The sequence below is a fragment of the Lwoffella lincolnii genome (assembly GCF_002014765.1).
GTDB lineage: Bacteria > Pseudomonadota > Gammaproteobacteria > Pseudomonadales > Moraxellaceae > Psychrobacter > Psychrobacter lincolnii.
The window spans coordinates 57,672-115,342 of record NZ_MUYT01000004.1 but is presented as its reverse complement, the minus strand read 5'-3'; the positions used below and the strand labels follow the sequence as shown (position 1 = coordinate 115,342).

Below are 57,671 nucleotides of genomic sequence, written 5' to 3'. Positions count from 1 at the left end.
TAAACTGTTTGCCATTGAGCAAAAGGCACAGCAGTTATACAATCAGCCAGATGATAGGGTGTTATTGGAAGATGACACACAAAGCACCACTTTACTTGGTAAAATCAGTGATAAAATCAGCGACATTGCAGGCAAGCTTGACCCATTGCCTGATAATCGGTCTGAACATGTTGAACGTCCTGTGCTTGCCAATAAAATCACCCCTGAGCAGGTTTATGACAGTAAAAAAGTGCCTGTTTATGTGTATGTGCAAAGTGATAAGCCCAGAGATGCTCAGGTTGGTTTTGGTTATGGCACAGACTCAGGCATGCGATTGACAGGTCGCTTGGATTACAATCTGGTGAATCGAGATGGCTATCAAGCAGGTGTTCAAACGTCATTATCCAAAATTAATAAAAATGTCAGTGCCTATGTCAGCCGACCATGGAAGCACCCACTTGATGATACCATTAAGGCAAATGTCAAGTACGAAGAAGAGCTGATTGACCAAGGGTTTGGCTCGTTTAGTCTTCAGTCAAAATCCATCTTGGCAGGACTGTCACGCAATGTCATTAAAGATTCAGGTTGGAATAGAACCTATTCTATCCGCTATCGATATGACAACCTTAGCTCTGATATCGATGCGTCTTTTTATCGCAATTTACCCATTCGCTTTGCTGCTGGTAATGATACCCAGCAAGCGTTGCTTTTTGGTTATGGCTTAAGCAAAACTGAAGCTGATGACCCCATCAACCCAAATTTTGGGATGCGTCAGTATTATTCTATCGAAGGTGGGGCAAAGTCGATGCTGACTGATACCAACATGATAATCGCCAAGGCTGGTGTGAGTGGGGTGTATGGTTTTGGTGAGGGCTTGAAACATCAAGTCATCGGTGGCTTAGATGGTGGCTATATTTGGGCAAAAGATTTTTTTGAAGTGCCTTATAAGCTAAGATTTTTTGCTGGGGGTGATCAAAGTATTCGTGGTTATGATTATAACAGCTTATCACCATTAGAGTTTGATTATCTGTATGGTGGACAAGTATTGGCAGTGGCCAGCTTTGAGTATAACTATGAATTTTTCCCCGGGTTTCGTGGTGCGGTATTTACTGACGTTGGCAATGCTTATGATGCTCATTTCACCACCGATACCAAAGTGGGGGCTGGGTTTGGCATTCGTTGGGCATCACCAGTTGGTCCTGTTCGGGTGGATTTGGCCGCTGGCGTGAGTGAAAATGACCCACCCATTCGTTTGCATTTTTTTATTGGCTCACCATTGCGATGACTGTATTGGTTTATCGTGGTTGGGCATCATTTTTATCGTTGTTATGTCATCGTTATGTCGTTGGCTTGTCATTGCGACACATCGCAAAAAATGGCAGATGCTTGTTTAAATATGTTATAGTTTGTCCGTTTTTTTATTTGTTGATGATTATCTATCTATGGCACAGCCCAATTCAACTGACCCTAAAGGCGATGATTCTCAGACCAGTAGCCCAGCCAAGCATCAATCTAAGGCGGTTAAACGCTGGACTCCGCTTGGCTTTTTAATCAAGCTGTTTTTGTTTGTGTGTTTGTTTTTTACGGCGGTGTTGGTGGCATTTTTTTACGCTGCTGGCACAGAGCAGGGAACTGAGTATTTATTGAATAAAATTGCTCAACAGACGGGCATTGGCTTTAAATACGGTCGGGGCAACCTAAAAGATGGGATTTGGATTACTGACATCGACATCGATGCCAACCAAGACATTCACATTGGGGTAGATAGGGTATTTGTTAAGATTGGCTGGCGGGCGGTGTTTTCTAAACAAGTGCATCTGCGTGAAGCCAGTATTCATCATTTGGTCATTACCAATCGCCAACCACCAACTGACGAACCTTTTGATTATAAAACCTTACAACTGCCAATCAATCTGCGTTTTGATGCCGCTGATATTAACCGCATTACCTACAATCAAGCAAGCAAAGACCCCATACATGTTACTGATGTGGCGGTCAATGATTTGACGTGGATTGGAACTCAGCTTAAGTTGGGTAAAGGACAGCTATATTATCATGACATGCTTAGCGTCCATGACCTAACTGGCGACATGGATTTAAAAGACACTTATCCACTGGATTTGTCAGCGGTGGTGCATGTCAATGCGTTGGATAAGGCGTATGTCGATGCCCTACAAATCACCGCTCAGGGCAGTCTTAAGCGATTGCATGGCACGGTTAACAGCCAATATAACCATGCAGACGTTCAGGGTGAATTTTTGGCACAACCGATGGACAGCAATGCACCATTTTGGGCAAAGTTGCGTTATGAAAAGCTTCATCTTCCTTATGCCAAAGAACAAAACATCATCTTGCAAGATGGGCTGGTCATCGCTTCTGGCATCACATCAGACATTGATTTGCGGATTAACACTCAACTGTCTGGTCAGGACATTCCCACTGGACACTATCAGGGGCGAGCCAAAGTTGATGTTAATAACAGCTTATTAGACATAAAACAACTCATCGCAGATACGCCACATGGTCGTCTACATGCTGATGGTTTGATTGACTGGTCAGATGCGGTGGACATCAAGGCGACTGTCAACTCAGATGATTATGCGTTACGTCAGTCATTATCACCTGAGTATCAAGAATACCAAACTTATTTGCCACAAAAATTAGATGGCACGTTGCACTTTCATTTGCTGACGCAAAACGCTCAAGGCAATCTTGAGATGGACATGATTCTAAACCAGCGTGATGGCGAATATGTGCAAGCCAACATCATAAAAGTCGAAGATAAAAGTAATAACCATCAGCCTTTACTGATAGATGCCAGCTGGCGACAGCTTAAACGGCAAAATCTGCCAGATATTGGCAACATCAACAGCGACCACGGCAACGTAAAAGTTAAGATGCAAGGACAACGTTTAGATGTGCAAGCCAATGCTCAAATCAACGAGTTAAACGTTGCTCCTAAAGGCAATTATGTTGTCAATGTCCATAAAATGGGTAGCCGTATTGACTTATCACAGGTTGACTATCAAGGCGTGGTGGGTCAGCTGTCAGGGAATGGGCAAATTCACCTTGCCAATCGTGGCAAACCCTTAAACTGGCAAATTCATGCCAGCACCGAGGGTTTGTATCCTAACCGTTATCAAGACAATTTACCAATTGATAAGCTGACAGGTGTTATCCATGCCAGTGGTAGTATGGTAGATAACACCAACGGCAAACAGGGCAGTCAACAGCATCACATTACCATACAAAATAGCGACTTAAGTGCCTTGCTTGATGCCAGCCAAGATAACCGACAAATTAACATTGGTGGCACAGGCGTTGCCAACATACGCTTGGCAGATGGTGAGTTGACTGCATTTACCGCCGATTTTGACGGTGAGCTTGGTACGACTGATGTGCCAAAGGGACATATTCTCTTGCAAGCCCGTGGCACTGCCAATGACATTCGTATTAATCAGCTGACGTATCAAGGCAAAGCAGGTCATTTAGATGGCACAGGGCGAGTTCAATTAGGGGGCAGTCGCCTAAGCTGGGATATTGATGCCAAGCTACAAGATTTGAACACAGGCTATTTTATCACCGATAATCCTACCATCATCACAGGTAAGCTTGATTCACAAGGCAGTTGGATAAAGGGTAAAACCGAAGCAGAAACAGGGCAGTTGGGTGATTTTACCGCCAAATTTGCAGGGCAAGTTGATACCGATAAATTGCCAGCAGGTAATTTGTTGGTTGACATCAAAGGTAATGCCCAAGTCATCGACATCAACCGATTGTATCATGATGGTGATGCAGGTAAGTTAGATGCCAAGGGAACACTTGACATGCGTCAAGGTTATCACTGGCAAGTCAATGCAGAGATGAACAACTTTAATTTGGGTTATTTTGTCAAAGACATGCCCAGCCGCCTGAGTGGACATTTAGACAGCACAGGCAGTTGGCAGACCAATGCCCAGCGTATCCAAATTCAAGACATGAATGTCTCTGGGCAACTCAAAGGTCAACCCTTTAAGGCACAAGGGGCAATTAACGTACAAATGCAGTTGCCCAAAGACATTAAAGGTTATCTCAATCGCCTAAAATCAGCTGACACAAACAGTCAATACAACCAAGTCAATGACATGATTGATGCTTTACAGGCAGATAATCTGGTCATACGTTGGGCGGATAATTATCTGACTGTCTCAGGTGATAAGCAACAACTGCAAGCCAAAGTCAACATCACTAACCTTGACCAATTAAACTCACGGTTAAACGGTGAAATCTCTGGTGGCATGAGCATGCTACAGACCGAAAACAGTCGTCTACCAACGTTATATGTTGATGTTCTTGCCAAACGTTTGGCGTTGCCTAACTTGCTGTTGGCAAGTGGTCATGTCAAAGGCAAACTGGTGGATTTGGGTAACAGCCCCAGTCAGCTAACCGTGCAAGCGGTGGATTTAGAAACCGCCAATCAACAAATCAATCAGCTTTATTTGGTGTTTAATGGCACAATGGCAAAACACACCGCCCAAGTTAAAGCCAAAAAAGATGATAGTCGGTTTTCTGGTTTACTGACAGGAGAGTATGATACCCAAACCATGCGTTGGCAAGGGGTGATGGCTCAAGGTGAGCTTGCCAGCCAAGGCACGGTATTAAAACAACAACAACCCACGCAAACAGTGCTGGATGTTGACAACCAATCGCTAAAAATGGCGGCTCACTGCTGGCAGACCAATGATAAAGCAGGTCAGTTTTGCTTAAACCAACCGTTGAATGTCAATAAAAATTCAGGTAACGTTAACCTACTGATTGATAACATAGACACCAAACTGTTTGCCTTGGTGATGCCAAAAGATATCCGTTGGCATGCCAAAGTACATGGCACAGCAAAGTTATCATGGCAACAAGGTCAAAATCCTGTCATCGATGCTGCCATCTATTCACAAAATGGCAAAATTGGCATGGTTCAAGATGGCACAGGTAACATTGACATTCCTTATGACCGGGTATCACTGCGGTTAATCAGTCAAGCCAATGGGCTAAAGCTAAGAGCTGACCTAAATAATGGACAACGAGGCAATGGCTATGTGAATGTGCTGATTAACCCAACTGCCCAAGACAAACCCATTCAAGGCAATTTGGTAGTTGATAAACTTAACTTGGCACTATTTAAGCCGTTTTTTCCAGGCATGCGAGTGTTAGAAGGGCAAGCAACTGCCAATGGACAGCTGTCAGGCACACTAAGCACGCCTAAGTTTGATGGCAAGGTGGCTGTTCGACACGGTAGGGTAAGCATGCTTGACATGCCAGTGGATTTGCAAAATATTAATGCCACCGCTGACATTCAAGGCACAAACGCTGATATCAAAGGCAGATTTATGAGTGGTGAAGGGCAAGGCTCAATCACCGGCACGATTGATTGGCGAAATCAGCTGATTGCCAAGCTTGGGGTACAAGGTGCTCAGCTTTCTGTGGTACAGCCACCCATTTTATCTGCACGCATCAACCCAGATATTGAGATGATTGTGCGTCCAAGTGATAAATACATCTCCATCAAAGGGGTCATCACCGTTCCTAGTGCCACCATTCGCCCGCCTGAAGCCAATGAAGACATCATTGGTAAATCGGCAGACGTGATTGTGCTTGACCGCCGTGCTGTTGGCAACATTGAGCAGGTTTTGGCCGTTACCAAACCTTGGGACATCAACGCAGATATTGGTGTCGACTTAGGTCATCATGTAACCTTTAGAGGGTTTGGGGCGGTGTTGCCATTGGCAGGCGCATTGACGGTACATCAACACGGACAAGGCATCATGACCGCTAAGGGCATGATACAGGTTGCCAGACGCACCAATGTTGATGCCTTTGGACAAAGTTTGGACTTAAATTATGCTCAAGTACGTTTTGATGGTGATATTCGCCGTCCCACATTGAGCATTGAAGCGGTCAAAGAAATCAACGCAAGTACCGTGGGCTTACGAGTGAAAGGTGATGCCAGTAATCCTAATATCATTGTCTTTAATGATGCAGGATTGAGCGAACAGCAAGCCATGAATGCGTTGGTGACAGGGCGGATAGAGAATTCGTCAGCCACGCAAATCAGCGAACAGGGTTTTCGCTCAGAAGTTACCAATAACATCGCTGCTGCTGGTTTGAGCTATGGATTGCACGGCACACGCCAATTTACCAATGAATTGGGACGGGCATTTGGGTTACAAAGCCTAACCGTCAATGCGGCAGGCACGCAAGATGACACCAATGTCAATGTCACAGGTTACATCACCCCAGACCTATATATCCGTTATGGGGTTGGCGTATTCAATGCCCAAAGTACCTTGTCTGTCCGTTATCAGTTGACCAAACGAGTGTATGTGGAAGCCACATCATCACTGGAAAAATTCGTTGATGTGGTGTATGGCTGGCAGTTTTAGCCAACCATTTTAACAAACTTACCATTTTAACAAACTTAACAAACGCCATGCCCAAACCAAATGGTTAAGGAGATAAAAAGTGGATAACATGAGCAATCAGCCTAATACATCTGATGTGCCTAATGTACTGAGCATCGCAGGCACTGATCCAACAGGTGGGGCAGGGGTGCAAGCGGACATTAAGACCATCAGTGCATGTGGTGGCTATGCCATGAGTATCATCACTGCTGTGGTTGCACAAAACACCACTGGCGTGCAACAAGTGGAACTGATGCCTGTGAGCCTAATTGAAGCTCAATTAGATTCGGTATTTGACGATGTGCAAGTAGATGCGGTCAAAATTGGCATGCTGGGTGATTCGGACATCATCTGTGCGGTGGCAAAAAAATTACGCCATTATCAACAGAAATATCAACAACAGCAACGCACTTTTGTCATCGTATTAGACCCTGTGATGGTCGCTAAAAGTGGTGATAGATTATTGGCAGATACTGCGATTAAGGCATTAAAAGAAGAGCTGATGCCGTTGGTGTCGTTGGTAACGCCAAACTTGCCAGAAGCTGGCGATTTATTGGGGCAAGCACAAGCAGATAACCTTGATGCCATGCAAAGGCAAGCCAAGCAGTTTACTGTGCCTGTGTATTTAAAAGGTGGGCATTTATCATCAACAGGGTTGGCAGATGAGCAGGCGTGTGATGTGCTTGTGTCTGAACATCATCAGCAATGGTTTTTTAGCCAGCGTATTGCCACACACAACACGCATGGCACAGGCTGTACATTATCGGCGGCCATTGCCACTTATTTGGCAAAGGGAATGTCAATGAATGACGCTTGTCAGTCTGCCAAAAATTATCTGACCGATGCCTTACGCCATGCCGATGAGCTAAATGTGGGCAAAGGACAAGGACCTGTTCATCATTTTTTTTAAATCAGCTTAACTAAGCCACTTATTAAAAATGACTTATTTAGAAAAAACCAAACGACGCTGATTGTCTTGAACCGCTTGAACATAAGGATTGATGCCTTTATCTAAGATTTTAAGTGTTTCTGTTTCAATCTTTTGGTTCATCTGAACATAAGTCTGCTGATTGCCCATCATTAAGTTTTGCCAGTTTCCAAGCATGGCAAGCCCCAACACCATCTGTGAGCGATATAATTGCGTGGTGATGTCACTCAAGGACTGCATGAATGCCAACTGTTTTTCCGCTATCATGGCATGAATCTCATCGTGTTGTTGTTTGGTGCTGTTCTGATTGGTTGGGTCAGTGCTGGCAATTATCCATAATCGGTTTGCCATGACTTGTGGAACCGCCAACAGCATGGCAAGTGTTTTTTGTTGTAATTGATGAGTATCGGTTAAGGCTGGCATGAGTGGTCTGTTATCCTTGTATTGTGTTATCATCACTTCGTCATCAACATCACTTCGTTATCAACATTGTGCTACCATCTTTTTGTGACTGTCTTTGTGTTATGATTACAAATATGATTGCAAATAAATGCTAACATATTTTTATAAAAAATATGTTATTGGTGTTACAGATTATTGGTGTGAAAAATGTTAAAAATTTAAGGACAAACCTAAGGATAAGCCATGTTAAACACAGCAACCATTTTAAAATCCATTCCTGTTGGCGAAAAAGTCGGCATCGCTTTTTCAGGGGGACTTGACACATCTGCTGCCATTTTGTGGATGAAGCAAAAAGAGGCACTGCCTTATGCTTACACCGCCAATTTAGGGCAACCTGATGAATCTGATTATACCGTCATTCCCAAAAAAGCCAATCAATACGGTGCGGTCAAAGCAAGGTTGATTGATTGTCGTACCCAGCTGGCGTTAGAAGGCATTGCTGCCATTCAGTGTGGGGCGTTTCATATCAGAACAGGTGGCATGCCTTATTTTAACACCACGCCATTGGGTCGTGCGGTGACAGGGACGATGTTGGTTACTGCCATGAAAGAAGATGATGTTCATATTTGGGGCGATGGTTCAACCTATAAAGGCAATGACATTGAGCGATTTTATCGCTATGGGTTATTGACCAACCCAAATCTAAAAATCTATAAACCTTGGCTTGACCAAACATTCATTGATGAGTTGGGTGGTCGGACTGAGATGAGTCAGTTTTTGATTGACAATGGTTATGATTATAAAATGTCTGCTGAAAAAGCCTATTCAACGGATTCTAACATGCTTGGTGCAACGCATGAAGCCAAAGATTTGGAGTTTTTAGATGCCAGCATGCACATTGTTGAGCCAATCATGGGGGTGGCATTTTGGGACAATGCGATTCACATTGACAAAGAGACTGTTACTGTGCGTTTTGAGCAGGGCATGCCTGTGGCATTAAATAATCAGAGATTTCATAGCCCTGTTGATTTGATGTTAAAGGCGAATGAGATTGGTGGTCGTCATGGGCTTGGCATGACTGACCAAATCGAAAACCGCATCATTGAAGCCAAATCTCGTGGTATTTATGAAGCCCCCGGTATGGCACTGTTGCACATCGCTTATGAACGACTGCTGACAGGCATTCACAATGAAGACACCATTGAGCAGTACCGTATTAATGGCTTGCGTTTGGGTCGCTTGCTTTATCAAGGGCGTTGGTTTGATTCACAAGCACTTATGTTGCGTGAAACCGCTCAACGCTGGGTTGCCAAAGCCATCACAGGTGAAGTCACGCTTGAGCTACGCCGTGGCAATGATTACAGCATTTTAAACACCGCTTCAGATAACTTAACTTATCACCCCGAACGCTTGACCATGGAAAAAGGGGATTCAAGCTTTAGTGCTGTTGACCGTATTGGCCAGCTGACCATGCGTAATTTAGACATCACAGACACCAGAGATAAGCTTGGCATCTATGCAGGCGTTGGGTTACTTACCACAGGGCAGGGGGTGTCTGTGCCACATTTAGAAAATTTATCTGATGATATGTAAAATCAAGCTAAAAGATGTGTCATCTGTTTAATTACTGGGTACTGGCATCAGCAGGCACATACACATCACCCACCATGGTTTATCAATTGCCACTTGCCCAAATAGGTAATTGACATCATGGTAGGCTCATAGAATCTTGACACAATCACCACTTTGGATGTGCCAGATTAGCCATTACCCAGACCATTAATCTGTTTGCCATAAGGGTCAGGACTGCCAACGACACGCAAAAAAACTGGCCTCATGCTTGCCCTGCCACTTGGCAACGCTCGGTTAGGTCACTAAAGTTTAAAAAATGTCCCTTTGGAAGTACCACCACGCATATAAGTGGCAGGGATTGGGGTTTGCATAAAAACTCCTTGTATCGTTTTAACTGTTTATATATTTATGATAAAGAATATCGGCAAATTCACTTTCATTTAATTCGCCAAGTACCAAATCACGCATTGCGTCTGCCATTAAAATATGGTCAATGGTAATTTCATAATCATTGAGTGATAAACATTCTAAGGCAACCGCCAAACCTGTGCGTTTATTGACATCGGATAATGCGTGAGCCATTGCAATGCTATTGGTATATTTACTGGCAATTTCAAAAACATCATTTAATCCGTCATATAAAATCGCATTATCAATTCTGGCTAATTCTCCTTGTAATTTACCAATATCTGCTTGCCCTTTCATACCTTTTTCAATTTCAATCACTCGCTCAAAGGGAAAACAAATAATGCCCATTACATATCCGCCAAGCGTTTAAAGGTTTCTTTATGCGTGCGTAATACAAGTTTGGTTTCGGATTTGATGATTTGTTGCCCTTGTTCGCCTGTTAAATCCAGTTTTTTGGTGGCAAGGATTTTTGGGCGTGGGATTGGGCTAATACCATATTTTGAAAGTTTATGGGTCATTGGAGTTTCCTTTGGTTATCAAAACTATGATGTTATTACAATAAAGCCCCTTGTGAATTATCTTTTAACTTCTTATAAGAGTTATCTATTTGATAATCTTGGTACAATGCTAAAAAATTTTCTTGTGATAATGTTGCTTGTTCCAATATCCCTTTTTCACACAAGGAACAAAACAATGCAACAGATTGGGCTTGACAGTTAATAGACTTTTCGGGATTAAATTCAATATCTGTAAATGCTTGATATTTTAGTAATTTATCGTGATATTCAGGTTTATTTTTTTTATTTTTCAAAGCATTTACATACAACCAATCATAAAAAGCGGTTAAAGGTGTGGTTTGCCACAATTGATTGTAAAAGTTAAAACTAATTATATTGCCAGAACTTTTAAGTCTAGGGTCTTTTTTAGCTTCTCTTGATGGCTTGTCTAGTAAATCAAGATATTGAATACCACCTTCAAAAACTTTACTACTCTGAAAAGCACTTTCTACACTAAAAGTTCTACCTTTAATTTTTGTTGTAATCATTAAGTTAAAAGCACTTAATGCTACACCTAGCTCATTTTCTGATTTACTAGATATTTCTAAAATATTATCAAAGCCAAATCTTTCGTTTATAGATTGATGTAAAGATTTAATAGATTTTTGCTTTTGGCTAATAGCAAAACCTGAATGATAAATAAAATCTATCATTTCAACTTGAACTAATTTATTTTCATCTTTACTTGGGATATAAGTTGGTCTCTTAGCCATAGTTAGTAACCTATTGTAGTCCACTCTCTTTTGCCAAATAAACCTTGACTATTAGAGTTTGATATGAATTTTAAATTTGGGTAAGCCTTCTTATATTTATCAACATACTCTTGTTCAGAAAATACACAACCTCTTATATATTTTGGTTCAATAATAATGGTGAGCGTTAATTCACAATGGGGACTAATGTCGCCTTTTACGCCATAAATTTCCGTACCGTCCAATTTGAGCGTATGACGATTTTCGCCAAATTAACAATGGCAACACACCCATGCCCACAAGATTGGTTCTGTGAATGCGTTCAAACCCTTCGGTAACAATGGCTTCCACGCCAGCCAATCGCACGCCTTTGGCTGCCCAGTCTTAGTTTATTTGCTTGTTGCTAGCCAAAAACGCCCATGGTATTGGCAACATATAACAAAGCAAATCCAAGCAAAAACATAAAACCGATGATTGACAACGCTTGAATGCCAGATGACAGCTTTTGTTCTGAGCGTACCAAAGAGTAGTTTAGCCACGCAAAAACAGGCGCAGACACAAACGCAGAACTCATGGCAAATTTGAGCATATTACCAAGCTGACCTGTAAAAAAAGCAATGACAATAAACCCACCAAACACCGCCCACGATATCCAAAATATCAACTGACCACGGCTGATTTCATGCTCACCCTTTATCAATCGCCAGCATTCAGCATTGGCGCGCCCATAACCATCACCTGAGGTGAGAGTGGTGCTAAACATACACATAAACGCAATAAATGCCACCAACAACCGTGACCATTCACCAATGGTGGCGGTGTACATGTCAATCAATTGCCCAACATAAGCACTGCCAGCGGTTTGAATCTCTTGCCCTGAACCGTACTGAACATACACACCCAACGCCAAAAAAAGCACCGCTAAGATGGTTGATGTGGCAAAACCCACATTAAAATCCAATCGTCCTTGTTCGTGGGTGGTGTGGTCAGTTTGGATTTTTTTAGCCGTCCACATAGAAGTAATCACAGAAAATTCAAGCGGCGCAGGCATCCAGCCGACCACTACCACAATAAAGCTCAAACTTGCCAGATTCCAAGGGCTAGGCTCAACAAAATCCGCCGCCATGACGGTGGGTTTGCCTGCTGCGATAAACACCGCCGCAACCGTGGTTATCGCCAACGCCAAAATGATGATTTTGGTTATGCCATCTAACACATTGTAACGCCCAGCAATCAACAACACCCAAGAAACCACCATCACAACGACCGACGCTGTTAAAGGCGTTAGCCCCAAACTTGGAAACATAAAGGTTAAAATCACCGCTGACATTAGCCCAACCGCCGCTAAAGTGATGATGGAGGAGATGACTGATAAAATAAAATACACCCAAAGATAGACTTTGGATTTTTTGGCATAACCTGCAATCAGACTGTCGCCTGTGTCATACACATAATCGATGCCAAAACGAAAAAAAGGATACTTCAGCACATTGGCCAAAATAATGACAATGGCAAGTTGCCAGCCGAATAATGCCCCCGCTTGGGTTGATGACACCAAATGTGATGCACCAATGGCAGCCGATGCCATCAAAATTCCAGGGCCAAAGACCTTCCAATTAATCTTACTAATCCTGCCAAGAGAATGGCTTTTTACTTGAGTGGTCATGAGTGTTCCGTTCCTAAATGTGACAATTTATGACAGCTTATTGATATTGCCATTTGTTAATATCATGTTACCGTACCTTACCATCAAATAATAAATTGACCTAATGAATATTCTTTGACCAATATTGAGCAATTTTTTAGCAAGGCTTGACTGCTTTATCATCTCTTAGCGAAACAAACACTCGACAGCATGTTATTTGACGCATAACTTGGTTATAATGACCATCATTGACAGATTTTACAGACAGACAACATCACAAAAAACGGAAAACCATCACGATGAAAAACCCACTCAACAAAAAAACTGCACAACCTAAGCAACCTAAGCAAAAAAAGCCAAACTTATTCACTCAGCTGACCGCAAAAAAAGGCAATCAACCAAAAGCAAATGCCCAAAAATCAACCACAAAAAAAACAGGCAACGGTTTATTGGATAAATTGCGTGGCAAAAAAAGCCCTACCAAACCATCAGAGCAAATTACACAGACGCAAGCGCCCAGTCAACCTAACTCAGAAAATGAGCCCCAAGCCAACGTAAAAAAAGGATTTGTCTTGCCATCATTTGGCAAAAAACAACCAAAAACCAAAAAAGGGCATCACTCAGCAATGCCAACCACTCAAAACACTCAGAAAGCAACTACCAAATACAATAAAGACACATTACAGCAGCTCCTTGCCACAAAAGGGCAATTTATTATCTTTGGCATCATTGTTTTGATTGTTCTTCTGCTGGCTTTTGTGATTGCTAGTAAATTCATTTGGAACAACGACGAAAAAATAGAGCCAGCACCACAGCAAAGTGAACAGCAACCAAATGAGGTATCAACCGTATCTGATGAAAACACAACACAAGACACCGACAACACCGATAACGCTGAAGTCAAAGCTGATTTACAACCAGATACTGCCACCGCTCAAATAGAGACTGATGCCGAGATTGACGCTGAAGCTGACGCTCGGAGTGAAGAAACACAATCACAGATTGCCAATGCCTTAAAAGGTGTTACTCTAGGTGATGCAAAAAAACGTGGTGGTAATGTCAGTTATGATGAATTTGTCAGAGAATCAAAAAATAAAATCTATGTGGAAGAGAAAAGTAAAAAGCGTGAAAAATCTGAATGATACGATATGTTGATGCGATGCGTTGACTTAACAGCAGTTTACACCCGAACAGTGAGTAAATCGCACAACGTCTATTATGTTATCAATAAGATTGCTCACGGCAAACTTGCACAATCATAACTGCAATTTTGCCGTATCGCATTTAACATAATATACATTGTGCGAAGTTTGGCTAATCGGTTTTTATGACTGACTGTTAAATTCTTTTAGGTTGACATTCTGATTGTCAAAGATTGGCTGGTTTGGCTTCGGTAATGTGTCTGATACTTTGGTGGCTTGGCGTGATTTGGGTATCATTGACGGATATTCGTTCATCATGCGACATAGCCCATCAGCTATGATGAGTGCTTCACCATGGCTGTTGTATACTCGACAATGTTCGCTTGAGCTGATAATCATTGCTGGACGTACGTCTTCATGTTCTGCAAGTTCTGCAATGTGCTTTGGTAAGTATTTGGCTTTCAATTCTTCAAGTTCAAAGCGAATTTTGTTGATTTGTTCAAGTTGTTGCTGGTTTTGTTGTTCTAAGCTTTCTATGACTTGTATTGTTGGTTCGTTTTGTGCTGGTTTGTTTAGTAATACGCTGTTGTCTTTGCGTGACCATAAAAATGCCCCTATGATGAGTAATATGATGATGGGTAGCATTAGTACCATTGGGGGCTTGAATGGCTGTTTTTCGTGAGATGTGGCACTGATGTACGCCTTTTTGTATTTGGGTAGAAATAAAAAGGTTTCAATGGTGCTGGCATCTTCTAGATTAACTTCTGCCCTTGGGTTTAATTTAAAGTCGTCCCATTTGTAAACCTTTGCCATAGGTAGATTAAATTTTTTCTTGACGTGCCAATGCTCGGCAGTCAATCCCCTTATGTGAGTGTGAATGAATTGGGGAAACTGGGTGATAAAATAAATGATATGTCCAGCATGTCCATGCTCGTTAAGTGATATTGTGCTGGGGTTTTTGGATAGTGAGCCTGATACGTCTTTGACAAAGTCAAGTTTATGACATTCGTCAAAGATGAATATTGAGTTATATGGCGGACACCAGAGATTATCAGGTTTTTCTGGGTCGTCATGTTTACCAAACCAAATGGTTTCTTTTTGTTCTTTGGTTAAGTCGGTTATGCAGTCATCAAAGTAAACATCAACATCATCACTGTTAATGCCAGCGATATCGATATAGATTTTACGTCTCGGCTTGCCTTGCTTTTCTAGTTTATCGTTTTCGTCTTGGAGTTTGTATAACTCTTTGACTACTCTCAAAGATTTGCCGTTGCGTGGTTGTCCTGTAATTGTGTAGATAGCCATCTACCCTTTCCCCAATGCCATTTTAGTGGATAGTATGAATGCACGAATGGATAACGCACCCATAACAATAGATAAAGCTGTATCTAGCTGAGAAATGCCAATCAATGCGGCCACATCACCCATATAGCCAATTTGTTGCATGGCAGAATTTATATACTGGTCAAAGAAGTATTGGATAATGCTATAAGTGAATATGCCAACAGCTAAAGAGACAAAGAATTTTGCAATGGCAAATCCTGTAAACCATTTTAAGAGTGTGGGTAATAAAGCCAATAGATATTGCATCAGTCAGTACCTTTTACAATGATAAATGCCCCTGCCATGTATGCTAAAAATAAGAATGCTGGGGCTAGGCGTGCTAAAGCATCGCAGAATATTGGCAAGGGCATGACAAAATGAGTGCCAAACACGTCAAAGCTGTAATGTTCACTGCTTGGGCATTGTTTTTGTGCGTTAATGCGATTTTGGTGTATGTCAAATCCACGTATGGCTTGCCATGGGTCTATTTGTGCTTTAATAGGTTCATCAGATAAAGATAAGTCAGATTGTAGTGTTTGTGGGGCAGGTTTTAATAAATCCCTGATTTGTACAAGCAAGCCTGTTTGTTCATCGGCTTTGTCGTTTGCGTCATTGAGCTTGTTGTTGGTGTCATCAAGCTTAATGTTTGTTTGGTCTTGGCGGTCAGTGACTGGTGTTAAGTCTATTTGTTTGTCATTGATTGCTTTTGTGACTTCATCAATTTTTAGCTTGAGTTGTGTGTCATCATATTTGTTAGCATTGATTGCGTTAATAACTGCTGTTAAGTCAACTTCAATGCTTTTTATTTGCTCAAAAGATAAGTTGTTAATGCTTTGATTGACTGTGTTGATTGCATTAATGATTGGTGATAAATCTATGTTGTTGTTTTGGTTTTTGATTGCAATGATAAGCTGGTTGATTTTGTCATCTGATATGCCGTGATTGTTTGTGATGTGGTTTGTGTTGTTGGTTGTGTTGTGGTTGTTGGTTGTGATGTCCCATTTGTATTTGTTTGTTGTGTAGTTGTAGTTGTTTGTGTTGCCACCATTGCCACCAGTGCCTGTGTTACCACCGCTACCGCTTGGGGTGTTAGGAGTAGTTGGGGTGTTAGGGGTAGGTGGCATGGGAAAGTTTGGAATTGGGGGCATGGTTTCAGGGTCGCAGATTTCTACTTTGCCTTTATAATATTTAGCGACATCCCAATTATAAATGCCATATCCACCGATATTATTGTCATATTTATAGTCTCTATTGCCAACATGTATGTAACATCGAGCAGACCAGTCATTAATGACTTCTATTTTACGATAGTATTTACCACGATAAGAACCGCCCGATTGTCTTGTTTCTTTGTAACCTTTTTTATTTAAGAAGCTATTAGACCAGACGTATCTACAAGCTTGTTCTAGGCTGTTAAATGATGTTCTATCTGAAAGTACAATGTATTCAAATTCCCAACCATCATTTGTACATGATGCACCGCTATTTGATGAGCTTGATGAGCTTGATGAACTGCTGTTCCATGCCCCCCCTGCTCCGCTACCTCCAAATTTGCCACCACCGCCTGAATAGTCATCGCCCCAGCTACCACCTGCACCTGTGCCACCAAATTTGCCACCGCCTCCTGTGTAATCGCCAGTGTCATTTGTGGTGGCTGGTTTTGTTGGTTGTGTTGGTTCGCCCCATGAACCGCCTGCTTGGGCTTGAACAGCTAATAGGGCTGTCAAAGATAGAGTCAATATGCGTTTCATCGTGATGCACCTGATGCAATGATGATAAACGCAATAAAAAACATGATGGCAGGTAAGTAATTTAATAACATAATTCTATCCTAAAACTAAATTATTAAATTACTGGACAGTACTGGACTGTCCAATAAAGAGCGATAACAACAGATAAAACTAAATCAAGCTACGCAAGATTTTCCAGCCACGAATACCAACACGAACACCCAAATAAGCACCACCAACGGCAGCGATTGGGGTCGCTAAAGCTTCTAGCGAAGATACAACGACAGAAGCATCAGGAATTTTATCGTCAGCAAATGCAACAGCAGACATTGCCATGCCAGTGATAGCGACCACTGCAGGTTTAGCCATACCTTTTATAGTTTCAAACATGATAATTTCCTTAAACTAAGAGATAAATAAGACGAAAACCATAGGCAATTCCAAGCAATAAACAACATTCAATGCTAATGCTCATGGCTTCATCTGGCGTTAAAGGTGGAAGTAATGACACGGTGTTTTGTTGTTGTACTTCTACCCATTCACGGCAGTCATAACCGCCGTAAATATTTTTGACTGTTTCAAGCTTAAGACATTCGTATGTAGCCATATCAGTCTCATCTATTTAAGTTAAAATCATGATGGATAAGGGTTTCATGATTTTATGGTAGGTAGTTTTAAGTCTTTAATAACGGTTACTGGTTGACCGTAATCATTAATTTCAATGCCTAAATCAAACTCAAGCTCGACAGGCAAACGGTCTCTAAGTGTGTCTAATTTGGCAAATTGACTGGCTTTGCCATATTTAAAGGATTGCTCTTTAAATCCATAGCCATTTGCTTCTGCATAAGGTACTTGCACCACAATGTTGGTTTGGTCTATGTTGTATGGGTTGCCTGCTTTTGATGTTCCTGAGCGTTCTACTCGTTCTACACGGATAACAGTCATTTTCATAAGATAACTCCTTAGTGTGCCTGTCTTGAGTTATGCGACTAGGCGTAAATTGGGTTTTTTGGGTAAGTAATGATTGAAATCATTAATGTGCGAACTGATGGGCGGTTCGTATCCATCGGGACATTGCTTTTTAAAGTCGAATTGAACCAGTTCGACCATGGGAATTGCTTTGGTTTGTTGTTCAAATAGGTTTTGTAATAGGGCTTTGGGTATGCCAATGTCTGTTAATGACCTAACAGCAGTATAAAAGGCGTTATTACTATAACGAGCTTTTACATCGTCCCAACCATTGGCTTTTAATAACTGATAAAAGTTAAAAGCGTTGTTGGCTTTGGTATAACTTAATTTGCCTGATTTGGTATAAGTCTTTAGTTTTTCTCGACATAAGTCATAAATTTTGGCATCATCATAACTTTCCATCGTTACATCACCTTTTATTGCTTTAATAATGGGCATAAACCAAAGTTGCCATAATCTTGCGAGTACATCACGTTCTTTATTTTGCTGATGCTCAATAAATAGCCAAAGGTTTGTTGGTAATCCAAGTTGTTCTAATTTGCGTCTTTTTGTTGTTGCTTCAAATCTGAGCAGTTTGCTTGACCAGTCTAATAAGTCATCTGTGAATACAGTAAGCTTTTGTTTTGCGTTTGTACTGCCTCGCATGACGTCACGCTTTAGTTGTACGACTTCACGCATGACATCACAATGTTTGCCATAGGCTTTGGCACCGCCTAACCTACTCGTTGCCCCACCCCAGTACACTGTGTTGAAGTAGTCACGCCTATCTGTGTCATTACGCCTTTGTCCATTTGAGATGTTTGCTAAAAAACGTAAGCAGGGTTGTATTAATCGCTCACTTGGCAGTGCCACTGAATATGTGCTGTCTATTCTGCTGATGCTTGCGTTTTGTACGTCAAGTGCTGCAAAAAACACAGGATAATGGTCTCTTAACATGGCTAACATTTCAGATGCTAAGTTTTTGACAGATTCGCCACCGTAGATGTTATGACCTTGAAGTATTTTGGTTGATGCGTTTAAAGAGATGTAAGGATTACAGTTGTTGGTAATATGAAAAAATTTAATCGCCATGTTTGAGTAACTGCTTGGTAGTGCTTCATAGACATGTTTAAGTTCCCCCCACGTGACTTGACCTGTATCTAAATCACGTTTTAGGTAAGTTGGCACTGCCCTAATTTGATAGTCAGCCACATCACCAATGATTGAAAATGTGTTGCCTTGACGACGAACAAACTCATCACGAATAGGAATATGGATTATTAATGTATCTAACATAGACCAACCTTTGTCATAACCTTGTTACATTGTGCGAAGTTTGGCTTGTTTGTTATCTAATCCAACGGACAAGAAAAAACCCAAGCATCAGCTTGAGTTTTTATATGAACTTTATGGATTTTTTTAATTAAGACTCAGTTTAGACATCTAATCTAAATGCGATTGAATGTATCGTTCAATACCAATGCGTTCCATCAATTCCATGTTACTCTCTAGCCAGTCGATATGGTCTTCACTTTCATCTTTTAAACCAACCAACAACTCACGAGACACATAATCTTGCTCACGCTCACAAATGGCAATGGCATCTTTGATGACTTGAGTTTTTTGTTTTTCAAGTTTTAAATCGCATTCTAAAATTTCTGCCACATCTTCACCAATGTACAGCTTACCTAAGTCTTGTAAATTGGGCAAACCATTCAACAAAAATACTCGTTCAATGAGTTTATCAGACAATTTCATTTCAAGAATGGATTGATGATAAAATTTATCGTTCAGCTCTTCGATTCCCCAGTTTTTAACCATGCGAGCATGTAAAAAATACTGGTTAATAGCGACCAAAGATTGAGATAAAACGGAATTTAAAGCACTGATAACAGGCGTATTGTTCATTTTATCCCCCTACTCTACTGATGTTTGGCTTTGTAAGTAGTTTTGTAAGCCAACCAAATCAATTAATCTAAGCTGTTTTTCAAGCCAGTGAGCATGGTCTTCTTCGGTGTCTTTGAGCTGTTCAACCAATATTTGACGTGTAACATAATCGCCAGCATCTTCACACAGTTTGATGCCTTTTTTCAGGTCTTGTTGTACGGTTTTTTCAAGCTCTAGGTCAGCTTTTAACATGCTTGGCACATCATGACCGATGTTAAGAGCAGATGGCTGCATGTTTGGTGTGCCACCTAAGAGCAAGATACGACGAATGATGGTCTGAGCGTGTTCTGTTTCATCTTGCATTTCATGATGAATACGCTCGTATAACTTACCAAATTGCCATTCTTCATACATCTCGGAATGAATAAAATATTGGTCACGAGCCCCAAGCTCACCTGCCAATAAGAAGTTAAGATAATCGATAACAGATTGATTGTCAGACATAAATGCTCCCATATTTTATTAAAAAATAAACCAACAACTGGCATTATAAAAGATAAGCCAGTGAGAACATACTCATTTAGGATTTTTATTATTGATGAATGACGTTATCAATAACTGTGATTGTTGTGATGAATATTGGGTATTATCGGAATAAAATCACCTTAAGCAGGAATGGCAAGCATGGCAAGTTTTTGTTGATGTTCATCTAATAAGTCTTGCACCATCGGCTGACAGCAACCACAGCAAGTGGCGACTTTTAGGTGTTGTTGTAACTCCCCTAACGTGTCATGTCCTTCGCTGATTGCTTTTTTGATGGTTTTATCGTTGATATCATAGCAAATACACACATACATGATATGATTACCTTATTACAATAAATAATAATGATAATAGTTATTATTCATTTGAATTGCAAGGGTTATTTGGCATTTTAGCCCATTAAAATCATTGCCATCGCCACGCCGTGCTGTCGCATTTTGTCAATTGGAGGATGTTTTCACAAAACGCATCCACCAAACCTTCTTGATGCAAAATTGGCAACCACTCACACACTTTATCAATATAAGCATCGTTTTGGGCATTGCCGTCATCGTCTTTATACTCTGGCGGTGTGGCGTGGGCTGCCAAAGCTGGCTATAACCTATGCCCACACCACCGCCATGGTGTAGGCTCACCTAGGTTGCTCCGCCTACCACATTGAACATGCCATTTAAAAATGCCCAGTCGGATACCGCATCCGTGCCATCTTTCATGGATTCAGTCTCTCAGTTGGGGCTGACAACCGACCCTGTGTCTAGGTGGTTAAATCAGCACAATTTGTATAGACAATTTATCAATATTTACTGGCTCTGACAAGTGCCTTTGTGCGATTTATTTGGGTATAATGCGTTAAGGTTGATTCATCAGTGTTTATTTATTCATCTTATCTTTAGCCTTGGCTCTTAAATTTTTAACTTTAATTTAAGCCACCAATCACCACAATCACCAATCAGAGAAAGCCATCATATGCCCCACATGTCCCAACACGTTCCTGCTTATCAGCAGATTAAAAACAAGATATTAGAACGCATTCATAAAGGGTTATGGTGCGGTGGTGATGCCATTCCAGCTGAGATTACTTTGGCGCAAGAGTTTGGGGTGTCTAGAATGACGGTCAATCGTGCGTTAAAAGAATTGTCAGAAGCAGGCGTGCTTGAACGCCATCAAGGCAGTGGCACGTTTGTGGCTCAACAGCAGTTTAATCACACGTTTGTGCAAGTGCGAAACATCGCCGAAGACATCAAAAATGCCAAAAAACACTATGTGGCCAAAGTCATCAAACAAGGTCATATAAACCATGCTGATTTGTGTGTTGCTGCCAAAGAACGCTTTAGTCCTGAGCAAAAAATCTATCAAGTTGAGATTTTGCATTTGGCGGATAATTTACCTGTACAGTACGAACGTCGTTGGGTAGATTGCGGTTTGTTGCCAGATTTTCCCAAGCAGGATTTTACCTGCATCAACACCAGCAGTTATTTAATTAAGCAAGTGCCACTGGTTAGGGGCAATTACCTCATCAAAGCAAAAACCCCGCCAGCTGACATCGCCCGATTATTACAGATTGATAAGTTAACCCAAGAGTACTACCAGCCAGCGTTATTGCTCAGTCGTCAAACATATTCTGGCGATAAAGTGGTCACTTATGTACAAATGTGGCATGATGGAGATACTCATCGGTTTTCTGATGAGTTATAATCAGATGAGTTGTTTTTATGGCATTGGCTTTTATTTTCTCAGAATCAAGCGTATTTTTATGAACACGTCATCGCAACTTTTATCATCACAACTGTCATCACTGTCATCAAAATCTTTGCAACCTTTATCTTTATTGGCATCAGCATTGATGTTGTCCTTATCGTCTGTATCGGCAATGGCACAATCAGCAATGATACAGTCTTCGTCAACCATGCAACCCATACAAGATGCTACCGCATCAGTTGCTGAGCAAACCTCCAACAACTCATCTAAAAAGCCATTTTATAAAGGCGTGCAAATTGGGGTCAGTGCTTATCATGTTGATGCTGGTTTTGCCAAATATGAGCCAGAAACCAAAATCGTACCGACTGTCTTTTATGAAAGTCAACGAATGTATGTGCGTGGCAATCAACTGGGGGTTAATCTGATTAAGTCCCAAGATAAAGAGTTTTCCGCTTATGTGCAAACAGCAGGCGACCCTTACAATCCAAAAAATGCTGAAAGCGACCATCAAAAACTCAAAAAAACCAATGGCTCCATCATGGCAGGTGGCAGCTATCTTTATGTGACTCGTTTTGGTAGTCTACAAGCCCAAATGGCAACGGAAGTGGCGGGCAACAGTGGTGGCAGTTTGGCAAAACTCAGCTATTTGGCTAAGTTTAAACAAGGTGGGTTAACTGTCGTACCCAGTGCTGGCGTGACTTGGTATGACAAAAATTATAACAACCATTACTACGGCATTTCACAAGCTGAAAGCGACGCAACAGGCTTGAATGCGTATCAGCCAAATGCTGGTTTTAGTCCTTTTGTCGGTGTCATGGCAACTTATGCGATGGACGACAGTTTGAGTTTGTTTTTAAATCAAAACACCAGCATACATGGCAATGAGCAATTAAATAGCCCCAAGGTAAAAGACCGTACCATCAGTGCCACCACGGTCGGGCTGTTATACACATTTTAAGGTGATGACGTGTGGTTAATGTGGTCAAAATGCCATGCCAATCCTGTCTGCCTAACGGTAGGCGTTTGTACCGCTTTCATAAAATCGTCATCACTCATCAAAAGACTCACCGCCGTTTTGGCACGAGTAACACCCGTATAAATCAGCTCACGACTAAGCAGACGCTGACTACTGGGGTCAAACACCAATGCCACATGTTCAAATTCAGAGCCTTGTGATTTATGCACGGTGATGGCATAAGCGGTGCTAAGCGTGGTTTCATCGAGCATATTAACCGACAATGGCAACTCACGCCCTTCAAAATACACTTCATACCCCCTATCGGCATGATATAGGCAAATGCCCACATCACCATTATATAGCCCCAATGTGTAAGTGTTCTTTTGTATCATGATGGGGCGACCATGATACCAAATGGCATGATTGGCTGGCAGGCGGATATGTCTGGCGTTGGCTTGTGATGCTGATGCTTGTTGTGATGACTTTATGGCAGAGATGGCAGATTTTATTTTCTCTTGATGCCAAAGCGTTAACCGTTCATTGATGCTGTCATCGCCCCAAATGCCATGATGCCCAGCCGTTAAGATGCGAAAACTGCCAAACTGACTAAAAAGCTTGCCAACATCAATATGCGTGCTGTGTTTGTCCAGTGTTTCCAATGTTTGTAAGCAATGTTTGACATACGGCAAATAATGCTGTTTGATAAATGCCATGCCTGTGTTGTTGCCAGTATTGTTGGTAAATGGCACATGTTGCAATGTGCTAAAACGTGCTGATAACTCTGCCAACTGAGTGATGGGTCTTTTATCATAACTGGCATCATGGGGTAATTTAGCATCGCCTTGATAAATCATGGTTGCCAGTTGACCAACGGCTGACTTATCGTCAAAACGACGACTTTGTGTGAGTGTTATTTGCATGGGGGCAATGCGTTTAATGGCACATAAATCTGCCAACACCGATCCTGCTTCTACTGCTGCCAATTGTTTGGCATCTCCCAATAAAATGAGCCGACTTCCTGTTTTGACAGCTGCCAACAGCTGACTGGTCAACTCTGCCCCCAACATGGATGCTTCATCAATGATGATGATGTCTTCGCTCAATGGATTGTTTTCATGATATTTGGCAATGCCATCCATGCCGATGCCAAGCAAACGATGCACGGTTTTTGCCTTGGGCAGTAACATCTGTATGCCACTTTTTTCAATGGAATGCTGTAGAGATTCTTGCATTCGTTGGGCGGCTTTCCCTGTGGGGGCGGCAAGCGCTAGGGTTAAAGATTTTTTTAATGATTTAGATGAATTAGATTGGTATTGGCTATGATGATGTAACGCCAAGACCAATGCTGCCACTGTATAAGTTTTTCCTGTGCCAGGTCCACCTGTGATGATGCTAAACGCTGAACAATTGGCAGTTTGTATGGCATCTCGTTGCTGTGGCTGAATGTCCAACTTAAGTTCATCAATGATGCTGTCCATGTCCAAAACCATGTTCAACCTGCTGATGGGTTGGGTACTGATGCGTAAAATGTGTCTGGCAATATCACGCTCTGCCTGCCAACTGCGATGCAACCAACAGGTAAAAATTGAGGTATTATTAACATCATACACCAATGGCTTGGCATGGGCTTTTTTGCCATTTTGCTTAAATGTGGCATGATTTGTGGCATTGGCATTGGCATTGGTGTCGGTATCCGTCTTGCCAATCAAATCATTTGCAGAAATAAAATAAGCACTGCCTTGGTCAAACCGTTGGGTAAATTGAGTCAAATCAGCATGCTCATCATATTGATTTAGCCATCGTATCAGCTGTTGCGTCAGCATCAACTGTTCATAAACCTGTAAAATCGTGTCATCAGCAACTTGTTGTAACTGCATTGCTAATTGCTGATAAATGCCATTTTTATGATGATTTGACCAGCTGTTATGGTCATGATGGCTGTCATCAGTGTTTATTGGCATGAATTGGGTGAGTATCTGATTAATCATCTGATTAACCAGCGATAACAACCGTGCTTCTGCATCAGCTCGATTGATTTTTTTGCCATGCTCCTTGGTTCGGTCAATGCCCAATCCATTTTTCATGCCATTTTTTTCGCCATTTTTTTTAAAGTCAGCAATCAATACGGATAACCACACGCTTTGACTCACCACATGTTGACTGATGGCTTGAACATCATTTTGAACATCACTTTGAATGCCGCCATAGATGTTAATGGCAATTTGCCATTGTGTCAGTATAAAGTCAGTCAAAGGCATGGCAACAGCATAAATCAGCTGATTTTGCCATGACATGTCTGACATCTCTTTACTGTCTGTCAACTCAAAACAGGTATGCCCTTCTTGTAATTGATTGACCAAAAGCCCCATGAATGCTTGAAACAACAAACGGTGTTGATTCCCTTGTCCATTGGCGAGTTGATGGTTTGATTGTTGTGCTTGACGCAATAACAGATAATCGCTAATTGGTTTTGCCCAGTTATCGGTTGTGTTGTTGTTAAGTGGGCTGATAAAAAATTGGCTCATAAAAATTTATCCAAAGCATGAATTAAACCAATGGGTATTTCCCAATGAATGCTGCCCATTTTTGCTTGATTGTCATTGTTGGTATTGTTGGCATTATGGGCATTGTCATCAATAAAATCTGCACCAAAACCCCTTAAAAACACATATTCCACTGCTCCTAAATACCGCTGTTCATTACCATGGTAGTTTTTAAGTCGCATTTTTAATAAACGATGCAATGCCACTTGATAAATCATGGCTTGTAGCCAATACCCTGCTTTACTCATGGCAACTTGTAAGACGTCAAAATGATAATCGCTTAACTGATTACCAAGGTAATTGCTTTTATAATCCACCACATAAAACTTACCGTGATGCTCATAGACCAAATCCATCTCACCTTTTAGGTAACGTAACTCAAATTGATTGGTGGATAACTCATTAACAACAAAATGCACATGCTTATCTGGGTCATTGGGTAAATGCTGAGCAATGGTGTCTGCCAGTTTGGTCAAATCTAATTTACCTTGCATGCCCATGTTAAATGACATTTCAGCTTTTAGCTGTTGTGCTGGCAAGTCATTTAAACAGATGTTTGACGCAACAAATGGTGTTTGCATGATACTTTGTAGCCACATGATGAGTTGTTGATGACTGAGATTTGTGGCTTTTGTGTTGTCAGCGTCTTTGGTCGTATCTAATTTGATAACATCTGAGAGTGGTTGCCATTGGCTTGAATATCGCTTGGGTAAGTCATATTCTAGAAGATGTTTATCAATCAATTTGCTCTGGCTGTCATCGGTATTTGGCTTTTCTGTGGACAGTTTTTCTAATACCTTATGTAAAAATGACCCTGCATTTGCCCCTTTAATAAAATTAAAACGAATGTTGTTATTCGATATGTTATCTAATGATGGCTTATCTTGTTTATTGGATTGTTGGCTGGTTGGTCTGATGTTTGGCTCTTGCTCCATCATCATGACTGTTTGATAATCTAAGGTTTGATAATCTAAGTTATCTTGTTTTAGACTTTGACCATCATTAAGTAAGTCATCATTGAATAAATTAGATGCGTTGTCCTGATGATTGATGATGCCATTTAAGTGATTATCAGGTTGATTTAACAGACGGCTTAAAGCCGTAAAGCTTGTTCTGCCCCAACCCACAAAGTGCGTTTGTTTTATCACGCTGTGATAATCTGGATAGTCAATCTGTTGGGGCTGTAAGGTTGATATGCCCACATCACTTTGACTGATTTGGTTAAGTGGTTTTGATGGTTTTGTGATTGGTAATTCTTTATCACTGGCATCACCATCAAACCAGCCAATATAAGGTTGCAAACGCACTGGTAGATGATAATCTTTACTATTGACACAATCTAGCCAATGGTTTAGCGGTCGCCATTGAATATCAGAGGTATTATAACGGTCTTTTATCACAATAAATAACTGCTCACTGGCTCGGGTCATTGCCACATAAAACAACCGCTTAAGTTCATCAAAATTCTCTTTAAGCTCAATTTGTGCAATTTGATTGTCCTGTTTGTTTGCATGACGGTGTGGCGTGGCAGATAAACGGCGAAATGTTAAGGCTTGTGTCTGCAAAGAAAAAACGTGGCTTTTTTGCACATCATTTTGTGCATCAATATGGTTAACATCATCAACATAAGCATACAAATGAAAATCATCATTTGACTTTTTGGCTGATGCACTCATGCCCAACACATACACAATCGGAAATTCAAGCCCCTTTGAGCCGTGAATGGTCATTAGTTTAACCCCTTCACTGCTGGCGATGGGCAGGCTTGTTGCCCAGTCATGATTAGGCGGTGATTCAATCAGTGTGGATAGCCAATCAATAATTTCAAATTCGCCCATTTTTCTTGTGTGTTCGCCAATGATGTCTAACAGTTGACGCAAATTAAGCAGCAGACGCTCAGCATTTTCTTGTTGACTGAGTGTTTGCCAAACGTTTTTGCCCAGTTGTTGTTGGTTAAAACTGTCAGAATTATTGACAGAATTCAGGTAATATGGGCAGATGGATAAGGATAAAACTGCATTTAAAACAGCCATCGTGCCTTTTTTTTGCCAAGATTTGGCGATGTTGTTTAAGGTCTGTTGGTATTGTTCATAGTGGTTGATGGTATTTTTGGGATGTTTGCTTAGGCTATTTTTATCATTTGTGTGTTGATTGTCTTGCCACCGTTTTACCTGCTCTAAAGTCATTGCTCGACTTTGACTAACCAATGTGCGATTGATGTGGTTTTGGCTGTATGGATTTTGTAGGGCTTGCAAAATAGCCAACAGCTCTTGTGCCATGACTGACTCAAAAATGTTGCTTGATGCTGATTTGTTTGCCAGTATTCCAAGTTTGACCAACTGTCGTTGTATGCCATCTAAGTCTGTGTGTGTTTTTGCCAATACCGCAATGTCGCTGGGTTTGACCATTCGCCCATCTAATTGAGATGACGATTGTAATAACTTAGCGATGTGTTGGGCAGTGGTTTGGATAACATCATTGCTTTCTTTATAAGGCAAGTGAATGATGCTGACTGGGGGTATGGTTCTTGTATCAGTTACCTTTGTGTCAGCTTTGGTATCTGTGTCAGCAATGCTTTTTGTAATATTAGACAAAAGCAGATTGGACAAAAGCAATTTGCCTTGTTCTCGATGGGCTTTCATGTGTTGGTAATAAATGCCCTTTCCTAACTCTCCTAAATCAGCCAAGGGACTGTTATTATCAGGTTTATTATCTAAAGGACGATTTGATGATGGGATTTGTCCTTGCCCAAACCAATGATTTAATGCTTCAACCAAGCCTTGTGTAGAGCGAAAATTCTGTACCAAACGATACGTACTGTTGGCAAAATGGGTTTTTATTTGATTATAATTGGCAACATCACCGCCTCGAAAACCATAAATTGCCTGCTTAGGGTCACCCACCAACAATAAAAACGCATGTCTATGACTGCTCTGCCCTGACAGATATACTCGCTGTATCACTGTGGCTTGTTCGCCATTGATGTCTTGCGATTCATCAATCAAGGCAATGGGGTAACGATGCCGAATCAGCTTTGCCAAACTCTCGCCATGCTTGCCTAATAAAGCGTGATTGAGCTTTTGCATTTGCAAAGAAAACGTGGTCTCCCCCAATTCTGCCAACCGCTTTGGTAACTGCTCTCGCACCTGTTTGACGATGCTGACAAGCAATTGCTGGTGGACATTTTGCAAATGAGTGGTTAAAGCGTCTTGTTGGACAGAAAGTTGTTTTAAGTGTTCAATGATGTTCAAGGCATCAAAAGCCTGTCTTTGCGTTTGACTGTTGGCATTAAAGCCTTTGACTTTACCAGTGGCATCTTCTTCACCCATCACATATTCTTGAAACCCATGCCAAAAATCTTGAGCTTCTTTGGGCAAATGTTTGACAAAATCATAAGGGTGTTCGGATAAAACAGCAAAAAATTGTGGCATGGTAGGCAAATTTTTACCTAACTTACCGTTTACAAACATCTTTTGTTGTTTGCGATAATTTGCATCAAAATAGGGTTCAAGTTCTGCCCACCCTATTTGTAGAATTTGCTTGATAATCTGATCATATTTTTCAAAATTAAAGGTTTGTTGGGGATTTTCATCAATGGGAACGGATAAAAAGTTCAACCCTCGTTCAACCGCCTTACGAAAATCACTCACCTGATATGATTGATTCTTAAGCAACAACTGATGGGTCAACTTATCGTTATGGTATAAATCGCTATAGAATTGGCGAATGTGATTATGAATGATGATGTCGATATGCTCATCTTGGTCTTCACTGATGCGGATATGGCTGGTGTGTCCTGTTTCATTGGCAAATTCACTGAGCCATTTTTGTGCCAAACTGTCCAATGTGCTGACAAACAGCTTATCTAAAGTGGTGAGCAGATGGCGAGTGCGTTGAATGGCTTGATTGATTGGGTAAGTGTGATGATGTTCGATAATATGGGTCAATAGATGCAGATTGACTTTGTCATTGATGCGGTCTTTTAATTTTTGTATGTCAGATTGGTTTGCTAAATCAATCAGATAATTTTTGATGTTTTTTCTTTTGTCAGTTTTTTTCTTGCTTTTATCATCTGTTTGGGTTTTATCTTTGCTTAGGCTATTTTTATTGGCTGATTCATCATCTGACACACTGCCAAATAACGCTTGTTGATGAATGGAACGCATGGACAACTGTAACAACCATTCTAAGGCATGATTAAAGTCAAGCAGACGGTCATAAATACGCTCTCTAAGCTCTGCCGCCGCCGCACGGGTAAAGGTTGAACAAATCATCTGTTCAGGTTGGCGTTTGCCCTCAATCAGCAAGCGTAACACAATGCCCGATAGTGTCCATGTTTTACCCGTGCCTGCCGATGCTTCTATCAGATGATGGCCATATAACGGAATGTCCGTGGCAGGCAAGATGACTTGATGGTTAAGATGGTTAATATGATGATTATGAATGGTGGGATTGGGCAGTGCGTTTGTCATTGCATTATTCATGTGGCGGTATCCAAAGGCATCATGGTTTCATATAGCTTACCATACATCGGTTTTGCTAACTTTTGTAAAGCTTGGCTTAATGCGTTAAATTTTGCATCATCGTCATAATCTGCCAGCACATATTGCCAAACAGGGCTTTTAGAACATTCATCAGCCACCCAATTTTGTTTAGAATCTGATTTAAGCCAATCAGAGAAATCTTTCACTGTTGGGGTATAGCTTTGTTCTTTATCGTTTTGTTCTTTATTTATTTGTCCATTGTGTTTATCAAGTTTATCAAGATAAATAAAGGCGTGTTTTGGCATCATGACCATGATATGGTTATCCAGCCATTGAGCGAGCAGTAGCCACTTTTGCAGTTCTGTTATGGCATCGGCTGAAGTCATGGGAGGCAACACACACACCGACTCTCCTTTAAATTGCCAAATGCTTGTGCCTGCCAGCCCTGCCACTGACTGTGATGAACTGATTTCATCACAGTTATTGATTTCATCACAGTCAGTGGTATCTTGTCGAGCAATTTGCCACAGCAGATGATGTAGCCACATATCCAATTTGTGCTTGGCATGGTCTTTTTTTGCCAACACATTTAACCAAAGCTTATCTTTGGGTTGACCAGGCAGTTTGGCATAAACAGTAACCTCAAGCACAGGTTGGATATGTGGTGTCTGTTGTGGCAGTTGAGACATCAGCTGTGGCAAAGTTAACACAACTTGCTGTTCACGCACGGATGTGATGTGCTTGACAGTATTTTTTGGTAATAAATCAGCATATTGTGATTGATGCAACTTGGTCATGAATGCGTCAAACTGTTGTTGCAACTGCGTCATTTGATGGCTGAGCGTCCAAACACGATTAACCCCTACAGGTAATAAGGTATTATTTAACAGCATGGCGATGACATCATCTTTGGTGTCATCTTGAACAGTAGGATTTTGAATAACATCATTTTGAATAACATCGTTATAAATATCAGCATCTTGAACAACATGGTAATGCTCAAGCAAATGGTCTGTTAGCTGATAATTCGCCAAGTTATCCAATACCATAGGCTCTAGTGTGTCTGCCTTGTCTTTGGCATGTCTAAGGGCAATCTGTTGCTGTTTAAGATAATGCTGGGCAGGGTGCTTAAAGCGTCTGAGTAATTCAACAACAGACAAATGCCATGCGTCAGATGCGAGTATTTGTGATAAGTTTGTCTTGGTTTTTTCATTCCCCAAAATCAATAACTGATGAGCCATCTGCTGATATTCATCAGCATCAGGCAAGGCAATGGCATTAACTGGCATGGCTTTTTCTTGCACATATTGGTCTTGCTTATCATATAGTGCATGATAAATCTGTTGCCAAATCGGTGCAGGAGGCAGATTTGTTTTTTGGCGAAGTTGATGCTTCTGTAGCGTATCAGCAAACAAATGAACAAGCTCAGCTTGCTTATTATCAGCTTGGCTGGTTTTATTTTGTTGATTGTTTTGAGTGCTTTTGTTATTTTTAGATATTTCAAAGACACTGGCATCATAAGGCAATGCAGAATGTTTGGTAACAAGACTTGATAAGATATGCTCTTGCATGACTTTTTTTATTTCACTTTGTAGGCTTAAGTTTTGTGAGTTTGGGTGCGGTTGGTCAAACTGCCAATCCACTTCGGCTTGCAAAAACTGTATCAACTCACTGACGGGCTGTGCTGGCAAATGTTCAGTGTCATCACCCATTTGTTGTCCATTATAAAAAATCCAACACGCCTCTTTGGCACACAACAACGCATCTAAAAACGCCCCATTATCTTCATCATCACTGCGTTTATCCCCACGTCTTGCCAGCCCTGCTTTCATCAGGTCAAGATAATCATCACGCTCTTGTCGTGGAAACTCAGAAATATCCATATTGAGCATCACCACCAACTTATACGGCACGGTACGCAAAGCCCCAAAACGAGCAAAGGTTATCACCCCTGTGGGTTCGGCACTGATTTGTTGAGATTCTAGCTGGGCTTGGATACTTTGTAACAAAAATTCCAAACGAAAGCTCAATTCTTGTGTCTGTTGCCCTTGGCTTTGTTGGGCAGATTTATCAGCATTCAAGCTTTTCTTTAATGCGTTAATGGCGGTAAAAATCGCTCGCATGGATTTACTGCCATCAAATAATGCAAAATAGCGATGAATGATGTCGTTTTCGATGGCATTAAGCCAATGAATGGCAGGGCGTTTGCGTTGATAATCATGACGATGTTGTGCCAATGCTTGATAAATTTGGCACAAAGCGGAGATAATGGGTGCATCATTTAAAGTGATTTGTGCCAATGGCAAGGTCAATGGTTGGGGAAATGTCAAAACATGGTGTTGCACAGGGTGATAAATCATGTCCGTAAGATGAGCTTTTGGCATCAACAAACCAGTCACCAATCTATCAAGGGCATAGGCAAAACAAAAACGATGGTCATCATCTTGTGGATGTAGATTTTGGCGTAAATGCGTTTCATCAAAACCACGGATAAAACCTGCTTGACGTAACAGCTCACAGCCACGTTGCATTTGTCGATAACCAAGCCCATAAGCTTCATAAACTTCTGGCAACATCAACCAATCAAACACCTGCGACCAACCAAAATCTGCATGTGCCTGTCCAAGCAACTGATAATAACCAACAATCGCTTGCCACAGTGAGCGAATCTGTCTGTCCACCACCCCTGTCACTTTGGCAGGCAAATTTAAGCCATCAATGCCTTCCCCTAGCGAAAACACCGATTGTATCAAATCATGATGTCTATCCACATCAGGCAACAGCACCAAGACATCTGATAAATGTCTTTTATTTTTTTTATCAGTTTTTATGTCATCATCGTTGTTATCTATGTCAGCTGCATTTAACCATTGAGCAATCATTGCTCGCATCACTTCTAGCTGACGTTGTAGATTATGGCATGAATGAATGCTTAGGCTATTATCAATGATGCCTTGATGCCATTGTCTGTTAGCTGTACCCAATACACCATGATTAAGCTGGTTTGTCAGCTCAGTTTGGCTTTGCTCAAGTAACCGCTGTTCAATATATTGCCTTGTCAGCGTATCGTCCATAATCAACACATCTTCTTGTAATCGATGCAATAGCGATGACGGCGGTGACATTGGGTTGGTTTTATGATTGGTTTGATAAGACACAAAGTCATCTTGCCATGTTACACTATCATATTTGGCATGCTGATTGGCTTGAATACGCTGATTTTTAGCAACATTGCCTGATAAATTCACCAAAGAAGCAAAGATATCTCGACTCTGTTTTCCCAAACGGGACAATAGCGTATGACCAAAATCACGTACATACGCCATGCTGGGGTTGGTAATTTGCTGTTGTGTCAACCAACGCTTATCCACAATGTCCGCCCAATACGCCTGTGATGGGTTATAAAACAACAACTCAATATCAATAAAAGTTGATAATTGTCGGATAAAATCCAACTCATTTAATGGCATTTGTTGAATGGTAAATAAGTACAAACGTTTGGGCAACATGGTCTTGAACTTGTTCTGATGTTGTTGAGAAAAAAAACGCAATCCTTGCCAAAATCGCTGTTCAATCTTTTGACGCTGGCCATATGAATCAGCAAAAAGTACCTGCCAAAGACACCGCTGTGCCAACTCCAGCTCCACATAACCATCTTGTATCCAGTCAGGTGTGTCATTAGACTGTTCATCAAACTGCTGATTTAACCAATCTTTTTGAGCAATGAGTTGTTTAATATCAACCGCCTGCCCTTTTGTCCAAAGCATTAGCCAATCATTACGGTGGGTCAAATAACGGTTAAACGCCCCCGCCAATGACTGAGCTAACTGCCATAATTGTTGTTCTTCAGCCTTGCTTGGCTCTCTTTTTGACGTATTGGCGTTGTTGACATTCATATTTGCATGGTTGCTTAAAGCATACACTTTAGCAAACAAAGGAAACAAGCTATTAATTTGGTTTGTATCGCCCTTATCACTTTGCAAATCTGCCATCACGTCTAAATATTGCTGATAACATGCCAGCAAATAAGCGAACAATCGCCACTGCATCACATTGGTCGAAAGCATGGCAACTTCAGGCACAGTAATGGATTTGTCATCTTGTTCATCGTTAAATGCGTCAATGACCCGTTTCATTATCTGCCACTGATATCTCCCCCAAAATTCGGTAGTAATCAGTGTGCTGATGCCAGTTTCATCTGCAATGCGATTTTGTAGCCATTCACCCAGCACCATAGACGGCACAAGCACCACAAATGGCTCAAACATACCAATATCATCGGATTGATAGGCGTGCAATAACTGCTTGAGCAACTGCTCGGTTTGGTTAGACTGATAAATATTAAGCATGGTAAGTCAGTGACCGAATCAATGTACAATAATAAAACAATCAAATAATGACACACATCATGATGTGAGACAGAACCACCCTAACAGATGAACAAATGACTTTACCATCATGACTATTTATGGTTAAAATTAATTATTAATTATGGTTAAAATTGTCAATATGCTCACTTTTACAGATTTGCTTAACATTTGCAACCCGCTTATGCTAAAAAATGAGCAATCACACGACAATCACGCACGCACGATTATTCATCATTCATTTTTAACATTGGGGATACCATGCCACTAAGACCTGTCAATGCCATTTTTATTGAACAAAAACAACAGTTCATCGTGGTTTATCAACAAGGCAAACTATGGCAGTTGCCCAGAATGAAGCTGGACATGTCCGCATGGCGATACCGTAAGCCATTTACTGGCAACAAATCCGAATTGATACTGGCTCGTAATCAACACATCGCTGACACCACGCTTGCCCAAAAACTGCCCACACATCAACTGCCTGATGTCTTGCATGGTCTTAACCTGCCACGTTTTGAGAATTGGTGGCGACAAAATGGCTTTGATTGGCTTAACAATCGCCAAAATGACAACACCAATATTAATAACGCCAATATTAATAGCAAGGTAAACACCACCCCAACAGCTGACGCATCAAACCACAAAAACACTCAACCCAGCGTACGGTCAAACACACAATCGGATAATATTTTTGACAATATGCTGGCAGACTTAGAAGCAAATTTGTTAAAATAGGCATTTAAAACCCATGTCACCATGTCACATCATCTCTTAATCTCTTACGTGCCTATAGCTCAACAGGATAGAGCAGTTGCCTCCTAAGCGACCGATTCAGGTTCGAGTCCTGATAGGCACGCCAAATATCATATCCACAAAACCCCATAACCACCCACAACCCCTTAAATTTCTAATTATCATCTGTCCATAGATAACCATAATTATTCATACTTATCTGTCAAAAAGCCTGTTCGTCATAAAAGGGATGAAACCAAACAAATGTCAATCAACATGTACTAAGAATGTCTGGGAATAGACTAAAGAGTTTTTGCCCTATCTGTTGTGGTATCGACAATGACAGCTAACCAGCTTATGACATCATCTGTTCTTATGGGTAGTTTTTTAGGTAATTCAAACCGTCAACCGTCCTAACTTGTGGCATAAGGGTACGATACCAACACCAGTCAGTTAAAGCCAGTACTATTTGCTCTTTAAAGTGTGCTATAGTCAATTCATAGTAAAACCACCACAAATACAAAGAAAGTAGAAAAGAAAAACAGTCATCATGAAACCGACCACCCCTTACACCAACACCAGTTTTCAATCATCAGAATTAAAAACCATCTTACACTCCAAACGTGCCAATATTTACTACCTACAACACTGCTGAACGCCAATCATCATGCAGAACAAAAAGGCAACCAACTTTTAAAAGAACAACAGCAGTTGCTTGAAGACTTAGAAAGCACCGCTTTGGCGATGCAAGGCAGTGAAAGTTTACAACTAGATGATGATGTTGAGCTTGATAACAACTCCTTACTCAGCACATGGTTTGAAAAAAACCCTAAATACCAAAAATTGCTTCATGCCCCCATTCTTGTCAGCACCATTGACCATCTCATTCCTGCCACAGAAAGCTTACGTGGGGGTTATCATCAATGTATGGTTGCTGATAATCAACAGCCACCCATTGTATGTGCTTGGTTTGATGAATTTTTAACTCAATCCATCTTTACGCACAATCACGATGACTTTATTCGGCAACATAAGAACTTTGTTGACAAACGCATCAACAAATTAGCTGAAGATAACGCCCCCACTCGTAAAGCGAAGATTGTGCCAATCATTAAACCAATGATTGAGCCAATTCTCAGCAAACAAACAGCATTGGACTTACTGACACTGACCATTCATAAAACCATATTTTCTGCTCACACCAATCACCACCAATCTAATGGCAAGTATGATATTTCGTTTGGTGTCGTCAGATTTGCCAACATTAACCCTTTGGTTGCAGTTACCCAAGCTTTAATCAAACACAATAATCACGATGATTGTTGTGTTCATTATTGTGTTTATCATAGTCAATTTACCTTAGCCAAACGCTCTATGATTGAAGAAAAGCTAGACAGATTGGTCAATCGCAAACAACCCAACACCATTTGGCAACAATCAGAAATCATAGAGACCATCAAACGACAACCGAACAGCAAAAATCATATTTTTGTGGTCTTAGCAACGTCTGTTTGTGAAGTTGGGCGTGATCATGATTATGATTGGGCGATTGCTGAACCCAGCTCCATGCGTTCATTGATTCAATTGGCAGGTCGCCTACAACGCCATCGTAAACAGCCTGTGAATGATGAAAATCTCTTTATTTTGGACAAAAACTATAAAATGTTAAAAGGCAATCGCATTGTCTATGAAAAACCCGGCTTTGAAAGTCAAAAATATCACCTTGACGGTAATAAATCGATAACACACACCTTAAAAACCGAGCAATATCAACATATCAATTCGATACCGAGCATTCAATTAATCCGCCCCAGCCAACCCCCTTATGACAATCTGGTCGCCTTAGAACAAAGTGCCTATTGGTATAAATTGGTGGGTGATTGGCAAAAAGGACAGCCATTTGAACCAAATAATGCCAAAATTTGGTGGAATCAGAAAGTCACTTGGACAGGTGAGGTTCAACGTCAACAGCCATTTCGATTGTCTTCACCAGAAAAAACATTCATTCTTGCGCCAAATTCTCAAGGCAATCTGACTTGGTTGATACGAGATGATTCTAACTATCCATACATCAAACTAATTGAAAGCCAACATATTTTAAATTACAATGAAATTAAGTTTAGTAAAGATAATTTTTCATGGTTTAATACCGATGAGAAAACTCGTTATCAGCAAATTGCAGAGCGATTGGGTGTCGAAGTTGAGAAAATACCCAATATTTACGGCGAAGTGACTGTGCCTTATCATAAAAACTCCAACAAACAATATTATTATCACCCATTTTTGGGCATATTTTCAGAGCTTGAATAAAAAACTAACTTAAACATTAAATACAAACCTAAATATGGATTTAAATATAAACCAAATATAAAAACTCAATGCCCAATACCCAATGCCTGATATCAAAACTTAACTAAAGAGGGATAAAATGACAGATGCAATAATCATCAAACAAATAATTGACGATTTTTTATCACAAAAAATCCATAAAACCATTGAGCAAAAACAAAAACAGGCAAAAGGGAATTTTAGCGAAGATGATAAACAAAAAATTCGAGATGAACATGAAATTGTGGCTTGGCTAGATAAGGTCGCCGAAAATACCCATAAAGTTTTTTTAAATGTCTCTCATGTTGCCAGGCTGACGCATTCAAGCAGTCAGGCAATGAGTTTACGAGATGTCAGCCAATCTGATAAATATCCTTATTTAATAACCACACAATCTGTTGATGGTCACTTTTTGGACAATAGCTACTTAGATGCCGGTGTGGCACCAATCACAGAATTTTTAACCCTTCCTGTTAAGAATTCAAAAAAACAACTTGGTAATTTTTTAGCAGAAGATGCCAGCTTTTTGCCAAGATAACCGATGATAAAGAAAAACAAGCATATTGGTCATCTCAAATAAAAAAAGCCTATCAGTCGCAACAGATTTGTAGTCATACTTTAGCCAAACAGATTTATATTCCAATGGGTAATAATCACCATCATGATTATCATTTGGTTTCACCCATGTATTCTAGCTCTTTAGCACATGAGATTGCACTTGTAATCAAAGCAAGTAATGACACAACAAATCAGGCAAACCTTGCCAGAAAACAAAACGCTTGGAGTAACCAGATTTGGGTCTTTTATCCAAACGTTGCCACACTTGGAGTAACAAAAAGCAATCATCAAAATGTATCAATACTCAATGGTCAACGAAATGGGCAGTTGTATTTGTTTGCTGCGTTACCACCCAAATGGACAGTTAACCCCAATCCACCCACATCGATGACACAAATTTTAAAAAAAATCCATCAAGAACATTCATTTTCTAAAGTAAAATATTTGCTCAATATTTTTAAGAAAAATGACTTATTCATTAATTATGAACGAAAATTGGCATTAAAAACAGTCATTGAAGACATTATTTATGCAGTTTGTGATGAATTGTTATTCATCAGAAAAAACCAGCCTATGGGTTGGACAAAAAATCATAAAATCCCTCCTTATTTATCCATCATCATTGATGGTCAACCATTCGCTGATAAAAAATATTCACAGCCTCAAATTGAACTGTATTTGGATGAATTAAAGCAAGACATGGTTGCTTGGATAAGTAAAGGCGTTGGTGATGAAAATCGCACCAAATCTTTAGAAAACTTATGGCTTAAAATCATGACCCCCATTTTAAAAGAATTTTATCAAGTGTTAAAAGCGGAGTAATTCATGGCAGATTACATTCTATTAGAGCGACTGCAAGTTGAAAATGCCAATGCGATTGCTGGATTTACTTATGGATTTCCTGCGGTAACTGCATTCCTTGGTTTTGAACACGCTTTATCACGCAAGTTAAAAAACTTAATTGACATTGAACTAAATGGTTGTGCGATTTTTTGCCATGACTATGTGGCTAATCATTATCAAAATGCTTATACCAAATTTATCCAAAACCGTAATCCGCCTTCCACATTAAAAGGCAGAAGTAATGATGCTAAAAAACCAGCACCCATTATTGAAGAAGGTAAGATGGATATGACGGTGTCAGTGTTATTACGTTGTCAAGGCACATTATCCAGCAATTCAGAGAGGGTGGCCAGTTATCATCAAACCATCAAAAACTTGGTGTATCAGTCTCGTTTGGCGGGTGGAAGCATTAAGAAATTAACAAACATTCATTTGTTAAGTGACTCAGATAAATTATTAAATCACTTAAAACATATCTTATTGCCCAGTTTTGTGCTGATAGATGCAACCAGACTGCTTCAAGAACATTTTGACAATATCCAAATTGAACATGCCCAAAATACCAACCAGTCATTGCTCAATATTTGGACAGATTTTTTTGCTTTTAAAGAAATGGCAATCAAGCGGGAGCAAACCGAAGAAATCAGTTGGCAACGCCATGTCCCACCAAATAAACAAGGCTGGATTGTGCCGTTAATGATTGGCTATAAAGGCATTAGTCCACTTTATGAGCCAGAACAAGTAGAAAATCTTCGTGATACTCGCTATCCGTTTCGGTTTGTTGAAGCGGTGCATGGTTTGGGAGAGTGGCAAAGTGTTCATCGCATTCATTCGCTTGATTCATTATTTTGGCAATATCAGGTAGAAAATGAATGGTATTTATGTCAGCAAAATTCAACCAGTCAAAGTAAAATTCATCCATTAAAAGACAATCCGTCAGAAGATAAATCACATTCTTTAGACGATTTATTTGATGATTCATCAATTTAAACCTCAGCGAATTTTTTCATCAGGAGTCATTCTTATGGCAAAATCAACAAAAACGAAAAATCAGGCCGCTGTGCCAAGTGTTCTGGCATTTAGCCGTAAAATCGAACCATCAGATGGTCTGATGCAAGCAGGATTATGGGAAAATAGAACCAACCGTCAAGCATGGCAAAACATTCAATTACATGATAAGCGTAACCGTGCCACCAAAAGCCAATATGGCGTTGATGATAAAGAGAAAATTCAACCTAACATCGTATGGGGTGATGATGCCAGCATTCCCCACGATATGGACACATTAAAGGTAACTTTTACGGTAAAATTTTTGGGTAATATTGACCAAGCCGTTACCAATAATCGTCCAGAATTCTTAGATAAATTGCAACATGCCTATCAAGCCTATCAGCAAGAAATCACACTGTTACCACTTGCCAAGCGTTATGTGCAAAATCTTGCCAATGGTCGCTTTTTATGGCGAAATCGAGTAGGAACAGAACAAATTGAAGTGAATATCATTGACACCGAAAATAATGATAAATCTTGAACTTTTAATGCCCATGACATCGCTTTACAAGACTTTGATATAAAAGATGCCAAACTCGATGAATTGGCTAAATATGTGGCAGATGCCTTTGCAACTGGCAAATACTTATTGTTAAAAGTAGAAGCCTTTGCCAAAGTTGGCTCGGGTCAGCGTGTTTTTCCCTCTCAAGAAATGCGTGATAAAGACAAAGATAATAAATCCAAGTTTTTATACCAAATCAAAACACCAACTGGGCTATGTGCAGGATTGCATTCTGAGAAAATCGGTAATGCCATTCGCACCATTGATACTTGGTACACAAGTGATGAATCCCAACTTGTTAAGCCTGCCATTGCGATTGAACCGTATGGTGCTGTGCCTACTCAGGGAAAAGCCCATCGTACCAGCAAAACTGACTTGTATTCTCTGATGGTTAAATTCATTAATCAAGAAGCGATGTCTGATGATGAGAAACATTTTGTCGTGGCAAATCTCATTCATGGTGGTGTATTTGGTGGGAATGATTGATGATGAATGTTTATCAAGAAATGACGCTGATGGCTGATGCAGATATTTCACCTTACTTCTTATGGAGTAAGGTGTATGCTCGGCTACATATTGCCCTTGCTGATATCAAAAATAAACATGACATAGACGGTATTGGGGTGAGTTTTCCCCAATATAAACATCAACAAAAAAACGATAAAACCATTGCCACACTTGGTAATAAACTGCGTATTTTTGCCAATACGGCTGATGACCTGGAAAAATTGGCACTGTCTGCTCGATTAGATGGTCTGATTGACTATGTCCATCTGACTGGGATTAAAGAGGTGGGAGATAAAGCAACAGGGCATGTGGTGGTGAAGCGGTATCGGCATAAAAGTTTACATTTTTATGTCAAAAATTACGCAACATACCACAACGTCAGCTATGATGAAGCAGTCAAAATGTGCCAGCATTATGATGTCTCCAATCCAAGCCATCCCTATATTAATCTAACCAGCAGTCGCAATGGTCATCAATATAAACTGTCTATTGAGCAAACACAGACAGACACCTCTTTAGTAGGTACATTTAATACCTATGGGATTAACAACCCTTCAGCATCAGTAACAGTCCCCCACTGGTGATAATGACTTATTATGATAACATAAGATATCATGACCCTTATTTTTTCGTTATTTAAAAACATGATAAAAATCAACAAGTTATGTTACGGTAAAAAACATAGGGTGAACAAGGCTGTTTTTACTGGTAAGCCTTAATATGACTTATGTTTATCGTTTATAATCCTAGTTCACCACCACATGCGTGGCTTAGAAATTTTATAGTCATCATTGGTATTTGCACTCCTAGTTCACCATTCATAAAAAGATGATGGCTCTGCCAAATTTTACATACGCTCACACAAAGCCCGTATGATGATGACAAAGCTAACAAAATATGCGTATATTTTTCCAGTCATTATGTTTAAAATGATGGTCAGATTTGATTGATAAGCGGATATATTGATGAGCCTTGTCAGTCATATCTTAATGTGAACTTTTAATGCAACATTTTGATTGGCAATTTGATGTGACAGATGCAATGCTAACATCTGTCAATGATAACTTTTAAGGACATAACCATGAGCAAGCACGACAATATTAACCGTGATGAAATAAAAAACATGTCAAAAGAATCCAAAGAGGATCTTAACGCTGACCCAATCACTGGTGAGCCTGGTTCACACCCAATCGGCACAGGCATTGGTGGTGTGGGTGGTGCTGCCGCTGGTGCTGCCATTGGCTCAGTGGCAGGTCCATTAGGCACATTGATTGGTGGTGCAATCGGTGCGATTGTGGGTGGCAGTGCTGGTAAAGCCGCTGCTGAAGCCATTGACCCCACGCAAGAGCAAGTTTACTGGAGAGCCCATTACGCCAAAGTGCCTTATTATCAAGAAGGGTATGATTTTGACCGTGATTATCACCCTGCCTATGCGGTCGGTTATTCTAACCGTCATCAATATGATGTTGATGCACGTTTTGAAGACCATGAGTCTGATCTTCGTCAATATTGGGAAGAGGTCAAAGGCGAGTCTCGCTTAGCATGGGAAGATGCCAAACACGCCACCCGTGATGCTTGGTATCGTGTCACTCCGTTTGATGACTCTGAGTTTGATACTTATTGGCGTGAAAACCACACCACCACCTCTTATTACAACAGTGATTTTGATTATGACCAAGACTATCGTCCTGCATATCGTGCAGGTCACAGCTTGCGTTCACGCTATCCTGCCAACACTCGTTTTGAAGACCATGAATCTGAGCTTAAAAGTTCATGGGAAGAGTTTAAAGCCAACTCTCGTTTAACTTGGGAACAAGCCAAATTGGCTGTTCGTGATGGTTGGAATCGTTTAACTCGTTGATGCGTTTAGTTCGTTGATAATCGTAATTCGTTGATAATAATAAAAAATGACCTTTGTGCATCAAAGGTCATTTTTTATGCTACCATTGAGTGGCTGGCATTTATCAGCATCAGCACGCCGCCTTTGCCCAAGATATGATGTGCTAAATTTGGTTTTATGACTTTTAGTTATGTTATTATTAAAGCTTACGCTATTTAGTTTGAGATTGTTAGATTGTTTTGAGATTGTTTTATGAATAACTCCCGTGATGACATCATCGAAGATTTATTGGTTAATTCTGACTTGGCAAAAAAGTTAGTCCCCAACAAATTTAAGTTTACCAGCCAACAAGGACGCATTCGCCGTCAAAAGTTACTGTCAGCCGCCAAAAAGCTAAGCGAGACACACACCATCAATACCATCACATTGGCAGATGTGTGTGAAGAAGCAGACATTCCCAGAGCGTCTGCTTATCACTTTTTTCCCAATGTAGAAGCGGTGTTTTTGGCGTTGCGTTTTTTAAATGCCATCGAGATCATCGAAGAGCTCAAGCAAGTCGATGTGCAACGCTTTGATCGTTGGCAAGGCTATATCACAGGGTTATTAAACCACTTGGTTGAGGTATTAAATAACGACATCAGCAAGGCTAAGTTGATATATGAGGCCAATGCTCCTGAGTTTGGGCATGACACCCATGGCGAGCGTGTTGAGCATCAAGTGGTCAATCTGGTGTATGAGAAACTGGCATCACAGTATGAAGTTCCTGAATACGAAAGCATCAAAGAGGTGTTGCTCATTGGCTATAGCATCATCAATGGTGTGCTGATGTTGGCTTATCGCACTCAAGGCACATTAACCGATGACATGAAACAAGAAGCCATCACCGCTGGCATTGCTTATTTGCGTTGTTATCTGCCTGAGAAATTCCCACGCAAGGCATCTTAAAGATGAGCATTCGAGAACAAAAAAAACGCCAAACCAGACAATCCTTTTATGATGCGGTACTGACGTTATGCCTGACAGGACAATCTTTTAGTTCGATAAGTCTAAGACAAGTTACCCGTGAGGTTGGGGTTGTGCCAACTGCTTTTTATCGGCATTTTGCTGATATGGAAGATTTGGGGCGAGCCTTGGTGGAAGACGAGCTTGGGCAAGCACTGGCAATACTGCGTGATCACATGCACTTGGGTAAAAAACGCAGTTTTGAGAGACAAATTGCCAAAAGTGTGCAATTATTTTTTGATGCCATCGATGTCCACCCAAAGTATTGGCAGTTTATCGCCAGCGAACGTTTTGGTGGCTCAGAAGCGGTGCGTCATGCCATTGCCACTCAGATAGAGTTATTCGCTGATATCATGGCAAAGGATTTGGCATTGCAACCTGCCTTTGCTCACATCAATGCCTATGACCGCCGTTTGCTTGCCATCACAGGGGTAAACATGTCGTTTTCATGGATTATTGATTGGATTGAGCTTAATTATGCCGCCAACCATATTCATGACAATGATGCCCATGATAACGGTGATGATGCCATTCAAGATGACAGCATGGCACAAGACACATCAACTTTTATTCAACGAAAAAAAGCCATGCTCCATGACTGTACTCGACAAACACAAATGCTGTATTATGGGGCGTATAATTGGCAATCTCATGAAGAAACTGTATTAGATGGGCGGTCATTGTGATTGTGGTTGATACGCCCAATATCTGGGGTAAATAATATGCCAAGCTGGTTTGGAATTGTCTTGGTTTGAGACTAACAGACCACCAATCATAAACCCTTGTTGTGGTACTTGGTCATTTTCTTGTCTGTCAGATTCAGATTTAACAATCAAAGCTGTCATGTATGCTTGACGTTTGTCATTGATTGTAACTTGTGCATAAAATGCTTGGCTACTCACGGCAAACATGCGTTTGGCTTGTTCAGTTGAGTGATTGCTGTTGCCGCTGTTATCAGTATTGCTGTTGTTGCTGTTTTGATTGGCATTGACTTGCTGTTGTCGGTTTAAATAGGCTTGAAACACAGGTTGCTGCCAAAGCTCTTCTACATTTTTTAATGGATGAGTACGAAAATCAGGCAACTGCTCTGGCAAGACATCAATGGGCGGTAGAGAGTTGCCATGTTGATTGTTGGCATGGTTACCATGGTTACTACTATTCGATGAAAGCTGCTTATTTTGAGTGTTGGCATTTAAAACAGCACTGACAAGCAACGGATCTGCGGTATTGACATTGATGGGTAAAAACTTTGGTGACACACTGACAAATGGGCGTAACCGTTGATAGCTTACCACGTCCATACTGGGCAGTGCCAATAATTGCTCGATACTGACAAAAGGCTGATTTGCAAATTTCCCCCCATCAGCATACACCACCTGCTCATCTCCGCCATCACCATACACGCTGGCATCAGTGTCTTGAAAATCCAATATTTCTCTGGCAATGTTTGTCTCTAACCCCAAATTGGATAATAAAGATTTTAAGCTGGCATACGCTAAGTCATTGACCTGCCCATCTTGATAAAGATTATTAAGATTAAAGCGACCACTGGCATCATTCAAGTAAATCTGTAAGCGTTGACCACCCAATTCTATGGACGGCATGGGTTTCGCCCACGCATCTTCCATGCCATCATGGTCATTGGTCTGCTGCTCTTGTTCTATGATGCTTTTGGCAATCACTAAGCCTGATTGAAGATTCTGACGGTTTTGGTTGTTATCCAAAACCAAGCTGGTTTGACGAATGCTCAATTTTTGGCTGGCAAGCATCGAACCTGCCACCACCACAATCGCCACCAACAACAACAGCACCGTTAACAATGCCATGCCCTGTTGTGCATTGGTGGATATCAGTGGTGGTGGCTTGGCACGTGAATAACGACTTGATAAGCAAGCAAGCAGGAAGTCAGTTTTAGTTGACATTGGCATCTCCTGCTTGCTCTGTATCCATCGCACCACCAACCAAAAATTGCCATTGCAATGGCTCATTCATATACTCAAAGCTCACACTCACGCCCTTTGGTAATAATGAATGAGCAACTGTACCGTTATCGGGCAAATTGGCATCAACATCAGCACCAAACACTGTTACCATTTTAGGGGTAAAGGCGTGCCAATGTAGTTCATTTACGCTGGCGTTCCTGCCTAAAATCACCGCTGTTGTGTTGGCACTGGTATGAATACTGTCGTTAACACTGGCATCAACACTCACATTGTCAATGGCATAAGATTGCTCACGCAACAAACGCCCATCATGTAAGTGATAGCTGACTTTAACCAACGCAGGGGTCAGTGGATAACGTGGGTCGGCATCAGCAAAACGGATAAAGCTAACCCCATTGGCATTGAGACGAAATGCAGGTTTGACGTCATCAGATGTGGCTTGGTGGTTATTCGCTTGACCATTGTTTGTTTGTGGCGTGTTATTTTGAGCATTGTTTTGAACATTGTTCTGAGCATCATTTGGGGTAACTTGTTGCCAAGGCACCGCTTGAGCGAAGTCTTTTTGCAGTTGCAAATAGGCATATTGCAACTCAGATAAGGTTTGCTTATGGATTTGGGTTTGCTCTTTTGTGCGGTTCAATGAAGCGAACACTTGCCAGCCTGCCACTGCCAACATCGCAAATATGGTCATCGCCACCAACAGCTCTACTAAGGTGAAACCGTGTTGGCTTTTGCCCTGATTGAAACAATTTAAGCGGTGATGATAAACAGGCATGATTGATTTGACTTTAACTTAGTTAATTTTTGGTCTGGTTAATTTGGTTTGGTTAATTTAGTTGATTTGATTAAATGGGCTTGGTTTATTTAGTACCAAACGTATCTGACTGCCCACAGTGGCGATGCGTGTGTCATCTGACGCTTGGCTGATGTTGGCTTGATTGGCGGGGCTAACAATGATGTCAATCACTTGTAGATTATCAGGTAAGTTGGGCAAATCTGTTACGATTTGGTATTGTACGTGCCAAGCATGCCCTTGTTGAGTGATGTTTTCACTGCGATTGGCTTGTGGCCAGTCTTGGTTGATGCGAAGTTGCACAGCGGCGTTTTGTGCCACAAATTGAGCATACGTCCTACTTTTCATGCCTTCGACTGTCCTTAAATAGCCCATGCTCGCTTGACTGGCAGCCACTGCCACCACCGCCAATATTGCCAATGCCACCATCACTTCTATCAAGGTAAACCCATTTTGTTGACCAATGCGTTGTGTGGTATTCACGGTATTGATGGCATTCATTGCATTGCCCCATAGACGACTTCGCCATTGGGCAACAGTTGTATGGTTTCACCCACAGGTCGGTCATGATATCGCATGGTGATAATGACAGCAGCACTTTCACCTGTGCCAAACCAAACGATTTGTGGCGTTTGGGCAGAAGCCAGCCATGGATTGAATGACGCCATTTCTGTGCGGATTTTTTTGTTAATTTGGTGATTGACTGGGTCATTCAGTAGGTTGTCTTGCCCAGTGCGTGATTGAGCGTTTTGGTTTTGAGCATCTTGGTTGGATTGTATGTCGATGATAAGTCCATTGGGTGGTATCGGCAAGTTGATGCTGTCATCGACAACCCAAGTGGGGTTAAGCGATGCTTGTTGGGTAAGTGCATTGGTATTTATTGACATTCCCGACAGTTCCATGGCATTTTTTGGCTTGGTATCAGTTTGATGGCCCGTTTGATGATGGGCATAAGGATTTTGTAACACCATGACTTTGGCAGTGGGCTTGCCTGTTTTATCCACATCAAAACGAATGCCCATCGGTTGCACACGCTCTTGTGATAACAGACGCAGATAGTGCATGCTGTCAACCAAATGCTCTTGATACGCCATGTTTTTTCGCACATCGCCACTGCTGACTGACATGGTGAGCATGCCAGCAAATACCGTCAAAATGACAATCACCACCATCAACTCAACCAAAGTAAATCCATTAGTTTTATATGGATTTACTGGTGTCTTTTGGAGCATGATGGTAAACGTTAATGGCATGAATGGCATTGGTTTTGATGTTTTGTGGTGTAAGGCAACGTCTCTTAATTGAGCATTTGTATTCATTAATCCAATGCTTTATCAATCTGTTGTCTTATTTTGATGCGTTCTTGGCTGTCTTGCTCAAGATGCTTGCTGTCTGCTGTGGGATATTGAGCTGGCATGTCCAATATCTGCTTAACAAACGCATAACGCAACGTGGTTCTGTCACCCAAATACCGCTGATAAAAACTGGAGTTTAATAGCCCTGCACCCCCCTGCCCCAACGCCCAAATGCTGGACAGATAATCTCTGGTACTCATACTGCTTTGTTTTTCGTCCAAATAGCCACCCACCACATCTAACGCACGTTGCATACGCTGACGGCGAATGTGATACAACTCGGTAAATAAACGGTTTAATCCTGTGGTAGACGCTGCCAGTCGCTCTTCTATTTGATTAAGCAAAATGGCTTTTTGTGGACTCATAAGCAGCTGCAAAATAATTCTGGCGACCCCAGCAGCATGGCAATCATCAACCATGGTGCTGTGATACAATGACTCTTCATAACGAATGATGATACGCAAATACAACTCATCTTTGCTGGAGAAATGCTTATACAATGTCCCTTTTGCCAAATCCAACTGCTCTGCCAACGCATCAAGGGTAATGTCCCCTTCTCCTGATTCCAACAACAACTGCTCTGCCATCGTAAGAATGCTGTCTTCTCTGGCTTTGAACTGTTTTTGACGACTCATGTCGCAGTGACTCCTTTAGCACACAACGCTTATTTTAATGACGCTGATTTTAATCATACTGTTTTTAACAGTACTGTGCCAGTAAATTATCAAAGTTTTGCGTGGTTAAACTGGCAATCTTTGCACAATCGACCTGCAAAATCTCTGCCAAACACTGTGCCACATAAGGCACTAAGCTTGGTTCATTGGGTTTACCACGATAAGGCATGGGGGCAAGATAGGGGCTGTCAGTTTCTATCAACAATCGGTCTTTGGGAACTTTTTTGGCAACATCTCGTAGTGCTTGAGCGTTTTTAAATGTAACAATGCCAGAAAAAGAGACATAAAAACCCATGTCTAACGCTGTCTTTGCGGTTGCCCAATCTTCGGTAAAACAATGAATGATGCCGTGTTCAGCCTTTTCTGCCTTTAAAATATCCAAAGTATCCGCCTTGGCAGAACGGGTATGCACCACCAGTGGCTTTTTAAGCTGTTGGCTGACGGCAATATGACGAACCAAACTTTGTTGTTGGGCAAGTTTGTTGTCTTCGCTCCAATAATAATCCAACCCTGTCTCACCGATTGCCCATACCAACTGATTATCCGCCATACGCAATAAAGTATCCACATCAGCAGAAGTCAATGTTGCCAAGTCTTCAGATGGATGCACGCCCACACTCATGCCAAGCTGTAATTGTGGACTTTGGTAAGTCTGGATTATGTCATAAATGTCATCAAATTCAGCCAAATCACACATGATTGCCATGGCTTTACTGACTTGAGCTTGCTTCATGTTGTCAAAGATGGGCTGCAAATTGCCTTGATACGCATCAAGATTTAAACGATTTAAATGACAATGGCTGTCGGTAAACATAAATGGTAACTCTTTTTTATGGATTGTTTTATTTTATGGATTGTTTCAATGCGTTTTATTTAAACATCATTTTCTTAATTTAACGGCACAACACGCAACACTTCATCGATGCTGGTAACACCTTCGGCGATTTTCTTTGCCCCTGCCAGCCTTAACGGCTGCATGCCTTCATCATAGGCTTGTTTTTTAAGCTGATTTAAGTCAGCATTTTGTGCCACCATTTTTTTAATGGCATTAGAAAAACCCAACATCTCATAGATGCCCACTCGTCCTTGATAACCTGTGTGACGGCAATGCTCACACCCTTTTGGCAGATACGCCACTGTGGGCAACTTAGCAGTCCAAGGATTCACCAACTCTTGCCACTGGTGTGTCCACGCTTCGGCTAACTCTTTCTCTTGCTGGCCTTGGGCAGATAAATCGCTTAAGTTTAATGCTTTTTTACAATGTGGGCAAAGGGTACGCAAAAGACGCTGCGCCACAATACCAACTAAGGTTGCTGATGTCAAAAATGGCTGTATGCCCAAATCATGTAAACGTGTTACTGCACTGGGGGCATCATTGGTGTGCAAGGTGGATAACACCAAATGCCCTGTCAATGACGCTTGTACTGCCATGTTAGCGGTCTCAGCATCTCGAATCTCCCCCACCATGATGACATCAGGGTCTTGACGCATCAGTGAGCGAATGCCATCAGCAAAATGTAAATCAATACTGGGATTGACCTGCATTTGGTTAAATTTTGGCTCAACCATTTCGATGGGGTCTTCAATGGTACAGACATTGACCGCTTCAGTCGCCAGTTGTTTTAGGGTACTATATAAGGTGGTGGTCTTGCCTGAACCCGTCGGTCCTGTCAACAAAATAATCCCATTGGGCTGGGTGGTCATCTGTTGCCAAGTCTCATAATGCTTGCCTGTCAATCCCAACTGACCAAAACTACGCACCAACACTTCAGGGTCAAACACTCGCATCACCAGTTTTTCGCCAAACGCCGTGGGCATGGTGGACAATCGCAATTCGGTTTCCAAGCCTTTTGGGGTGCGTGTTTTTAAGCGTCCATCTTGTGGTTTACGCTTTTCTGCCACATTGAGCCTACCTAAAATCTTAATTCGTGCAGTAACAGCAGTCATGATAGATGATGGCATTTCATACACCGTATGTAGCACCCCATCAATGCGAAAACGCACCTTACCTGTCTGGCGTCTTGGCTCTAGATGAATGTCACTTGCTCGTTGTTCAAACGCATATTGCAACAGCCAATCCACCACTTTTACAATGTGTTGATCGTTGGCATCTGGATTGTCTTTATCGCCCAGCTGAAGTAATGCTTCAACATTGGTAACATCACTGCCATTGCGTCTGTGGACATCACTTGCCCCTGCGATGGCCTTGGTAACATGATAAAACTCTTGTCGATAGCGATTAATTTGGTCAGGGCTGACATAGACAGTATCAAAGGTCTTTGGCTTGATGATTTGAGCAATGTTGCTGTGCCAATCTCGATAAAACGGCTGGTCAGTGCCAATCAGCACCGTGTCATCATTGACTTCCACCACTAAGATATGATGCGTCTTAGCATAAGCAAAACTCATCACATCAGTGATGGCTGGCACATCAACTTTAAGTGGGTCAATACGCACCAAAGGCATGCCTGCCTTAGCAGATAGCCACACATTGAGTGCTGGCAAATCTAACGGTGTGTGATGAATGGCAGATTTTAATTGATAATCAGCAATTATCTGTAATGGCGGTTTGTTTTTTTCACGATTACTGGTGATGACAAGATGATAACTGCGAGCATCTAAAATGCCGTCATTTAACAATTCATCTAAACACCAACGCAAATCTATCAACAAAGAATATCTCGGTATGCTCATGGGCTTATCTTTATGTGCTGTAAAATTTATGTGCTGTAAAAGACGTTTATTATAAAGGCAAACACCCACTTAACCAAATGGACTTATCAACGTAAAATCACAACCCAAAACCCAGACCATAGAAAAAACCCCAACTCAATCAAGTTAGGGTTTATGCTGATATAAGCTTGAACTTGGTTAAGCTTGAACTTGGTTAAGCTTGAATGAATCTTATCTTAATCAAAACAACCAAACAAAACCACCATCAAAATCAAATGACATTAAATTTTTTGCTTAACGTCATTGGCAGTGTCGCTGACAGTGTCACCTGCTTTTGATACGTCTTTACCAAAACCACTGATGGTATTACAACCTGTCAAAACCATCATGGCAGCCAAGGCAACTAAGGTTAGCTTTTTCTTCATAAATGTCTCCAAAAAGATAAAGATAAAATTGAGTTTGCATCATTACATGAATGACATAAATAAATACACGCAACCAACATTAAGCATGGCATAAAACCGACTTGTTTGTCTGTTTTTGTATTGTATATAAAATGTTATCAAGGGCATGTGATAAATAGAGTGTTGCCAACAAAAAGGCATGTCCCTAATATCCTGCATATCCGTCATGCCCTCCATATCCGCCATGCCCTGCATATTCTCCATATCCTGTATGTCCGTCATGCCCTCCCATTCTTTGTTTAACTTGACTGGCACTGTTACTGACGGTATTACCAACTGCGGATATGTCTTGACCAAGACCACTGATGGTATTACAACCTGTCAAAACCATCATGGCTGTCAGAGCAACTAAAGTCAGCTTTTTCACTTGGGTTTGCTGTTTCATAAACTTATCCATTTTTGATAATCATAATTTTTTAATGATAACTTGTTAAGCAACATGGCACAAGTCACTTAATTGCCCATGATTACCCATCTTGATAGGACACCTTAATAGAACAATGAGCCAGCTTTAGCCCATTTTATGTTAAGCTATTTTATCAACCCCAATCACTTCTAACTGTCCTTGTGTTCTTTGTACAAAACGCACGTCAATATTTTTATAACGCATGACATACTCTCGCTGACTGACCTTTTGACGATAAGCAGGGCGTGGATCTTGAGCAATCAAGGCGGTGATGATGTGCCAATCAGCATCATGTAAAGAAGTAAGCAAATGGTCATTCATCAAACCCTCTGTCTGCAAGTCTTTAACAATCTTATCAAACTGGCATTTGGCATCTTGACAAACATGCACTTGGCAAGTTGATGGTTTGGCATCGGCATAACCGTCATGGCTATCAATAATGGCATCGCTATAACTCATATAAGGGCGAATGTCTAAAATGGGCGTTTTATCCAATAAATCTGCCCCAATGACATGAATCAGCAACTGTCCCTGTCTTGTTTCAATGCCCTGCAAACGCACCACCGACATGCCCATCTGACTGGGACGGTACATGCTACGACTGGCAAATACACCCACTTTGTCATTACCACCCAACCTTGGTGGACGTATTTTTGTTCTAAATTGGGCTTGTGAATGCTCTGTTTGCGTTGCTTGACGATTGGCATGAAAATACCAATGCAACCACAGATGACTAAAATTATCCAATCCCACAACCGCATCAAACACGTCATAAGGGGGCAACAACTCAATGACAGACCGCACATCAACCAAATTAGGCTGGCGTGGTAAACCAAATTTTTGCGTCATGGGTGAGTGATGCACCCCCACCACAGGCAAGGTTACATCTGCTAAATTTGCAAGGTGATGTTCCATATTGTCATGCTCCAAATCATCATGTTCCAAACTGGCGTTAATTGGGCAATTTGTGTCATTTTTTGCTATCATATTGAGCTGGCTTTTTATATGGCTGGCAATGTGCTTATTCATGTGCTTATTATACGACCACTCACGTCATTTTGTTATTTCATTTCTTTAAAAACTCTAGTAAGGATAGGTTATGTCTAAATTTCGCACCGAGACCGTTACTCACGTTCATCACTGGAACGACAGCTTATTTACCATCAAAACCACCCGTGATGACGGCTTGCGTTTTCGTAATGGTGAATTTGCCATGATAGGCTTAATGGTGGACGACAGACCCTTGGTGCGTGCGTACTCCATCGCCAGCCCCAATTATGCAGAGTATTTGGAATTTTTCTCCATTAAAGTGCAAAACGGTCCGTTGACTTCACGCTTACAACACATTCAAGTGGGCGATGAACTCTTAGTCAGTAAAAAACCCACTGGCACATTGGTTCTTGACGACCTTTTACCTGGCAAACATTTATATATGTTGGCAACAGGCACAGGGCTTGCTCCGTTTTTATCATTGTGCCGTGACCCTGAAGTGTATGAACGCTTTGATAAAGTCATATTGGTACATGGGGTACGTAAGATTGAAGACTTGGCGTATCGAGAACTGTTTGAATACCAGCTGCCCAATGACGACATCTTTGGTGAGTGGGTAAAAGAAAAATTCATCTACTACCCCACCGTCACTCGTGATGAATTCAAAAACCAAGGACGCATCACCACATTACTTGAGTCTGGCAAGTTGTTTGATGACATTGGACTGCCCCCAATCAATCAAACTGATGACCGTGTGATGATTTGTGGCAGCATGATGATGAATGAAGACACTTCAAAAATCCTAGATAATTTTGGGCTGTCCATATCACCCCGTATGGGCGAACCTGCTGACTACGTGGTTGAACGAGCATTTGTGGGCTAATGATTAAAAATGAATCACTAACAATCAATAACATGAGGTAAAAAATAATGATGAATGACACACAACTGAGCAAAACACAGATTGACCAGTTAACCGAACAGGACTGGCAAAATCGATTAACCGCTGAACAATATCATATTTTACGCAATAAAGGCACAGAACGCCCCTTTACAGGAAAGTATAATGACTGCAAAGACACTGGCATCTATCGCTGTGGTGGCTGTGGGGCTAAATTATTCACTTCTGATGCCAAGTTTGATTCAGGTTGTGGTTGGCCAAGCTTTGACAAAACCATTGATGACACTGCCGTTGATGAACACTTAGACACCTCACATGGCATGCGACGCATTGAAGTGACTTGCAATAACTGTGGTGGTCATTTGGGGCATGTGTTCCCTGATGGGCCTAAAGATACCACAGGCATGAGATATTGCATCAACTCAGTGGCGATTAATCTTGATAAAAGTTAACCAATATAGGGTGGCTATTATGTTAATTTTATTGTCTAACCATGTTGATGGTTATGGTGGAAGCATGATGCACCAAACGAAAAAAGTTTAAAAAAGCGTTTGACAGAGAATTTAAACCGTATATAATACACACCCACAGAGCAAGGGTGGTTAGCTCAGTTGGTAGAGCGTCTGCCTTACACGCAGAATGTCGGCGGTTCGACCCCGTCACCACCCACCAATTTCTTGCTCATGACTTTTTTTGGTTAGGCAATCTTTTTGGTTAGGCAGTTAGTTAAGCTGTCAAAACTAAACAATAAATTGCCATCAACTTAATCAAAGCGACCTAAGCAGCGGTAGTTCAGTTGGTTAGAATACCGGCCTGTCACGCCGGGGGTCGCGGGTTCGAGTCCCGTCCGCTGCGCCATTTATTAAGGATTCCACTTGTCAAAGTGCCTTTTATCAAAGTAGATAATACTTTAATTTTTATAAAATTAATGTCTCAAATCTCCCCTGATTTGAGATTTTTTTGTTTAAGATTGCAAATTATTAAAAAATATTGAAGAATATAGCATCTTTTTAATTTACCAAAGAATTTGGTAAGTCCTGCAAACCGCCAAAAATTCTTACATAAAATTATTTTAATTTGTGCATGGATATTTTAGGCGTGGTGGCTATCAACGTCCCATCAGATTTGATGCCTGTAACGGTCGCATAACCCCTAGGATTGTCGCTAAAAATCTGCTGAAACTGGCTTAATAAATTCATCTTTACACGCCCCTTTTTTTGGTTACAATATAAAAACCAACCAACCTGTCATGCACCCATGCACATTGAATACGACCCCATCAAAAACCAAAAGAACATTGAAGAACGTGGTTTGCCGTTTGCCATGGCGATTGACTTTGATTTTACCACCGCCCTGATATGGCAAGACACACGCAAACCATACCCTGAAACTCGCTATTCATCACTTGGGTTGATTGATAATCGTCTATACGCCCTTGTGTTTTGTGAAGTTGACCTAGGCATTCGCATCATCAGCTTTAGAAAAGCCAATCAAAGAGAGTGTAAAAAATATGACCAGTTTAGCCATCAAACCCAAAGACCCTGAAAAAACCGACTTTGAAAACCCAGAGTGGACAGAGGACATGTTTGCCAATGCCACCCGTTTGCAAGGTTTGCCAACATCACTACAAACCAAACTTGGCAACCCCCCAAAAGCCAAGCCAAAACAAGCCATTACCGTCCGCTATGACAGTGACATCATTGACCGCTTTCGTGCCACAGGCAAAGGCTGGCAAACACGCATGAACGATGCCTTACGAGAGTATTTAGACACTCACGCATTTTAAACGCATTTTAAACATCCACATACCTATCCATCCCCACCGTCTGCCACACCACCACCGCATCACCATCACGGCTGACTGACAGCCCAACCGATGTAATTAGGGCATTAAACGCCCCATCACCGCCGCCGGTATCGTCATTGATTTGCCAAATCTGCCCAAGCTTGGCAAGGGGTAAGTTAAAACCACCATTCAAAACTGGAAAAAACAACCAAAACGCAAGGTGGTCATCACACGCAAATTGAAAATAGACATGGACGCACTACGCCAAGACGTAGAAACCCATATATACCACCATCAACGAGAACGAGCCGTTCCGCTTTAACTTCACCCAACGAGCCATTGGAATTGCCCTACAGCGACTCAAAATCACTCAAAAAAAGACATTGAAACACCCTAAAGCTGATGACACCAAACGTACAGCCTTTACTGAGCAACTTATCCAACACCAGCAAGCTAACCGACCCATTATCTACCTTGATGAAAGTGGCTTTAAATCCAATGAATATCGACCTTATGCCTACACACCGAAAGATCAAAAATGTTACTTGGGCTTGGGTTAAGCAAAAACGTAGGGACTGGTGATTAGGTTGTGTTGATTCGCTGTTCTTTTATTTTATGTGGATTTGTGCCATTTTTTAATTTTTTTACCATATGATGGTATCATGATTAAGTTTGTAAAACAAAAAACCCTTGAGATTTAGTATTCTCAAGGGTTTTTAACTGATTTTAATTAAGTTTGATTTTCTTTAATTTTGATAGATGGTGGAGATGGCGGGAGTTGAACCCGCGTCCGCCAGCACTACGCTCATGATTCTACATGTTTAGGCTCTGTCTTTGGCTTTAACCCACACCGACCCGACAGTCAGGGTGGATAGGGCGATTTCCTAAATTTCGCCTAAGTCATCGGAACGCTAACTTAGACCATCCTTCGTACGTTCGCTTCTAGGAGAGCAACCAGACCAAAGGCAATCTGTGCCGTCCTAAGCAGCCCTTAAGCTACTAGAGCGTAAGTTTCGTCGTTTGCGACTATTTTAATATATGCTTGATTTACGAGAGGGCATACTCTCTCGACATGCCTCATTGAGTTTCATTACCAGCGTCGAAGCCAGAACATCCCCAAAGAACGACCTATTATACACCAGTTAATCTTATTTTACAAATTCTGTTTTACAGATGATAAAAAATCGACTCTGACGAGTCGATTTTTTACGATTTATGCTGCCATTTAATTATTCTACCATTTTGTCCTATTCGACATCAGCCACTTCTTCAGCAGTTTGGGGCAAAATATCACCATCTTCTGAAAGAATGGTTACCAAGATTTGGGCGGTGATGTCATGATGCAATTGGACAGTAACATGGTACTCACCCACTTGACGCAATGTGCCTTCTGGCAAGTTGATTTCAGAACGGTCAACTTCCAAGCCAGATTTGGTCAACGCATCAGCGATATCACGAGTGCCGATAGAGCCAAATAATTTGCCTTCTTCGCCAGTTTTGGCACGCATGATGACATTGACATCACGCAATGAGTCAGCACGCTTTTGGGCAGATGCCAGCTCTTCAGCTTCGATGGCTTCAAGCTCAGCACGACGTGCTTCAAATTTTTCAATATTGGCGGCAGTGGCAGGCAATGCCTTGCCTTGTGGTATAAGATAGTTACGTCCATAACCGGGTTTAACATCGACGGTGTCACCGAGTTTACCCAGGTTGACGATACGCTGTAATAAGATAACTTGCATGGGTCACTCCTAGTTAACTTGATAACAACCGATTACTGATGGTTATCGGTATAAGGTAGTAGGGCCAAATAGCGAGCCTGTTTGATGGCGGTGGCCAGTTGACGTTGATATTTGGTGGACGTACCTGTGATGCGACTGGGTACGATTTTGCCATTGTCCCCAATGTATTGCTTTAGTAAATCAACATCTTTATAGTCGATATGGGTGATGCCTTCAGCGGTAAAACGGCAAAATTTACGGCGGCGATAAAAACGTGCCATGAGCTTGCTCCTTATCCTTATTATTCTTCGTTGTCATCATGGTTGTCATCATCGCTGTCGTCATCGTCATTATCATGAC

52 protein-coding genes, 3 tRNA genes, 1 other RNA gene and 6 pseudogenes (2 of these 62 cut by a window edge) are annotated in these 57,671 nt (G+C 41.2%); 24 read left to right on the top strand and 38 right to left on the bottom strand.

The window, feature by feature from the left end:
- The 3 genes from B0682_RS02755 to thiD form a co-directional block, all read left to right on the top strand.
- A protein-coding gene (locus B0682_RS02755; RefSeq protein ID WP_158077845.1) for an autotransporter assembly complex protein TamA crosses the window boundary here: on the top strand, positions 1-1,264 show its 3' end. 1,925 nt of this gene lie to the left of the window's left edge; only the last 1,264 of its 3,189 coding nucleotides appear in the window; its start codon lies beyond the left edge, outside the window; the stop codon is at positions 1,262-1,264.
- Between the two features lie 157 nt (positions 1,265-1,421).
- Positions 1,422-6,395 (top strand): translocation/assembly module TamB domain-containing protein, encoded by a 4,974-nt coding sequence (locus tag B0682_RS02750; RefSeq protein WP_078306567.1) that lies wholly within the window; start codon positions 1,422-1,424, stop codon positions 6,393-6,395.
- 88 nt (positions 6,396-6,483) lie between these two features.
- Positions 6,484-7,323 carry a bifunctional hydroxymethylpyrimidine kinase/phosphomethylpyrimidine kinase gene (gene thiD / locus B0682_RS02745; RefSeq protein WP_078306977.1) on the top strand — a complete coding sequence of 280 codons (840 nt, stop codon included), beginning with the start codon at positions 6,484-6,486 and terminating at the stop codon, positions 7,321-7,323.
- Positions 7,324-7,356: 33 nt separating this feature from the next.
- Here the strand turns inward: thiD and B0682_RS02740 are convergent, their stop codons facing one another.
- The gene (locus B0682_RS02740; RefSeq protein WP_078306566.1) at positions 7,357-7,764 is read right to left on the bottom strand and encodes a hypothetical protein; all 408 of its coding nucleotides are present in this window, start codon (positions 7,762-7,764) and stop codon (positions 7,357-7,359) included.
- Positions 7,765-7,986: 222 nt separating this feature from the next.
- Between B0682_RS02740 and argG the strand changes: the two genes are divergently transcribed.
- Positions 7,987-9,336 carry an argininosuccinate synthase gene (argG, locus tag B0682_RS02735; RefSeq protein WP_078306565.1) on the top strand — a complete coding sequence of 450 codons (1,350 nt, stop codon included), beginning with the start codon at positions 7,987-7,989 and terminating at the stop codon, positions 9,334-9,336.
- A 78-nt stretch (positions 9,337-9,414) separates the two neighbouring features.
- Here argG and B0682_RS02730 read toward each other — a convergent pair.
- From B0682_RS02730 to B0682_RS02705, 6 genes and pseudogenes are all read right to left on the bottom strand, one after another.
- Positions 9,415-9,686 (bottom strand): annotated as a pseudogene (locus B0682_RS02730) (PrpF domain-containing protein); the annotation flags it as partial.
- 19 nt (positions 9,687-9,705) lie between these two features.
- Positions 9,706-10,071: a type II toxin-antitoxin system death-on-curing family toxin gene (locus B0682_RS02725; RefSeq protein WP_078306564.1), complete on the bottom strand. Its 366-nt coding sequence runs from the start codon at positions 10,069-10,071 to the stop codon at positions 9,706-9,708.
- A complete protein-coding gene (locus B0682_RS02720) occupies positions 10,071-10,241 on the bottom strand; it encodes a hypothetical protein (RefSeq protein WP_064602424.1) in 171 nt (56 codons plus the stop codon). The genes B0682_RS02725 and B0682_RS02720 overlap by 1 nt, the downstream gene beginning before the upstream one ends.
- Before the next feature lie 35 nt (positions 10,242-10,276).
- Positions 10,277-10,993, bottom strand: a complete 717-nt coding sequence (locus B0682_RS02715; RefSeq protein WP_078306563.1) for a DarT1-associated NADAR antitoxin family protein — start codon at positions 10,991-10,993, stop codon at positions 10,277-10,279.
- A gap of 155 nt (positions 10,994-11,148) precedes the next feature.
- Positions 11,149-11,356, bottom strand: a pseudogene (locus B0682_RS09600) (hypothetical protein); the annotation flags it as partial.
- Positions 11,357-11,375: 19 nt separating this feature from the next.
- Complete coding sequence (locus B0682_RS02705) at positions 11,376-12,638, bottom strand: NRAMP family divalent metal transporter (protein WP_078306562.1); 1,263 nt, start codon at positions 12,636-12,638, stop codon at positions 11,376-11,378.
- 278 nt (positions 12,639-12,916) lie between these two features.
- Between B0682_RS02705 and B0682_RS02700 the strand changes: the two genes are divergently transcribed.
- Positions 12,917-13,759: a hypothetical protein gene (locus tag B0682_RS02700; protein ID WP_143823247.1), complete on the top strand. Its 843-nt coding sequence runs from the start codon at positions 12,917-12,919 to the stop codon at positions 13,757-13,759.
- Between the two features lie 183 nt (positions 13,760-13,942).
- On the opposite strand, the gene B0682_RS02695 is transcribed toward B0682_RS02700, so the two are convergent.
- The 12 genes and pseudogenes from B0682_RS02695 to B0682_RS09325 form a co-directional block, all read right to left on the bottom strand.
- The gene (locus B0682_RS02695; protein ID WP_078306560.1) at positions 13,943-15,064 is read right to left on the bottom strand and encodes a zonular occludens toxin domain-containing protein; all 1,122 of its coding nucleotides are present in this window, start codon (positions 15,062-15,064) and stop codon (positions 13,943-13,945) included.
- Complete coding sequence (locus tag B0682_RS02690; protein ID WP_078306559.1) at positions 15,065-15,349, bottom strand: DUF2523 family protein; 285 nt, start codon at positions 15,347-15,349, stop codon at positions 15,065-15,067.
- Positions 15,349-16,833, bottom strand: a complete 1,485-nt coding sequence (locus B0682_RS02685) for a virulence factor TspB C-terminal domain-related protein (protein ID WP_078306558.1) — start codon at positions 16,831-16,833, stop codon at positions 15,349-15,351. Before B0682_RS02685 ends, B0682_RS02690 begins: the two co-directional genes overlap by 1 nt.
- A 150-nt stretch (positions 16,834-16,983) precedes the next feature.
- Positions 16,984-17,202, bottom strand: coding sequence for a major capsid protein (locus tag B0682_RS02680; protein WP_078306557.1), 219 nt, complete (start codon positions 17,200-17,202; stop codon positions 16,984-16,986).
- A 10-nt stretch (positions 17,203-17,212) separates the two neighbouring features.
- Positions 17,213-17,419: a hypothetical protein gene (locus B0682_RS02675; protein WP_078306556.1), complete on the bottom strand. Its 207-nt coding sequence runs from the start codon at positions 17,417-17,419 to the stop codon at positions 17,213-17,215.
- Positions 17,420-17,463: 44 nt separating this feature from the next.
- Positions 17,464-17,763, bottom strand: a complete 300-nt coding sequence (locus tag B0682_RS02670) for a hypothetical protein (protein ID WP_078306555.1) — start codon at positions 17,761-17,763, stop codon at positions 17,464-17,466.
- 30 nt (positions 17,764-17,793) lie between these two features.
- Complete coding sequence (locus B0682_RS02665) at positions 17,794-19,056, bottom strand: phage/plasmid replication protein, II/X family (protein ID WP_078306554.1); 1,263 nt, start codon at positions 19,054-19,056, stop codon at positions 17,794-17,796.
- 147 nt (positions 19,057-19,203) lie between these two features.
- Positions 19,204-19,668 carry a bacterioferritin gene (gene bfr / locus B0682_RS02660; RefSeq protein WP_078306553.1) on the bottom strand — a complete coding sequence of 155 codons (465 nt, stop codon included), beginning with the start codon at positions 19,666-19,668 and terminating at the stop codon, positions 19,204-19,206.
- A 9-nt stretch (positions 19,669-19,677) separates the two neighbouring features.
- A complete protein-coding gene (bfr, locus tag B0682_RS02655) occupies positions 19,678-20,151 on the bottom strand; it encodes a bacterioferritin (protein WP_078306552.1) in 474 nt (157 codons plus the stop codon).
- Between the two features lie 161 nt (positions 20,152-20,312).
- Entirely contained in the window at positions 20,313-20,504 is a 192-nt protein-coding gene (locus B0682_RS02650) for a (2Fe-2S)-binding protein (protein WP_078306551.1), read from the bottom strand.
- 142 nt (positions 20,505-20,646) lie between these two features.
- A pseudogene (locus tag B0682_RS02645) lies at positions 20,647-20,778 on the bottom strand (imidazolonepropionase); the annotation flags it as partial.
- A gap of 50 nt (positions 20,779-20,828) precedes the next feature.
- Positions 20,829-20,954 (bottom strand): annotated as a pseudogene (locus B0682_RS09325) (hypothetical protein); the annotation flags it as partial.
- Between the two features lie 202 nt (positions 20,955-21,156).
- Here B0682_RS09325 and B0682_RS02640 point away from each other — a divergent pair.
- A complete protein-coding gene (locus B0682_RS02640; protein ID WP_078306549.1) occupies positions 21,157-21,885 on the top strand; it encodes a UTRA domain-containing protein in 729 nt (242 codons plus the stop codon).
- A 58-nt stretch (positions 21,886-21,943) separates the two neighbouring features.
- Positions 21,944-22,846 carry a MipA/OmpV family protein gene (locus B0682_RS02635; RefSeq protein WP_158077844.1) on the top strand — a complete coding sequence of 301 codons (903 nt, stop codon included), beginning with the start codon at positions 21,944-21,946 and terminating at the stop codon, positions 22,844-22,846.
- Here the strand turns inward: B0682_RS02635 and B0682_RS02630 are convergent.
- Genes B0682_RS02630 through B0682_RS02620 form a run of 3 tightly spaced genes read right to left on the bottom strand, consistent with a single transcriptional unit; the run spans position 22,843 to position 34,222 of the window.
- A complete protein-coding gene (locus tag B0682_RS02630) occupies positions 22,843-25,371 on the bottom strand; it encodes an ATP-dependent DNA helicase (protein WP_078306547.1) in 2,529 nt (842 codons plus the stop codon). The genes B0682_RS02635 and B0682_RS02630 overlap by 4 nt on opposite strands.
- Positions 25,368-29,873 carry a UvrD-helicase domain-containing protein gene (locus B0682_RS02625; RefSeq protein ID WP_078306546.1) on the bottom strand — a complete coding sequence of 1,502 codons (4,506 nt, stop codon included), beginning with the start codon at positions 29,871-29,873 and terminating at the stop codon, positions 25,368-25,370. Before B0682_RS02625 ends, B0682_RS02630 begins: the two co-directional genes overlap by 4 nt.
- Positions 29,870-34,222 carry an exodeoxyribonuclease V subunit gamma gene (locus B0682_RS02620; protein WP_078306545.1) on the bottom strand — a complete coding sequence of 1,451 codons (4,353 nt, stop codon included), beginning with the start codon at positions 34,220-34,222 and terminating at the stop codon, positions 29,870-29,872. The genes B0682_RS02625 and B0682_RS02620 overlap by 4 nt, the downstream gene beginning before the upstream one ends.
- A 279-nt stretch (positions 34,223-34,501) precedes the next feature.
- On the opposite strand from B0682_RS02620, the gene B0682_RS02615 reads away from it, so the two are divergent.
- The 11 genes and pseudogenes from B0682_RS02615 (at position 34,502) to B0682_RS02565 (ending at position 44,291) form a co-directional block, all read left to right on the top strand.
- Positions 34,502-34,978 carry a hypothetical protein gene (locus tag B0682_RS02615; protein WP_078306544.1) on the top strand — a complete coding sequence of 159 codons (477 nt, stop codon included), beginning with the start codon at positions 34,502-34,504 and terminating at the stop codon, positions 34,976-34,978.
- A 48-nt stretch (positions 34,979-35,026) separates the two neighbouring features.
- Positions 35,027-35,102, top strand: a tRNA-Arg gene (locus tag B0682_RS02610).
- A 584-nt stretch (positions 35,103-35,686) separates the two neighbouring features.
- Positions 35,687-37,285, top strand: coding sequence for a P-loop NTPase family protein (locus B0682_RS02605; RefSeq protein WP_078306543.1), 1,599 nt, complete (start codon positions 35,687-35,689; stop codon positions 37,283-37,285).
- A gap of 118 nt (positions 37,286-37,403) precedes the next feature.
- A complete protein-coding gene (locus B0682_RS02600; RefSeq protein ID WP_078306542.1) occupies positions 37,404-37,841 on the top strand; it encodes a hypothetical protein in 438 nt (145 codons plus the stop codon).
- A complete protein-coding gene (locus tag B0682_RS02595; protein WP_078306541.1) occupies positions 37,838-38,683 on the top strand; it encodes a type I-F CRISPR-associated protein Csy1 in 846 nt (281 codons plus the stop codon). The genes B0682_RS02600 and B0682_RS02595 overlap by 4 nt, the downstream gene beginning before the upstream one ends.
- A gap of 3 nt (positions 38,684-38,686) precedes the next feature.
- On the top strand, positions 38,687-39,694 hold the full coding sequence (gene csy2, locus B0682_RS02590; protein WP_078306540.1) for a type I-F CRISPR-associated protein Csy2: 1,008 nt from the start codon (positions 38,687-38,689) through the stop codon (positions 39,692-39,694).
- Positions 39,678-40,742 (top strand): annotated as a pseudogene (csy3, locus tag B0682_RS02585) (type I-F CRISPR-associated protein Csy3). The gene csy2 and the pseudogene csy3 overlap by 17 nt, the downstream one beginning before the upstream one ends.
- Positions 40,742-41,347, top strand: coding sequence for a type I-F CRISPR-associated endoribonuclease Cas6/Csy4 (cas6f, locus tag B0682_RS02580; RefSeq protein ID WP_078306539.1), 606 nt, complete (start codon positions 40,742-40,744; stop codon positions 41,345-41,347). Before csy3 ends, cas6f begins: the two are co-directional and overlap by 1 nt.
- Positions 41,348-41,844: 497 nt before the next feature.
- Positions 41,845-42,357: pseudogene (locus B0682_RS02575) on the top strand (hypothetical protein); the annotation flags it as partial.
- Between the two features lie 498 nt (positions 42,358-42,855).
- Positions 42,856-43,548, top strand: coding sequence for a TetR/AcrR family transcriptional regulator (locus B0682_RS02570; RefSeq protein ID WP_078306538.1), 693 nt, complete (start codon positions 42,856-42,858; stop codon positions 43,546-43,548).
- Between the two features lie 2 nt (positions 43,549-43,550).
- Positions 43,551-44,291: a TetR family transcriptional regulator gene (locus B0682_RS02565; protein ID WP_078306537.1), complete on the top strand. Its 741-nt coding sequence runs from the start codon at positions 43,551-43,553 to the stop codon at positions 44,289-44,291.
- Here B0682_RS02565 and gspK read toward each other — a convergent pair.
- The 10 genes from gspK to tsaA form a co-directional block, all read right to left on the bottom strand.
- On the bottom strand, positions 44,283-45,527 hold the full coding sequence (gene gspK, locus B0682_RS02560; RefSeq protein WP_158077843.1) for a type II secretion system minor pseudopilin GspK: 1,245 nt from the start codon (positions 45,525-45,527) through the stop codon (positions 44,283-44,285). The two genes, B0682_RS02565 and gspK, sit on opposite strands and share 9 nt — an antisense overlap.
- Positions 45,517-46,323 (bottom strand): PulJ/GspJ family protein, encoded by an 807-nt coding sequence (locus B0682_RS02555; protein ID WP_078306535.1) that lies wholly within the window; start codon positions 46,321-46,323, stop codon positions 45,517-45,519. Before B0682_RS02555 ends, gspK begins: the two co-directional genes overlap by 11 nt.
- A 57-nt stretch (positions 46,324-46,380) precedes the next feature.
- Positions 46,381-46,842: a type II secretion system minor pseudopilin GspI gene (gspI, locus tag B0682_RS02550; protein ID WP_078306534.1), complete on the bottom strand. Its 462-nt coding sequence runs from the start codon at positions 46,840-46,842 to the stop codon at positions 46,381-46,383.
- Positions 46,839-47,660: a prepilin-type N-terminal cleavage/methylation domain-containing protein gene (locus B0682_RS02545; RefSeq protein WP_078306533.1), complete on the bottom strand. Its 822-nt coding sequence runs from the start codon at positions 47,658-47,660 to the stop codon at positions 46,839-46,841. The genes gspI and B0682_RS02545 overlap by 4 nt, the downstream gene beginning before the upstream one ends.
- Complete coding sequence (locus tag B0682_RS02540) at positions 47,660-48,331, bottom strand: TetR/AcrR family transcriptional regulator (protein WP_078306532.1); 672 nt, start codon at positions 48,329-48,331, stop codon at positions 47,660-47,662. The genes B0682_RS02545 and B0682_RS02540 overlap by 1 nt, the downstream gene beginning before the upstream one ends.
- Positions 48,332-48,395: 64 nt before the next feature.
- Complete coding sequence (locus B0682_RS02535) at positions 48,396-49,184, bottom strand: TatD family hydrolase (protein WP_078306531.1); 789 nt, start codon at positions 49,182-49,184, stop codon at positions 48,396-48,398.
- A 74-nt stretch (positions 49,185-49,258) separates the two neighbouring features.
- On the bottom strand, positions 49,259-51,064 hold the full coding sequence (tfpB, locus tag B0682_RS02530; RefSeq protein ID WP_078306530.1) for a type IV pilus assembly ATPase TfpB: 1,806 nt from the start codon (positions 51,062-51,064) through the stop codon (positions 49,259-49,261).
- A gap of 260 nt (positions 51,065-51,324) precedes the next feature.
- Entirely contained in the window at positions 51,325-51,468 is a 144-nt protein-coding gene (locus B0682_RS02525) for an entericidin A/B family lipoprotein (RefSeq protein WP_078306529.1), read from the bottom strand.
- A gap of 184 nt (positions 51,469-51,652) precedes the next feature.
- Positions 51,653-51,892, bottom strand: coding sequence for an entericidin A/B family lipoprotein (locus B0682_RS02520; RefSeq protein WP_240494828.1), 240 nt, complete (start codon positions 51,890-51,892; stop codon positions 51,653-51,655).
- A 141-nt stretch (positions 51,893-52,033) separates the two neighbouring features.
- A complete protein-coding gene (gene tsaA / locus B0682_RS02515) occupies positions 52,034-52,942 on the bottom strand; it encodes a tRNA (N6-threonylcarbamoyladenosine(37)-N6)-methyltransferase TrmO (protein WP_240494827.1) in 909 nt (302 codons plus the stop codon).
- A 70-nt stretch (positions 52,943-53,012) separates the two neighbouring features.
- Between tsaA and B0682_RS02510 the strand changes: the two genes are divergently transcribed.
- The 4 genes from B0682_RS02510 (at position 53,013) to B0682_RS02495 (ending at position 54,662) form a co-directional block, all read left to right on the top strand.
- Positions 53,013-53,786 carry a ferredoxin--NADP reductase gene (locus B0682_RS02510; protein ID WP_078306528.1) on the top strand — a complete coding sequence of 258 codons (774 nt, stop codon included), beginning with the start codon at positions 53,013-53,015 and terminating at the stop codon, positions 53,784-53,786.
- Between the two features lie 50 nt (positions 53,787-53,836).
- Positions 53,837-54,256, top strand: a complete 420-nt coding sequence (gene msrB / locus B0682_RS02505) for a peptide-methionine (R)-S-oxide reductase MsrB (protein ID WP_078306969.1) — start codon at positions 53,837-53,839, stop codon at positions 54,254-54,256.
- 144 nt (positions 54,257-54,400) lie between these two features.
- Positions 54,401-54,476: transfer RNA gene (locus B0682_RS02500), tRNA-Val, on the top strand.
- A 109-nt stretch (positions 54,477-54,585) separates the two neighbouring features.
- Positions 54,586-54,662, top strand: a tRNA-Asp gene (locus B0682_RS02495).
- A 209-nt stretch (positions 54,663-54,871) separates the two neighbouring features.
- Here the strand turns inward: B0682_RS02495 and B0682_RS09710 are convergent.
- Positions 54,872-55,003: a hypothetical protein gene (locus B0682_RS09710; protein WP_276206616.1), complete on the bottom strand. Its 132-nt coding sequence runs from the start codon at positions 55,001-55,003 to the stop codon at positions 54,872-54,874.
- A 58-nt stretch (positions 55,004-55,061) separates the two neighbouring features.
- Between B0682_RS09710 and B0682_RS02490 the strand changes: the two genes are divergently transcribed.
- Together B0682_RS02490 and B0682_RS02485 are read left to right on the top strand one after the other, a co-directional pair.
- Positions 55,062-55,349, top strand: a complete 288-nt coding sequence (locus tag B0682_RS02490; RefSeq protein ID WP_078306527.1) for a BrnT family toxin — start codon at positions 55,062-55,064, stop codon at positions 55,347-55,349.
- Entirely contained in the window at positions 55,315-55,590 is a 276-nt protein-coding gene (locus B0682_RS02485) for a BrnA antitoxin family protein (protein ID WP_078306526.1), read from the top strand. The genes B0682_RS02490 and B0682_RS02485 overlap by 35 nt, the downstream gene beginning before the upstream one ends.
- 7 nt (positions 55,591-55,597) lie before the next feature.
- Here B0682_RS02485 and B0682_RS02480 read toward each other — a convergent pair whose 3' ends face one another.
- The 5 genes from B0682_RS02480 to rpsF form a co-directional block, all read right to left on the bottom strand.
- Positions 55,598-55,783, bottom strand: a complete 186-nt coding sequence (locus B0682_RS02480; RefSeq protein WP_078306525.1) for a hypothetical protein — start codon at positions 55,781-55,783, stop codon at positions 55,598-55,600.
- A 567-nt stretch (positions 55,784-56,350) separates the two neighbouring features.
- Positions 56,351-56,708, bottom strand: a transfer-messenger RNA (tmRNA) gene (ssrA, locus tag B0682_RS02470).
- Positions 56,709-56,837: 129 nt separating this feature from the next.
- Positions 56,838-57,332: a 50S ribosomal protein L9 gene (rplI, locus tag B0682_RS02465; RefSeq protein ID WP_078306524.1), complete on the bottom strand. Its 495-nt coding sequence runs from the start codon at positions 57,330-57,332 to the stop codon at positions 56,838-56,840.
- 32 nt (positions 57,333-57,364) lie between these two features.
- Positions 57,365-57,592, bottom strand: a complete 228-nt coding sequence (rpsR, locus tag B0682_RS02460) for a 30S ribosomal protein S18 (protein ID WP_078306523.1) — start codon at positions 57,590-57,592, stop codon at positions 57,365-57,367.
- Positions 57,593-57,612: 20 nt separating this feature from the next.
- Positions 57,613-57,671, bottom strand: the 3' portion of a protein-coding gene (rpsF, locus tag B0682_RS02455) for a 30S ribosomal protein S6 (RefSeq protein ID WP_078306522.1). Its footprint extends 361 nt past the window's final position; only the last 59 of its 420 coding nucleotides appear in the window; its start codon lies off the right edge, out of view — the gene reads right to left on this strand; its stop codon occupies positions 57,613-57,615.

What these genes read in the sequence shown, in the direction of transcription:
- gspI (WP_078306534.1), bottom strand. Translation starts at nt 46,842, where the DNA reads ATGAATGCCATCAATACCGTGAATACCACACAACGCATTGGTCAACAA.
- B0682_RS02525 (WP_078306529.1), bottom strand. Translation starts at nt 51,468, where the DNA reads ATGAAGAAAAAGCTAACCTTAGTTGCCTTGGCTGCCATGATGGTTTTG.
- B0682_RS02640 (WP_078306549.1), top strand. Translation starts at nt 21,157, where the DNA reads ATGCCCCACATGTCCCAACACGTTCCTGCTTATCAGCAGATTAAAAAC.
- bfr (WP_078306552.1), bottom strand. Translation starts at nt 20,151, where the DNA reads ATGTCTGACAATCAATCTGTTATCGATTATCTTAACTTCTTATTGGCA.
- gspK (WP_158077843.1), bottom strand. Translation starts at nt 45,527, where the DNA reads ATGTCAACTAAAACTGACTTCCTGCTTGCTTGCTTATCAAGTCGTTAT.
- B0682_RS02540 (WP_078306532.1), bottom strand. Translation starts at nt 48,331, where the DNA reads ATGAGTCGTCAAAAACAGTTCAAAGCCAGAGAAGACAGCATTCTTACG.
- B0682_RS02545 (WP_078306533.1), bottom strand. Translation starts at nt 47,660, where the DNA reads ATGAATACAAATGCTCAATTAAGAGACGTTGCCTTACACCACAAAACA.
- B0682_RS02600 (WP_078306542.1), top strand. Translation starts at nt 37,404, where the DNA reads ATGACAGATGCAATAATCATCAAACAAATAATTGACGATTTTTTATCA.
- B0682_RS02635 (WP_158077844.1), top strand. Translation starts at nt 21,944, where the DNA reads ATGAACACGTCATCGCAACTTTTATCATCACAACTGTCATCACTGTCA.
- B0682_RS02690 (WP_078306559.1), bottom strand. Translation starts at nt 15,349, where the DNA reads ATGCAATATCTATTGGCTTTATTACCCACACTCTTAAAATGGTTTACA.
- cas6f (WP_078306539.1), top strand. Translation starts at nt 40,742, where the DNA reads ATGATGAATGTTTATCAAGAAATGACGCTGATGGCTGATGCAGATATT.
- thiD (WP_078306977.1), top strand. Translation starts at nt 6,484, where the DNA reads ATGAGCAATCAGCCTAATACATCTGATGTGCCTAATGTACTGAGCATC.
- B0682_RS02720 (WP_064602424.1), bottom strand. Translation starts at nt 10,241, where the DNA reads ATGACCCATAAACTTTCAAAATATGGTATTAGCCCAATCCCACGCCCA.
- B0682_RS02715 (WP_078306563.1), bottom strand. Translation starts at nt 10,993, where the DNA reads ATGGCTAAGAGACCAACTTATATCCCAAGTAAAGATGAAAATAAATTA.
- B0682_RS02625 (WP_078306546.1), bottom strand. Translation starts at nt 29,873, where the DNA reads ATGAATAATGCAATGACAAACGCACTGCCCAATCCCACCATTCATAAT.
- B0682_RS02695 (WP_078306560.1), bottom strand. Translation starts at nt 15,064, where the DNA reads ATGGCTATCTACACAATTACAGGACAACCACGCAACGGCAAATCTTTG.
- B0682_RS02685 (WP_078306558.1), bottom strand. Translation starts at nt 16,833, where the DNA reads ATGAAACGCATATTGACTCTATCTTTGACAGCCCTATTAGCTGTTCAA.
- B0682_RS02680 (WP_078306557.1), bottom strand. Translation starts at nt 17,202, where the DNA reads ATGTTTGAAACTATAAAAGGTATGGCTAAACCTGCAGTGGTCGCTATC.
- B0682_RS02705 (WP_078306562.1), bottom strand. Translation starts at nt 12,638, where the DNA reads ATGACCACTCAAGTAAAAAGCCATTCTCTTGGCAGGATTAGTAAGATT.
- csy2 (WP_078306540.1), top strand. Translation starts at nt 38,687, where the DNA reads ATGGCAGATTACATTCTATTAGAGCGACTGCAAGTTGAAAATGCCAAT.
- B0682_RS02750 (WP_078306567.1), top strand. Translation starts at nt 1,422, where the DNA reads ATGGCACAGCCCAATTCAACTGACCCTAAAGGCGATGATTCTCAGACC.
- B0682_RS02740 (WP_078306566.1), bottom strand. Translation starts at nt 7,764, where the DNA reads ATGCCAGCCTTAACCGATACTCATCAATTACAACAAAAAACACTTGCC.
- B0682_RS02570 (WP_078306538.1), top strand. Translation starts at nt 42,856, where the DNA reads ATGAATAACTCCCGTGATGACATCATCGAAGATTTATTGGTTAATTCT.
- B0682_RS02520 (WP_240494828.1), bottom strand. Translation starts at nt 51,892, where the DNA reads ATGAAACAGCAAACCCAAGTGAAAAAGCTGACTTTAGTTGCTCTGACA.
- B0682_RS09710 (WP_276206616.1), bottom strand. Translation starts at nt 55,003, where the DNA reads ATGAATTTATTAAGCCAGTTTCAGCAGATTTTTAGCGACAATCCTAGG.
- B0682_RS02510 (WP_078306528.1), top strand. Translation starts at nt 53,013, where the DNA reads ATGTCTAAATTTCGCACCGAGACCGTTACTCACGTTCATCACTGGAAC.
- B0682_RS02490 (WP_078306527.1), top strand. Translation starts at nt 55,062, where the DNA reads ATGCACATTGAATACGACCCCATCAAAAACCAAAAGAACATTGAAGAA.
- B0682_RS02535 (WP_078306531.1), bottom strand. Translation starts at nt 49,184, where the DNA reads ATGTTTACCGACAGCCATTGTCATTTAAATCGTTTAAATCTTGATGCG.
- B0682_RS02675 (WP_078306556.1), bottom strand. Translation starts at nt 17,419, where the DNA reads ATGGCTACATACGAATGTCTTAAGCTTGAAACAGTCAAAAATATTTAC.
- B0682_RS02615 (WP_078306544.1), top strand. Translation starts at nt 34,502, where the DNA reads ATGCCACTAAGACCTGTCAATGCCATTTTTATTGAACAAAAACAACAG.
- B0682_RS02700 (WP_143823247.1), top strand. Translation starts at nt 12,917, where the DNA reads ATGAAAAACCCACTCAACAAAAAAACTGCACAACCTAAGCAACCTAAG.
- bfr (WP_078306553.1), bottom strand. Translation starts at nt 19,668, where the DNA reads ATGAACAATACGCCTGTTATCAGTGCTTTAAATTCCGTTTTATCTCAA.
- B0682_RS02620 (WP_078306545.1), bottom strand. Translation starts at nt 34,222, where the DNA reads ATGCTTAATATTTATCAGTCTAACCAAACCGAGCAGTTGCTCAAGCAG.
- B0682_RS02485 (WP_078306526.1), top strand. Translation starts at nt 55,315, where the DNA reads ATGACCAGTTTAGCCATCAAACCCAAAGACCCTGAAAAAACCGACTTT.
- tsaA (WP_240494827.1), bottom strand. Translation starts at nt 52,942, where the DNA reads ATGAATAAGCACATTGCCAGCCATATAAAAAGCCAGCTCAATATGATA.
- B0682_RS02555 (WP_078306535.1), bottom strand. Translation starts at nt 46,323, where the DNA reads ATGCCTGTTTATCATCACCGCTTAAATTGTTTCAATCAGGGCAAAAGC.
- B0682_RS02565 (WP_078306537.1), top strand. Translation starts at nt 43,551, where the DNA reads ATGAGCATTCGAGAACAAAAAAAACGCCAAACCAGACAATCCTTTTAT.
- B0682_RS02665 (WP_078306554.1), bottom strand. Translation starts at nt 19,056, where the DNA reads ATGTTAGATACATTAATAATCCATATTCCTATTCGTGATGAGTTTGTT.
- rpsR (WP_078306523.1), bottom strand. Translation starts at nt 57,592, where the DNA reads ATGGCACGTTTTTATCGCCGCCGTAAATTTTGCCGTTTTACCGCTGAA.
- msrB (WP_078306969.1), top strand. Translation starts at nt 53,837, where the DNA reads ATGAATGACACACAACTGAGCAAAACACAGATTGACCAGTTAACCGAA.
- B0682_RS02650 (WP_078306551.1), bottom strand. Translation starts at nt 20,504, where the DNA reads ATGTATGTGTGTATTTGCTATGATATCAACGATAAAACCATCAAAAAA.
- rplI (WP_078306524.1), bottom strand. Translation starts at nt 57,332, where the DNA reads ATGCAAGTTATCTTATTACAGCGTATCGTCAACCTGGGTAAACTCGGT.
- tfpB (WP_078306530.1), bottom strand. Translation starts at nt 51,064, where the DNA reads ATGAGCATACCGAGATATTCTTTGTTGATAGATTTGCGTTGGTGTTTA.
- B0682_RS02725 (WP_078306564.1), bottom strand. Translation starts at nt 10,071, where the DNA reads ATGGGCATTATTTGTTTTCCCTTTGAGCGAGTGATTGAAATTGAAAAA.
- argG (WP_078306565.1), top strand. Translation starts at nt 7,987, where the DNA reads ATGTTAAACACAGCAACCATTTTAAAATCCATTCCTGTTGGCGAAAAA.
- B0682_RS02670 (WP_078306555.1), bottom strand. Translation starts at nt 17,763, where the DNA reads ATGAAAATGACTGTTATCCGTGTAGAACGAGTAGAACGCTCAGGAACA.
- B0682_RS02630 (WP_078306547.1), bottom strand. Translation starts at nt 25,371, where the DNA reads ATGAGCCAATTTTTTATCAGCCCACTTAACAACAACACAACCGATAAC.